Genomic DNA, 57,671 nt, shown 5'->3' with positions numbered 1-57,671 from the left:
AATAATTTCAGGATCTATTTTTTATTATTTTAAAACCGTTTATAATACAAAACAATACCTACAAACAGATGAAACAATTTTTAATTTCTATATTAATCATTTTGGTGTTCTGTTCGTGTAATAGTGCACAAACTGTTACAGCACCCGCTACACCTAAAACCCCTACCACCTCATGTTATTGGCAACAACATGTTGATTATAAAATGGACATTGATATGGATGTAAACACCTATCAATACAAAGGCAAACAAACCTTGGTGTACACCAATAACTCACCCGATGTTTTAAACCGTGTGTATTATCACTTATATTTTAATGCTTTTCAACCGGGTAGCGAAATGGACGTTCGTTCCCGTACCATAGCAGACCCAGACCCGAGAGTAGGAGATCGCATTAGCAAACTACATCCAAACGAAATTGGTTACATCAAAGTAAATTCGTTAAAACAAAACGGTAAAACCATTAAGCACGAAACCGTTGGAACCGTTTTAGAGGTAGATTTAGCAAAACCAATTCAACCAGGTGAAAGTGTTACCTTTGATATGGATTTTGATGGCCAAGTACCCCTACAAATCCGTCGTTCGGGTAGGAATAGTAAAGAAGGTGTGGCATTATCAATGACCCAATGGTATCCTAAATTAGCAGAATACGATTTTGAAGGTTGGCATGCCGACCCGTACATTGGTCGCGAATTTCATGGGGTATGGGGCGATTTTGATGTGAAAATCACCATTGATAAAAGCTATATTTTAGGCGGTACAGGTTATTTGCAAAATCCAAACAACATAGGTTATGGTTATGAAACCGGCACTGTAAACAGACCGAACACCGATAAATTAACATGGCATTTTGTTGCTCCTAAAGTACACGATTTTACGTGGGCTGCAGACCCAAATTATATTCACGATACGATGCAAGTGCCTAATGGTCCAATGCTCCATTTCTTCTACATAAACACGCTTTCAGAAGAACACAAAAATAACTGGAAAAAAATGCAACCTAAAACGGTAGAACTGATGCAATATTTCAGTGAAGAAATAGGCAAGTATCCATACAACCAATACTCGGTCATTCAAGGGGGCGATGGCGGTATGGAATATGCAATGTGTACGTTAATTACCGGAGAAAGACGCTACGGAAGTTTAGTAGGTGTAACAGCGCATGAATTGGCTCACACTTGGTTTCAATTTTTATTGGCAACCAACGAAGCGAAACATGAATGGATGGACGAAGGCTTCACTAGCTATATAAGCGATTTAGCTATGAACAAAATCATGAAGGAAGGGAAAGTTAACCCTACCGAGGATGCTTACAAATCTTATTTGGCTTTAGCAAAATCAGGAGTTGAACAGCCACTTACCACACATGCGGACAGATACAATTTTAACAGTACCTATAGCGCTTCTGCCTATAATAAAGGGGAAGTATTTATAGCACAACTAGGCTACGTTATAGGTGACGAAAACTTAAAGGAAACCATTAAAAAATATTTTGAAGATTTTGCCTTTAAACACCCGAAGCCGTTGGATATCATTCGAACTGCAGAAAAAGTTTCGGGATTAGAACTCGATTGGTATTTAACCGATTTTGCACAAACCACCAACACCATCGATTATGGCGTAAAAACCATTGAAGGCAACACCATTACCTTAGAACGCATTGGCTTAATGCCCATGCCTATTGATGTAACGGTAACCTACACTGATGGTAAAACCGAAGATTTTTATATCCCATTACAAATGATGCGTGGTGAAAAACCAACAACAGCAACCCTAATAAACGATTGGGCTTGGGCGTACCCCACTTATATTTTTACCACTAAAAAAGCGGTTAAAAGCGTTGAAATAGACCCAAAAAATTTAATGGCAGATATTGAAAAAGGGAATAATAAAAAGTAATTTTTTTTTAAATAATTTTCAAAATTTAAAAAACCTCTTTATGAAAATAAAGGGGTTTTTTATTTGTGAGAATAACTTGACTTTGTCGTGGAAAAATTATAAATTCGTTTTACATCGAATATAATTCATCATAATGTAATCATATTCGCTTTACGTTTCAAAACATAAACTCGCATCTGAAGTATGAATACAAAAAACAAATTCTTTCTTTTATTCTTTTTATCAGCTTATTCCCTTTTCTCTCAAGATGTAGACATGGATATTCATGGTTATTCAAAAGTTATAAACACCCCTGAAATGCAACAAAACGAATTATATGTTAAATTAAAAGAGTGGTTAGCCTTAAATTATAAATCTGCAAATAATGTTATTCAATTAGACACGAAAGAAAAAATTATTGTAAAAGGAAATTTCTCATATTTCAGTAAAACTTTTAATAATGATATTGTATTTGCACATACTTTAATTTTTTCAATAAAAGATTTTAAGACTAAAATAGAACTTATTATTCCTGAAAAAGTCATTTCGACTATTGTTTATGGTCAAAATATTGAAACATTTATTTTAGAAGAAGAATTAAAAAATACTGTCACATACGATGTCTTAGTAAAAAGATTTTCTGATAGTTATAAAGAATCAAATGGTAATGAAAAAAAGTTGAACAAAGCATTAGAAAAAAATTCACAAACACTCAAAACTAAAACACTTCCTTTCAAAAAAGAGCTTTCTGATAATCTTAATAAAAAAGTTCAAGACCTATATCAAAGCATTGAAAAATTTATTTTTAAAACTGATGAATGGTAAAATTAACGTTTTAAAACACCTGCTATAAAAGCATTACGTCTGACCTTTTCCTTCGAATGTCATCGTAGCTGAAATAAATTTCAGCCATTATGCTATCTTAGCCATAACGCTAAACAAATTTTTCAAAAACCTCATCCACTACTAAAATTTCTCTTCATTCCACATTAAGGACTCCTCATTTACTAATATTCTAAATTATTGAAATCCTAAATACTTCACATTACTTCACCAAACACATTAAAATAATCATCACTTTCTTTGCCAATTCAAACATTAATCGTAATATTGCAATATAATAATACTATGCTATGGGATTAACCAAAACAGAAATGTTTACCGATGTACAAAACGAAATCGCTCTATTTGCTAAAGTTTTTGGGCATCCTGCCAGAGTTGCCATTTTAGAACACCTTTTTAAAATTAACACCTGTGTTTGTGGCGATTTAGTAAGTGAAATTGGTTTGGCTCAACCTACCATTTCGCAACATTTAAAGGAGTTAAAACAATTAGGACTTATAAAAGGCAATGTAGAAGGCACCAGTGTTTGCTATTGTATACACACCGAAAACTGGACTAAAATGAAAGAAGTGATGCTTAAATTTTTAGATCAAGACCTTCAAAACACAAGTTGTTGTTAAAAAAAAATTTACAACCATTCATCGTATAATCGCAATAAACAAATATAAAAATTATGATACTATCAGAAGTTAAATCAGCATTAAAACAATTGAACCAAATAGCATTTCAATTGCCTAACGGAACTTTAGTTCCTAATCATTTTCATGTAACAGAAATTGGAAAAATTACCAAAAAATTTATCGATTGTGGCGGTACACTTCGCGAAGAAACCGTTGTAAACTTTCAACTTTGGAATGCCAACGATTATGACCATAGGCTGCATCCTGAAAAACTATTACACATTATAGAACTTTCAGAAAAAGTACTAAGCATCGAAGATTTAGAAATTGAAGTAGAGTATCAAGGTCAAACTATTGAAAAATTCGGACTTGATTTTAACGGAGAAAATTTCTTATTGACTACTAAAAAAACAGACTGTTTAGCAAAAGAAAACTGCGGAATTCCTGTTGCAAAACCAAAATTAAAAATGGCCGATTTAACAGATCAACCTTGTTGCACACCAGACGGAAATTGTTGCTAAAAAATATTCAAAAAACGATTATCAAACAAAGCCGCCAAGGCGCAAAGAATTAATAGAATAAATGAAACTTTGCGTCTTCGCGACTTAGCGAGAACCAAAAAACACATTCAAGAACATGATAACAACTCAAACCAACCTGTTTACAGAAATAAATAAAACCATTCAAGGTTTAAATCCAGAAACTATTGCAAAGGAACGTAAAGAAGTTTTACAACCTTTAATAGATTTTATCCAGCAAAAAAACGCCAAAGGAGAAGCCATCAGGATCAACTTCATTTGTACACACAATTCACGTAGAAGTCATTTATCTCAGGTTTGGGCTCAAACCATGGCAAATTTTTTCAACATAAAAAATGTGCTTTGCTATTCTGGCGGAACAGAAGCTACGGCATTATTTCCCGTGGTTGCAAAAACCTTGGAAAATACTGGTTTTAAAGTATTGACTATTTCAGAAGGCAAAAACCCTATTTATGCTATAAAATATGCTGAAAATGAGCATCCAATCATTGGTTTTTCCAAAAAATTGGATGATGCTTTCAATCCAAATTCTGAATTTGCAGCCATCATGACTTGCGATTCTGCCAATGAAGCATGCCCGTTTGTTCCAGGCGCTGAAAAAAGAATTCCCATTACTTTTGAAGATCCAAAAGCATTCGACAATACCCCGATTCAGCTTGAAAAATATAACGAAAGAAGTTTGCAAATAGCAACCGAACTTTTTTATGTATTCTCACAAATAAAAGCATAACATGGCAGCAAAAAAATTAAGTTTTTTAGATAAAAACCTAACCTTATGGATTTTTATTGCCATGGCAATAGGTGTTGGTTTGGGCTATTTTATTCCCACATTTCCAAACATTATAAATTCATTCAACTCGGGTACCACAAACATTCCCATTGCCATTGGATTGATATTAATGATGTATCCGCCATTGGCAAAAGTGAATTATAAACTATTACCAAAAGTTTTTAAAAACACCAAAATTGTAGGTGTGTCTTTGCTTCTAAACTGGATCATTGGTCCCGTTTTAATGTTCTTTTTAGCCATACTTTTTCTGCAAGATTATCCAGAATATATGGTTGGGCTAATTTTAATAGGGTTGGCACGTTGCATAGCCATGGTACTGGTTTGGAACGATTTAGCCGAAGGAAGCAGCGAGTATGGTGCTGGTTTGGTGGCATTAAACAGTATTTTCCAAGTATTCGCTTATAGCTTTTATGCTTGGATTTTTATAACCGTACTTCCCCCATATTTTGGGTTTGAAGGTGCTATTGTTGATATTTCTATCGCCACCATTGCTGAAAGTGTTGCTATTTATTTAGGCATTCCGTTTTTAATGGGACTTTTAAGTCGCGTTGTTTTAGTAAAATTAAAAGGTGAAAATTGGTATACAAACAAATTCATTCCTACCATTTCACCCATCACTTTAATTGCGCTTTTGTTTACAATAGTGGTCATGTTTTCATTAAAAGGTGAATTGATTGTACAAATCCCCATGGATGTTTTAATTATTGCTGTTCCTTTGCTTATCTATTTCACCATTATGTTCCTTATTGGTTTTTTCTTTACCAAAGCCGCTGGAGCAGAATACGATAAAACCACAGCAGTAGCATTTACAGCTGCTGGCAACAATTTTGAATTGGCCATAGCTGTTGCCATTGCCGTTTTTGGACTTAATTCTGGGCAAGCTTTTACGGGTGTTATTGGCCCCTTAGTGGAAGTACCCGCTTTAATTTTATTGGTAAGAGTTTCTTTTTGGCTTAAGAAAAAATACTACGGAAAAGTCAAAGTTCAAACTGTTCAAACCGATTAAATCCGGTTTCTGATTTCAACAAAAAATTCCAAAAAATCACTTATTTACTAAGTGATTTTTTTATTTGATTACCTTTGAAGTTTTAAAACAAGTTGCCTTGAAATTTACCTTCAACAAAAAAGAAAAACTAAAAAGCAAAAAACTCATCGAGCAATTGTTTGCTGAAGGCAAATCGGTATCGGTTTTTCCACTGCGTTTGGTGTATTTGCCAGCCGTTTTTGATGATGGTGTTTTGGTGAAAACGGGCGTTTCTGTTAGTAAACGGTATTTTAAAACAGCGGTTGATAGAAACCGTATAAAACGCTTGATGCGAGAATCTTACAGATTGAATAAAGCAGTTCATTTTAACAATTTAACAACATCGTATGCGTTTATGATTTTGTACATTGGTAAAGAGAAACTAACTTTAACTGAAATGGAAACCAGAATGAAGCAACTTTTTGAAAAATTTTCAAAGAAAGTTTCCGAAGAAAAAATTAATTAGCAATGAAGAATTTACTAAAGAAAAGAATCATAATCCCTGTTATAGCTTGTACGCTGTTTTTAACCACTACGGCATTTAGAAACGATTTTTTTGAAATAGCGAAGCAAATTGAAATTTTCACCACGCTTTTCAAAGAACTTAACATGAATTATGTAGATGAAACAAACCCTGGAAATTTAATGGATACCGCCATTAAAAGCATGTTAGCCGATTTGGACCCATACACCAACTTTATGAATGAACAAGATGTTGAAGCAGCTAGGATTAACAATACAGGCGATTATACAGGCATTGGCGCGAAAGTAAAGACCCTAAAAGATAAATTAGTCATTGTGGAGCCGTACAAAAATTATCCTGCCGATAAAGCGGGTTTAAAAGCAGGCGACGAAATTATAAAAGTTGGCAACACCCTTATTGAAACCTTCAAAGATGACGCTGGTGAATTACTTAAAGGGGCTACCGACACCGCTGTAGAAGTAACTTACAAACGCCAAGGAAAAACCCAAACAGCTACCATAAAACGTGCTGAAGTAGAGATAAAAGCCGTACCCCATTTTTCTATGGTGAATGCTAAAACGGGTTATATCGTGTTAAGTCGTTTTAATGATAAAGCATCTGCCGAAACCAATTATGCACTTCGCGATTTAAAAGCTCAAGGTGCCGAACGCATAATTTTAGATCTTCGAGGAAACCCTGGAGGCTTACTTAACGAAGCTATTAACATTGTGAATCTTTTTATACCTAAAGGGCAACTGGTGGTAACTACAAAATCGAAAGTTAAAAAATACAATAAAACCTATTTTACCCAAAACGACCCCATTGATACTGAAATTCCATTGGTTGTTTTAATTGATGAAGGTAGCGCCTCGGCAAGTGAAATTGTTTCGGGTGCTTTGCAAGATCTAGATCGTGCGGTAATAGTTGGCTCTAGAAGTTTTGGAAAAGGCTTGGTGCAACGCCCAAAAGAATTGGTGTACGGTACACAGGTTAAAATTACCATTTCACGTTATTACACCCCGTCTGGAAGGTGCATTCAAGCATTGGATTATTGGCATAGAAATGAACAAGGTGAAGCTGTTCGAGTAAAACAAGAAAACTACAACGAGTTCAAAACAAAAAAAGGTAGAAAAGTGTTTGATGGCGGGGGCGTTTTCCCCGACGTGAGTATTTCGGCTTCAAAAAATTCATCTATCATCAACGCTATTGTTAATAACGATTTAATTTTTAATTATGCTACCAATTACTATTACAATCATGATGTAAAAGATGTGAATAATTTAAAACTTACCGACGCCGATTTTTCAAATTTCAAAAACTATTTAAAAACAAATAATTTTTCATTCGTAACCGAAACAGAAAAGGCCTTAAGCAAAGCTTTGGAAGCCGCTAAAAATGATGATTTGGATGATAATATCCAAAATGACTACAATACGCTAATTTCAAATTTAAACAAATCAAAATCTGGCGTTATAGACGAAAACAAAACCTATTTACTACAGTTATTAACCGAAGAGATTGTGAAACGTTATGCGTACCGCGAAGGGTTGTACGATTACTTCAAAATTCATGATGCTGAAATTAAAAAAGCCACCGAAGTACTTTCCAGTCCAACCACATATAATGGCTATTTGAAATAAAAAACGGTGTTTTTCAACCTATTCAATAAGTCGTTAATCTTAAATATTTAGCTGTTTTAAACATAATTCATTTAAAATACTATATTTATAGTCAGTTCCATTATCCTACTATGAATAAACTGTTTATTTTATTATTAATAACACTTCATTCTACATTTGTTTTTTCCCAAAAAGAATTAACACATGAAGTTTATTTTGATACCGATAAATACGAAATTCCTTCAACCGAAGAAAGCCGCTTATTACTTTTTATATCCAACCTAGCCGATATTGATATAGAATCCATTTCCATTTTTGGTTTTTGTGATGATATTGGTGCCGATTCTTATAATCTAAAACTATCGCAACAACGTGCCAATGCTATTAAAACCATCTTTTCAAATAATGAAATTAGTGAAGATTTGATAAGCAATGTGGATGGTAAAGGCAAAATTTTATTAAAAATTGTTGAAGAAAAAGATGTTGTAAAAATTAGGGGCTTGAACCGAAAAGTTGAAATTATAGTTAAGCCAAAACCTCCTAAAGTTGTTGAAATTAAAGAAGAAATAAAAGTTGAAGAACCAAAAAAGAAAGAAACACAAGAAATTTTAAAAGGAGAACTTAAAGTAGGCGATAAAATAATTTTTGATACCATTTTGTTTAAAACCGGTTATAGCCAAATAATGCCAGAATCTAAAAAAACGCTGGAGGCTATTGCAAAAGTTTTAGTAGAAAGAAAAGATGTGTATTTCACTATTCAAGGGCATGTTTGCTGTACACAAAATACTCGGGATGCTGTAGATAGAAAAACGAAACTACGCAACCTATCGGAAGCCCGTGCAGAATATATTTACGAATATTTTGCAAAAAAAGGAGTTGACAAAAAGCGCATGCGCCATATTGGTTTACGCCGAAAATTTCCACTTGGTGGCGACCCAAAATTTGACCGTCGCGTAGAAATTGTTATTACCTATGTGGGTAAATAAAACATACATAGTTGGCCTTTTTTTAATACTTTCTAACTCTGTTGGTTTCTCTCAAAATACATTCATTCCTGATGCTAATTTTGAACAAGCTTTAATAGATTTAGGTTATGATACTGCCCCTTTGGATAATTTTGTACCCACAGCCAACATTAGTAGCATCACCAATTTAGATGTTTCTTTAAAAAATATTTCGGACTTAACAGGTATTGAAGATTTTGTTGGTTTAACCGTTTTAGATTGCTCAGACAACTTTATTAGTAGTTTAAATGTTTCTCAAAACACGAAATTATCACAATTTTTCTGCAGCAATAACCAATTAGCAATTCTAGACATCTCAAACTTAATCGATTTAAATATTTTTTGGTGTGATAACAACCAATTATCAAACTTAAATGTAACCCAAAATACCCAATTAATATCATTGGTGTGCAATACAAATCAATTATCAACATTAGATGTTTCAAAAAACACAAACTTGAATATTCTTATTTGTGAAAACAATCAACTATCAAGTATTGATATAACCAAAAACAGTAAGTTGAGCCGTTTTCATTGCGGAAATAATTTCATTAGCAACTTAGACATTTCAAAAAATTTGAGTTTAGTTTTTTTGTCGTGCGAAAACAATCAACTATCCATTTTAAATACCGAGGTTAACAATACGTTATCAACTGTGAATTGTAACAATAATAAGCTTGATGAATTGGATTTTTCTAAAAATTCCAATCTTACAATTTTAAATTGCAGCACAAACCAATTGTGTAGACTGAATGTTAAAAACGGGAATAATGCGAACGCCAACGTAAATTTTAGCAACAATATAAATTTGAATTGTGTGGTGGTTGATAACCCTTCAAACATACCCACAAACTGGATGTCTAATAGCTTTGTAAACTATGTAACATCCCAAACACAATGCAATGATTTTGTGAATATAGATACCCTAAATAACGTTGTTACAAACACATCTTACACGTTGCCTGCTCTTACTTATGGTAATTATTTTACTGAATCTGGTGGTAACGGAACACCTTTATTTGCAGGTGATAGCATAACAACGACACAAAATATTTATATTTACAATACATCTATTTGCGCCACAAATGAAAGTTATTTTAAGGTTTTAATTATTATTGAAGATTATTTCATTCCAAAATTTTTCACTCCTAATAATGATGGTAAACACGATTTTTGGAAGGTTGAAGATTTTAAAAACACCATTAAAACCATTACTATTTTTGACCGTAACGGAAAGCTTTTAAAACAGTTGCCAGCAAATTCAACGGGTTGGAACGGAAGTTTTAGAGGACAACCATTAGCTTCAAACGATTATTGGTATGCTATTACCTTAAACACAGGCGAAACCATTAAAGGGCATTTTACTTTGAAGAGGTAACAAAAGGCGGCTAGTTTTTATAAAAAATCTCGCGAAGCGAGTCGCACAAAATTTTTAATATTATGCTTTAATCATAGCAATATGCGGAATATCATCTTCTAAATATTCATCGCCAACTTCAATAAAACCACAGTTGTTGTAAAAAGATTTTAAATGCGCTTGCGCGGAAATTTTTATTTTTTTCTCTTTAAAATGTGTTTCAACAGCTTCAATAGAAACCTTCATAATATCATAACCATATTTAAATGCGCGTTCATTTTTAGCTACAACAACCCTACCTATACTGGCAAATTCAAAATAATCACCTGGTTTAAAAACACGTGTATAAGCCACTATTTTTTCATTTTTAAAACCTAAAACATGTAATGCCTTTTCATCTTTACCATCAATGTCTTGATATACACAATCTTGCTCAACCACAAAAACCTCACTTCTAAGTTGTAAAATTCTATAAAGTTCATGAAGACTTAATTCTGAAAAAGTTTTTACTTGAATTTTCAACATTGTTTTAAAGAATAAATTACCAGAATTATGTTTCTATCTACAATATAAACAAATCAACGAAGAACAAATTAACAGATTCCTGCTTTCGCATGAATTTTAATCTTGAACAATAATTTCTTTAGGATCGTTTTTATTGAATTCTGGTTGAATGGTTACATGATTGATGTTGTATTTTTCATGTAATACAGTTTCTATGCTTCGTAAAATAATGTCAAATTCTGAAATTGAAACATCTTCCTTTAAATCTAGATGCGCTTCTAAATGCAATTCATAATCGCTTAAATTCCAAATATGTACATGATGTAGCTTTTTAACTTTTGGTAAAGCATCAATAGTTTCAACCAATACTTGAATGTTTATGTTTTCTGGCGTAAACAACATAAGCATTTTAGTAGATGTTTTTAACAAATCGTAACCCACCCAAATTAAATACAGTGCAATTAAAAAAGTAAGTACGCTATCTACCCAAAACATTTGAAAATACTTCATTAACAAACCTCCAATAAGTACCGCAATACTTGCTAACATATCGGTTAATAAATGTACATAAGCAGATTTTACATTAATGTTGTGTTCGGAATCCTTTTTTAACAACAATACACTAACACCATTAAAAATAATAGCTAACAGCGCTAACCAAATAACTAAATTAGATTCTATTACTTGCGGGTTTTTAAAGCGTTCAATAGCTTCTTTTATTAAAATTAGAGCAACAATTATTAAAGTAGAAGCATTTACAAAAGCCGCTAAAATTTCAGCACGTTTATAGCCAAAGGTTTTATTTTCAGATGCTTGCTTTTTTGAAATTCTTGAAGCTACATAACTTACTATAAGCGAAAGAACATCGCTAAAATTATGTAAAGCATCACTTAATAGAGATAAACTCCCAGAAATTAAACCACCTACTACTTGAGCTGCAGTAATAAGCGTATTTAAAAGAATAGAAACCATAAGGTTTTTATTCTTCTTATCATGATGATGTGTATGATTATGGGAGTGGTTATGCGCCATTTAGCAAGAAACCGGAATTTTATCTATGCGTTTTTGGTGTCTTCCTCCTTCAAAATCAGTACTTAAAAAAACATCAACCATTTCTATAACTTGTTGAACCGCTGTAAAGCGTGCCGGAATACATAAAATATTAGCATTATTATGGCTTCTAATTAAATGTACAATTTCTTTGTTCCAACATAAACCTGCGCGTATTTTTTGGTGTTTATTAGCCGTTATGGCAACACCGTTGGCACTACCACAAAGTAAAATACCAAAGTCTACTTTTTTATTAGCCACATCTTCAGCAACTGGATGTACAAAATCGGCATAATCTACACTATCATTAGTATCGGTACCGTAATTATTAACAGTATAACCTTTTGATTCTAAATGTTTTAAAATAGCGAATTTATAATCAGTACCTGCATGGTCGTTTCCTATAGCAATTTTCATTTTATTTTTATTTTTTACAACTTATACAAAGGTAATAATTATAAACCATGTGTATTATAGTATTCATTACTTGTTAATAAGTGTTTATAATTTTTTAAAATTAAAATATTGTAAATCCATTTATTTTTCCAATCAAAAACAGAAAGATTATTACCAAAAATTTAACTCATTTTTTTTATTCAAGTTGTAAGCTTTCAAAAGGACGTATATAAACATCATTTTTAAAAAAAATTTCAATAATTAACAGTGTTTTTAAGTTGTTAACAACTGTTCATATAAAATATAAATGACTTAAAAATGAACCTTTTAAATTAATATAACATGTTAATTAAGTTTTAATAGAATGTAAATTAATTGTAATCAAAATAAAATTTAAAAAAGTTATACCGCTATTAACAAGCAATCATAATCATCATTTAATTTTTTAAATTTTAAAAAGAAAATAATAGTATTATATATAATGTGGATAAGTACATTTTAACTTAGCATAACATTAAAAAAATACTATTTAATTTATTAATCGTAGCTTTGTATAAAATAAATAGCAAACCTTCTCCTAAAATAAAGCTATTTAATAACAGAATTTCCAGTATCTTAGGAAATGAATATGATTACAAAAATTAAATGACAAGAAAGAAAAAAGGGAAATCCAAAAAAAGTATTTCCAACCTCACAAATACTATTTTAAGTATTTTAAAAAAAGATAGAAACCAGAGTTTTAACTATAAACAAATTGCTGCTAAATTAGATGTAAATGATGCTAGCAGCAGAAATCAAATTATAAAAAAATTAGCTGAACTTGCTGTAAAAAAAGAAATTGAAGAAGTAGAACGCGGCAAGTTTAAAGCTGTAATTACTACCGAATACCATACCGGAATTTTAGATTTATCAGGAAAAGGAACCGGTTATATTATTTGTGAAGATTTTGATGATGATGTATTTATAGCATCAAACAATATAAATAAAGCTTTAAATGGTGATGAAGTAGAGTTTTACGTTTATAAACGTCGCCATCGAGGTAAGTTAGAAGGCGAAATTACCCAGGTTTTAAAACGTGAAAAAAGTGAATACGTTGGTACTATTCAAATTCATGAGAAAAAGAATTTTGCCTTTGTAGTAGCCGATAGCAATAAAATGTACAAAGATATTTTTGTACCTATCAATAAAATAAATAAGGCCGAAGATGGCGATAAGGTATTGGTAAAACTTGAAGATTGGCCAGAAAATGCCGATTCTCCTTATGGAAAAGTGGTTCAAGTTCTTGGTAAGCCAGGAGACCATAATACTGAAATCCATTCTATTTTAGCTGAATATGGCTTGCCTTACGAATTTCCGCATGAAGTTGAAGATTTTGCCAATAAAATAGATACGTCTATAACGAAGGAAGAAATTGCAAAGCGTCGTGATATGCGTCAAGATTTAACCTTTACCATCGATCCAAAAGATGCCAAAGATTTTGATGATGCGCTTTCTTTTAAAGTATTGAAAAATGGTTTGTATGAAATAGGCATTCATATTGCCGATGTATCGCATTATCTTCAAGAAGGTACTGTGTTGGATGATGAAGCTTATGAGCGTGCTACATCCATTTATTTGGTAGATAGGGTAGTACCTATGCTTCCAGAAGTATTATCGAATAATGCTTGTTCTTTGCGCCCACATGAAGAGAAATTAACCTTTTCTGCGGTGTTTCAAATGAATGATAAATGTGAGATTAAAAACGAATGGTATGGTAGAACGGTAACGTATAGCGATGCACGTTTTTCTTATGAAGAAGCTCAAGTCATTATAGAACAAAATATAGGCTTAAAGGCATTAGAAAGCTCTCAATTAGATAATATAGATACGACCATTCCAAAAGAAGTATCCCTTACAGGAGAAACATATAACACTTCAGAAGATATTGCTACAGCCATTTTAAAAATGGATGCATTGGCTAAAAAAATGCGTGCAAAGCGCATGATTTCTGGCGCTATTTCGTTTGATAAAGTTGAAGTAAAGTTCGATTTAGATGAAAATGCAAACCCTGTAGGCGTGTTTTTTAAAACCAGTAAAGATGCCAATAAACTTATTGAAGAATTTATGTTATTGGCCAACCGAAAAGTATCGGAATTTGTTGGTAAAAAAGAACCTAAAAAGACCTTTGTTTACAGAATTCATGATGAACCAGACGATAGTAAACTAGCCAATTTACAAGGGATTGTTTCAAAATTTGGGTATAAATTAAATTTTAAAGATCGTAAAACAACATCGGCTTCACTTAACTTTTTACTAAAAGAAGTAAATGGAAAAAAGGAACAAAATTTAGTAGATACGTTGGCAATCCGAAGCATGAGTAAAGCGGAGTATTCTACACATAATATTGGGCATTACGGGTTGGCGTTCGATTATTATAGTCATTTTACATCGCCCATTCGTCGTTATCCCGATGTGATGGCACATCGCTTGTTGCAGCATTATTTAGAGGGTGGAAAATCGGCAAATGAAGATATTTACGAAGAAAAGTGCAACCATTCCAGTAACATGGAAAATTTGGCCACCAAAGCAGAACGCGATTCTATAAAATACATGCAAATTAAATTCATGCAAGATCATAAAGATGAAGATTTTGTAGGTGTTATTTCGGGGGTGACCGATTGGGGCATTTATGTTGAAATTATTTCGAATAAGTGTGAAGGTATGGTAAGCGTTCGCGATATGAAAGACGATCATTATGCATTCGATCAAGAACAATATGCCATGGTAGGCAGAAATAATAAAATCATGTACCAATTGGGTGATGAAGTTATTGTAAAAGTTAAAAATACCGATTTAGTTAAAAAGCACCTGGATTTCAACTTAATAGGAAAAAACGAATAATTTGCACCTGCAAGATAACCTGCAAGGTTTCTAAAACCTTGTAGGTTTAATAAAATATTATTTAGTTTCTACTATGTCAGGTCGAGCGCAGTCGAGACCTCATTATTACTTTAGTTAAAGAAAAAAATATTCTTAATTAAAAGTTAACTAAGGAATAATTATTGATTAATCACGTTTAATCAAAAAAGTATAAAATGAAATATATATTCTTACTAGTAGCTACATTAATATCTGGAGTTACTATAGCTCAAAAACAAATTGAAAAAACAGTTGGAGAATTTAATGAACTTAAAGTTTACGATTTAATAGAAGTTGAATTGGTAAAATCCAACGAAAACAAAGCTATTATTACAGGAAGTAATACAGAAAAAGTAGTTATAAATAACAAAAACGGAACATTAAAAATTAAAATGACTATTGGCGAAACTTTTGATGGCAATAACACTAAAGTAATTTTACATTATACATCTTTAGATATTATTGATACTAATGAAGGATCAAAAGTAACAGGAAAGGATAGTATCAAGCAGTTTGAGATAGATTTAAGAGCCCAAGAAGGAGGAAGCATCCAAATCCCATTAGACGTTACTTATACCATCGTAAAAGCTGTAACAGGTGGAAAAATAAAAACATCTGGTCATTCAAAATCTCAAAAGGTATCTCTTTTAACAGGAGGAATATATGATGGAGAAATGCTTGAAACCGATAAAACAGATGTATCTATAAATGCAGCTGGTGAAGCTCGTGTAAAAGCATCAAAACAGGTAGATGTAAAAATTAGGGCAGGAGGTGATGTTTATATTTATGGAAAACCGGAAACTATTAATGAAACTACCGTGTTAGGTGGTAGAGTTAAAAAAATGGAATAGTAATAGTTATAACTTAATTTAAAAAAGCAATACTTAGGTATTGCTTTTTTTATTTTGCTTTTTTAAAGTATCTATACGATTACCTATACAAAAACAGTTTTGTCTTTAAATTTTAGTACATTAGTATTACTATAAATCTTTACTTGATTTAATGCCAATTAAACAACTACCCATATTATTCATCCTCTTTTTTTGCGTATTAGTAAATGGGCAAGAGCATCCGCCAATACAAATATTTACGCCAAATGAATACGGTGGAGAGAATCAGAATTGGTCCATTTCACAATCTAAAGAAAAGCATATTTATGTAGCCAATAATAAAGGCTTATTGGTGTTTAATGGAGCTAAATGGGTACTATACAACTCACCAAACCAAACCATTGTTAGATCTGTTAATGTTATTGACGAGTTAATTTATACAGGATGTTATAGAGAGTTTGGTTTTTGGAAAAAAAATAGTTTAGGAATTTTAAATTATACATCTCTATCATCAAAACTTAAAATATCATTTTTAGAGGATGAAGAAATATGGAACATCATTCATGTTGATGATTTTATTCTGTTTCAATCGCTAAAGCGTATTTACGTTTACAACCAAAGAGATGATACATGTTCTATTATAAGTTCTAACACCGTTCTTTATAAAGTATTTAAAATTAATGAAGGCGTTTATTTTCAAAAAACAAAAGAAGGTGTTTTCGAAATTGTTAATGGTAAAGCACGTTTAGTTAGCAATCACCCTATTTTGAAAGAAAATTTACTGGTTAATATTTTCAACCACCAAGGGAATTTACTATTTCAAACGGAAGATAATGGTTTTTACATTTTCAAAGATAATACGCTTATAAAATGGGACATTTCAGCAAATGAAGTTCTTTTAAATGATAGAATTTATAGCAGTATTAAGTTGAAGGACCAAAGTTTTATTCTTGGAACTATTTCAAATGGTATTTTACATGTAACTTCAGATGGCGATATTGAACATTACATCAATCAAAATAATGGATTAAGTAACAACACGGTACTTTCGGTGTTTGAAGATGTAGATAATAATGTATGGTTAGGTTTAGAAAACGGTATTAATTGTATTAACCTTAGTTCGCCATTTACCATTTACAATGGAGAAAAAGGGAAAATAGGTTCGGTAAATACCTCTATTTTATTCAATAATTATTTATACATAGGAACCAATCAAGGCTTATTCTACAAAGAAATAAATTCTGATAATCAATTTAAATTAGTACCTGGTACCCAAGGTGCTGTTTGGTGTTTAACCAATATAGACAATACACTTTTTTGTGGAAATAATTCTGGAACTTTTATAATTAATGGTGCACAGGCACAGTTTATTTCAGATATACAGGGTACATGGAACATAAAAACCATTTCAAAAAATAATAAGCTACTGCTTCAAGGTAACTATAACGGTTTAAATATTCTTGAAAACAAACATGGACAATGGGTGTTTAAAAATAAAATTGAAGGTTTTGATATTTCCAGTCGCTATTTTGAAATACTTAATGGTACAGATGTGTTTGTTAGCCATGAGTATAAAGGGGTGTTTAAAGTAAAGTTGGATGCTAATTATACAAAGGCTATCTCTGTTTTAAAGGACACTTCTGTGGCTCAAGGCCTTAAAACAAGCTTAATTAAGTATCATAACCAATTATTATACACACAAAAGGAAGGTGTTTTTAAGTATGATGAAATAAAAAATAGGTTTGTAAGAGATTCTATTTTAAGCGGATTGTTTCTAAAAGAACAATTTACTTCAGGTAAATTAGTATTCATTAAAGAAACCAATACACTTTGGTCTTTTTCGTTACATGACATTAGTTATTTTGCACCTTTTAAACTTAGTAACAGTTATAAAATAAATAAAATCCCATTACCAAGTTCCTTAAGAAATGATGTATCAGGTTATGAAAACATATCGTATATAAACAATAATAAATACCTGTACGGTAATACATTAGGTTATATAATAATAGATTTAGATAAACTTAATGAAAAACCTCATAAAGTAAATATAGATCTAATTTCAAAAGGTTATTATAAAAAGAACAGCTTTAAAACGGAATTTTTGGATCCTTCAACAAAAGGTATTTTTAAGAATAACGAAAACAATTTAGAGTTTAATTTTAGTGTACCAGAATACGATAAATATTTAGAAGCAGAATATCAATATAAGTTAGAGGGTATCTATAATTTTTGGAGCAAATGGTCAACACAATCCAATGCATTATTTGAAAATTTACCATTTGGTGAATACACGTTTTATGTAAAATCTAGAATAGGTAATGACGTTTCAGAAAATATAGAAAGTTATAGCTTTAAAATAGATCCTCCTTGGTATTTAACCAAAGTTATGTTTGGTGTCTATTTTATTTTGGTGGCATTGTTTTCTTTGTTTATGCATACTGTTTATAAACGCTATTATAGAAAGCAACGCGAAAAATTGCTTTACAAAACACAGCGTGATTTAGAATTGAAGGAATTAGAGAATAAGCAACAATTAATGCGCTTTAATAATGAAAATTTAAGACAGGATATTGATAACAAAAACAGAGAGTTGGCAATATCTACTATGAGCTTAATTAAGAAAAATGAATTCTTAAATAACATTAAGAGCGAACTGCAAAAAGCCCAAGACCAGAAAAGTTTAAAAAGTGTTATAAAAATTATTGATAAAAATTTAAATAATACGGACGATTGGCATGCTTTTGAAGAAGCCTTCAATAATGCAGACCAGGATTTCCTTAAAAAGATTAAATCTGAACATCCATCACTAACTTCTAATGATTTAAGACTTTGCGCCTACCTTCGTTTAAATCTTTCTTCAAAAGAAATTGCACCACTACTTAATATTTCATCTAGAAGTGTAGAGGTAAAACGCTATAGATTGCGAAAAAAAATGGATTTACCCCATGAATCGAGTTTAACAGATTATATTTTAGAAATCTAACAACACTACAAAACTTCATTTTACCTATACAACACCACAACATTAAGGTTTTTTGGCTGTTCGATATTTTAAATTATAAAGTGAATTACATATTAAAACCACTACAAATTTAAGATTATCATAAAAAATTCATTTGTTTTTTGAATTGTATGTTTTTTGTATAGGCTTAATATTAGAATTCCATAATATATATAGCTAGTTTTACTTAAACTAAAATTAAACTAAATTAATATGAGACAAACCTTTTTTAAAATTCTTTGCTTTTTCTTTTTTGCATACTCAGGTGCGCAAAATTTTGATATTAGCGGAACTGTCCAGGACAATACAGGATTTCCAATTGCTGGAGTTAATGTACTTGTTAAAAACACTACTAAAGGAGCTGTAACCGATTTTGATGGTAATTTTACAATTACCGATGTAAAAAAAGGATCTACGCTCACATTCAGTTACATTGGTTATGTAACTAAAGAAATAGTTGTGACAAGTAGTACAAAGTTATCTATTCAACTTGAAGAAGATTTAGCAAAACTGGATGAAATAGTTGTTATAGGTTATGGTACACAAACTAAAAAAGAGATTACAGGTGCTGTAAGCGTTGTTGGCGCAGAAACTATTGATGCACTTAAACCAACACGTATAGAACAAGCTTTACAAGGTCAGGTAGCAGGGGTTAACATTACCTCACAGTCTGGTACGCCTGGTGGTGGTTCTACAATTAGTATTAGAGGTGTTTCTACCAATGGGGATAGCCGCCCTTTAATATTGGTGGATGGCAACGTTATTGAAGACCTAAGTGTTATTAACCCTAACGATATTGAAAGCATGAACATACTTAAAGATGCTACTGCAGGTATCTATGGGGTAAGGGCTGCTAATGGGGTTATACTTATTACTACTAAAACTGGACGCAAAGAGATGCCGTTAACAGTGGAGTATAATGCCTACGGAGGCTTCCAGCAAACCACTCGAAAAATACCTGTTTTAAACGCTACCGAATATGCCTTATTGGCTAATGAAGCATCAGTTGCTGGAGGGGGGTCGTTATTATATACAGATGTTTCTTCATTAGGAGTAGGAACAGATTGGCAAGACCAAGTTTTTAAAAATGCTTTTATTATGAATCATAATATACTTTTTAAAGGTGGTGGAAAAAAATCTTCTTATTCTTATAGTGGATCTTTTTTAACGCAAGATGGTATTGTTGGAGGAACTGATTCAAATTTCACACGTTTTACAAATAATGCCAGTTATAGTTTAGATTTCTTAGAAAATTTTAAATTCACATCAGGGCTTACTTTAATGCGTACCAATAAAAATAATCTTCCAGAAAACTCTAATGCTTCGGTGCTTTTCAATGCCTTAAATATGGCGCCTACTTTTTCTATAACAGATGAAAATGGTAATTATACAAAAGCAGAAGGTTTAGGGGCAGAAGTTATTAACCCTTTAGCACAAATAGACGATACCTATGATAAAGGTAAGGTTACCAAATTAAGTGGAAACGCAGGATTATCATACAACTTCTTAGATCATTTTACGGCACAGTCCAATATACAGTTTAATTATGCCGAGGTAAGTTCCCACGTTTTTAACCCTATTGCAAATTTTGGTAGCGGAAAAGTTTTTAATGTGGATAGAAGTAGTGTATTTGAAGGATTAAATTACTTCAGAGATTATACGTTTGACGCTTTTGTTAAATATGAAAACAAAATTAACGATATTCATAATATCAATGTGCTTTTAGGAACATCGGTTTTTAAAACAACAGGTGAATTTACAGGAGCAACAGGTTTTGATATTATCAATAATAGCTATGCAAATGCCAGTTTAGATCTAGCTTCAGATATTGAAAATATAAACAGGTTTACTGGTAGAAACGCTACTTTTGATTCTAGATTACTATCCTATTTTACAAGATTACAATACGATTATAAGGGTAAATACTTACTTTCAGCAGTAGTAAGACGTGATGGTTCTACAAAATTTGGACCTAATAATAGGTTTGGTATTTTCCCTTCAGCATCTGTTGGTTGGGTAGCTTCCGATGAAGAATTTCTTAAAGATAATAAGGTTTTTAACCTATTAAAACTGAGAGCTTCTTATGGTATTCTTGGTAATGACAGAATTGGTGATTACAGATATATTTCACTTTTAAGCAGAGGAAGTAATTATTTTTTCAACAATGTTGAAACCATTGGAACTGCAAGTGGAGGCATTGCAAACCCAGAAATTAAATGGGAAAAGCAAAAAACTTTGGATATAGGTTTAGATATGAGATTGTTGGACAACAAAGTAGATATCACAACCGATTATTTTAAAAGAAGAACAGAAGATTTATTAGTGGCGCCAGAAGTATCAGGCTTGTTAGGAGTAGGTGGTGCACCTTTTGTAAATGGAGGTGTTGTTGAAAACACAGGACTTGAATTTGCAATTGGATATTCAGATAGATTCTCAGATAATTTCAAATTTAGTGTTAAGTATAATGTTACCTATATTAAAAACGAAGTTATTTCCGTAAATACAAATACAGGGGTTTTAACAGGTGGTTCGTTTGGTATCGGGCAACCGGCACCATCAAGAATGGAAGCTGGTTTTCCAATAGGATATTTTTATGGTTACCAAACCGCAGGGGTTTTTCAAAATCAAGCTGAAATAGATGCTTCACCAGTTGGGGATATTGCACCACAACCAGGCGATTTAAAGTTTGTTGATCAAAATTTAGATGGCGTTATAAACTTAGATGATAAGGTTGATATTGGTAACCCACTACCAGATGCAACTATGGGTTTAAACCTTTCGTTAGATTATAAAAATTTCGATTTTGCAGCTTATGCTTTTGCGTCTGTAGGGAACGATATTGTTCGTAATTATGAAAACAATAATATTTTAACCAATAGTACTATTAATCGTTTAAACCGTTGGTCTGGTGAAGGCTCAACAAATTCATCGCCAAGAGTAACAGGAGGTGCAACATCTAATACATTATTTTCAGATTACTATGTAGAAGATGGTTCTTTTATACGTCTTCAAAATGTACAATTAGGATACACATTTTCAGATAAAGCTCTTGAGAGTTTAAAAATCAGCAAATTACGTTTGTATGTTTCTGGAAGTAATTTATTAACCCTTACAAAATATACTGGTTTCGATCCTACGGCTTCTTCCGGAGCGCCATTAGGTGGTGGTATAGATCAAGGTTTCTATCCAAGTGCCAAAACATTTTTATTAGGGCTAAACGTAAAATTTTAATTAGAAATTATGAAAAATATAAAAATAAAAAGTAGTCTTTTTTTATTGGTATTTGTAACGTTGTTTTCATGTGCAGACGATTTTATAGATGTTAAATCTCAAGACGAAAATTCAGAAGACTTTTTCAATACAGAAGCAGATTATCAATCGGCATTAGTTGCTGCTTATGATATGTTACAAGCAACAGCTGAACAGTTTCAAACTGCCGAAATAGCTTCAGATAATACCTTATGTGGTGGACAAGATGCTAATGATACTCCTGGAAAACAGGAAATTGATGACATGATTCATACACCAGTAAATGCACAGTTAAGAAATATTTGGACATGGATGTACACAGGTGTTAACCGTGCCAATTATATTATGGAATTTCAAAACAAAATAGATTTTCCTAATAAAACAAGTGTTATTGCACAAGCTCGTTTTTTAAGAGCATTTTATTATGCAGAATTGGTAAAATGGTTTGGCGACGTACCATTGGCTATAGATAAAAGAATTCAATTTGGAGAACAATTTAGTATTGATAGAACTCCAAAAGCGGATGTTTATGCATTGATTGAGCAAGATTTAATTTTTGCAGCAGCCAATTTACCGTATGTTCAAAATGAAACAGGAAGAATTACCAAAGGAGCAGCTCAAGCACTATTGGGTAAAGCGTATTTGTATCAAAACAAATTTCAAGAAGCTGGGACAGTACTAGAAGATTTAATCGCTAATGGGCCTTATGATTTGTTGTCTTCAGCGGAAGCAGTAAATATGTTTGAAAATAACTACGAAAATAATATAGAATCTGTTTTTGAAATCCAGTATTCTGATAAAAATGGTGGAAGCTATGATTGTTTTTATTGTCTTGATGGAAATTATGCTGTTGGATTTAATGGCATAAGAAGTTATGATGGACCTCTTTACGATTTTGGATACAGCTTTAATGTGCCTGTTCAAGATGCTGTTGATGCTTTTGAACCAGGAGATATCCGTTTGGAGTATTCTATACTGGATATTGTAAAATGGGCTGAAGAAACAGGTGCTACATATACCGAAGGGTACGAGCATACAGGCTATTATAACTTAAAATATATAGCGCGTAAAGGCGATTTAAACCAACCAGATGCGGCGCTTACAAACCCTAACAATTTTCGTGTCATTCGCTTTGCAGATGTATTGTTAATGGCTGCTGAAGCTTTAAATAGAGGTAGTATTAGTGATGATAGAGCAAAAATTTATTTAAATAGGGTAAGAAAACGTGCTTTTAATGATGAGTTGCATAATGTAACAACTTCAGGTGCAAACTTAACCAACGATATTTATAAAGAACGTCGTGTAGAATTTGTTGGTGAAGGGCTTCGTTTCTTCGATTTAGTTCGAACAGGTAAAGCCGTAGGGACCATTCCAGGTTTTCAATCAAATAAACATGAGCTTTTCCCAATTCCTATTCAAGAAATAGAATTGTCTGGAAATAGGTGGTCACAAAACCCAGGATACACAAACTAAAAACTTATAATTATGAAAAAAATTAAATATATATTAATTAATTGTCTGGCATTATTGATACTTTTTAGTTGTAATAAAGAGGATGATAATTTCGATTATTTAGATAGCGCAACAGCTCCAGCAAATGTGTCTGCTTCATTTCAAATAACCCAAGATAATACAGGGGTTGTAACCATAACACCTAATGGAGAAGGTGCGGTTTCCTATAATATAACGTATGGCGACGGTACCGCGGAATCGGTAATAGTTAAGCAAGGAGCGAATACACAGCATGTTTATGCCGAAGGTTCTTATACGGTAAAAATAGAAGCTACTGGTATTACTGGATTAAAAAGTGAGGTGGAAAAGGAGCTTATAGTGTCTTTTAGAGCACCAGAAAATTTGGAAGTAAATGCGGAAATAGATAGTTCTAACCCATTTGTGTTAAAGGTGTCTGCTACTGCAGATTATGCAACTTATTTCCTTGTGTATTTTGATACATCAAACCCCGATGAAGAACCTACACATTTAGATAACGGCGCATCAGTTAGTTTTGAATACCCTGCAGTTGGCGATTATACCATTAAAGTGGTTGCATTAAGTGGTGGTGTATCCACTACAGAAAAAACAGAAGTAATAACCATTGCTAAACCAACGGAATTACCAATCGATTTTGAAATTTTTGATGCAAGTGCGTTTATTGGGTTTGGCGGTGCTTCAGCAGCTGTTGTAGATAATCCAGATACTAACGGAAACACTTCTTCTAAAGTTGGGAAAATAGTAAAAGGAGGTCCAGAAACTTGGGCAGGAAATGTTATTACTACATCGGCACCTATCGATTTTTCTACTAAGAAATTCATTAAAATGAAAGTTTGGTCTCCAAGAGCTGGTGGAAAAATGATATTGAAATTAGAGAATTTAACGGACGGTAGTATCAACAAAGAAGTTGAAGTTACAACTGTAGGAAACGGGGCTTGGGAAGAGGTTGTATTTGATTTAAGTACTATTGATGTAAGTAAAACATATCAAAAACTTGTAATGTTTTTTGATATTGGAACTATTGGAACTGGAGGTGCAAACTGGACATTCTATATTGATGACATTAAACAGTTTGATGGTGTAACAGGACCGTCTATTTTTCCAATAAATTTTGAAGCGCCATATCAATTGAGCTCTTTTGATGGAGGAGATATTTCTGTAATAACAAATCCTCAAACAACAGGAAATTCTTCAGGTATGGTATCTAAATTGGTTAAAAATGCAGGTCAAGTTTGGGCAGGTTCTAAAATTACTGTAGACACGCCTTTTTCTATAGATAACAGTACTACAGTTACAGCTAAAGTATGGTCTCCAAGAGTAGGCTTAAATTTACTTATGAAGTTTGAAGATGCAACGGGATGGCCTAATACTAAAGCTACAAATGAAATTACGGCTACCACAACCAAAGCAAATGCATGGGAGGAATTAACATTTACTTTAACTGGTGTTGATGCTGCTGTTGATTATGTTAATCTTGTATTGATAATGGACAATGGTACATCAGGCGATGGATCTGCAAATTATACTATTTATGTTGATGATATTTCAGTAGTTTCATTTCTAGATTTCGAACCGCAACAAGCTTTAAGTAGCTTTGATGGTGGCGCTATTTCCGTAATAGCAAATCCTTATACAACTGGTAATTCATCAAGTATGGTGGCTAAATTGGTTAAAGACGCTGGTCAAGTATGGGCAGGCTCTAAAATTACAGTCACTACGCCTTTTCCAATAGATAATAGTACAACTATTACTGCTAAAGTATGGTCCCCACGGGTTGGCTTAAATTTGCTTATGAAGTTTGAAGATGCTACTGGATGGCCAAATACTAAAGCTACAAATGAAATTACGGCTACTACAACCAAAGCAAATGCTTGGGAAGAATTAAGTTTTACTTTAACAGGGGTTGATGCTGCTGTTGATTACGTAAATCTTGTATTAATAATGGACAATGGTACAGCAGGCGATGGTTCTGCAAATTATACCATATACATTGATGATATTCAAAATTAAAAAAAGAAAAACATGAAAAACTTTAAATATATAACAGGAGTATTCCTTACGTTTTTGATGCTATTTACTAGCTGTCAAGATGATAATGTGGAATTTGGAGATTTAACAGCCCCAACAAACATAAGTGTTGAAGTATTATATGCAGATGGAGATCAGTTTGTTTCCCAAGGCCCTGGTGATGGTACTGGTGTTGTTAATTTTGTAGCACAGGCAGATAATGCTATCTCATATCAATTTGTATATAATGGATCTGTAAGCAGCGCCCCAGGCGGAAAGAAGGGTTATAGTTTTGCTGTTTTAGGACTTAATACATATTCTGTAACCGTATTGGCTTTTGGCAGAGGTGGTGTTTCGTCAAGCAAAACCATAGAAGTTGAAGTATTATCAACCTATTCACCTCCCGCAGATTTGTTAACCATGTTAACAGCCAATAGTTCAAGAACTTGGAGAATAAAAGCAGAAGCTAAACCTCACTTTGGTTTAGGGCCTGTTGTTGCTGTAACAAATGCGAAACAACTCAAAGAAGAAGTTGATGGATTTGAATATTATAGTGCAGGAGCTAATGAAAAAGCAGGAACTGGCATGTACGATGACAGATATACTTTTAATATAGATGGTACGTTTACTGCGGTAACTAACGGAACTGTTTTTGGTCGTGAAGTTTTAATTAATGAATTAGGGGGTTCTGGCGGAACTACAGACGGAGCAGATATTTTAAATTATACTTATAATGATTATACTGCACAGTGGTCTTTAACTGCACCAGGCGGTATCGAAACTATTAGTTTAACAGGTTTAGCTTTTGTAGGGTATTATACGGGCGGAAATCATCAATATATTATCTATAGTCGTTCAGAAAATGAAATGGTTTTAACTACTACAGACGGAAATAATGGATTTAATTGGTGGTTTACTTTAGTGCCAGAGTAAAAGAGTTAATTAATAGCAATAAGAAGGGAGATTTCGCATCTCCCTCTTTTTTACAATCAAGAAATTTAAATAGATAAAATGATAAAAAACATGCTTTATATCATTCACATATGCTTTTTTATAATATTGTCATGCTCTAGTAGTGGTGATGAACCAAAAAATGAAGAACCTCAAGTTATCATACCTACCAACTTAGTAATGCAAATAACTATTACTGGAGCAGATAGCAGTAATATCAATGGCGATGGGTCTGGTTTTATAACGTGTAATGCTACAGCAACAAATGCTGTTTCTTATGGCTTTAGAGTAGGTAGTGATGCTGAAGTAAAAAATACAACAGGCACATTTAATTACATATGTACTAAAGAAGGTTTAAGCGATTATATTATAACTGTATTTGCTTACTCAAGTACAGGTAATACCATTAGCGATTTTAAAAAAATAACGGTATTTGTTGCAGAAAAAGGACCACAACTAATCTGGTCCGATGAGTTTGATGGCACAGGATCTCCAGATGCCACAAAGTGGGGTTATGATATTGGTAATGGTACTAATGGATGGGGAAATGGTGAAAAGCAACATTATACAAATAGAATAGACAATGTTAAAGTTGAAAATGGTGTTTTAAAAATTATAGCAAAAAAGGAAAGTTATCAAGGTTTTCAATATACCTCTACCAGACTATTAACCAAAGGTAAATTCGATTTTACATACGGCAGAGTTGATGTTAGGGCTAAATTACCAACAGGAACCGGTACATGGCCAGCTATTTGGATGTTGGGCGCTAATATTGACGCCGTTGGGTGGCCTGCATGCGGAGAAATAGATATTATGGAACATTGGGGACATAACCCAACCAAAATATCAAGTGCTACACACACACCATCGTGTTCAGGTGGTTGTGCAAATACGCAAGTGGGAGAGACCACAATAACCGATTATGCAACCGCATACCATGTGTATAGCGTTGAATGGTCATCAAACGAACTTAAGTTTTTTATAGACAACGTTTATAAGTACAGCTATAAACCATCGGTTATAAACAGTAGTACTTGGCCATATAATGCAGCACAATTTTTAATTCTTAATGTAGCCATGGGAGGTAGTTGGTTTACTATCGACCCTAATTTTACAGAGTCTGTAATGGAGGTGGATTACGTTAGGGTATATCAATAATTATGAAAAAAAACAATCTTAATAGTTTACTTATTGTTGTTCTTTTAGTGGCAACGGTATCATGTAAAGAGAAAAAGGAAGCTTTATATAGCTCAAATAATTCTAATGATGTAATAGAAAAGAAAGTTTCAGAATTACTATCAAAAATGACACTCGAAGAAAAAATTGGTCAAATGAATCAATATAATGGCTTTTGGGATGTTACGGGGCCAACGCCATCCACAGGCGATGCTTCTAAAAAATATGAGCATTTAAAGAAGGGTTATGTAGGGTCTATGCTTAATGTAACAGGTGTAGATGAGGTAAGGGCAGTGCAAAGAATAGCTGTGGAAGAAACCAGATTGGGCATTCCATTAATTATAGGTTTTGATGTGATTCATGGTTATGAAACTTTAAGTCCCATTCCATTAGCTGAAGCTGCTAGTTGGGATTTAGAAGCCATTAAAAGATCTTCTGAAGTAGCTGCTAAAGAAGCGGCAGCAGCAGGTATTAATTGGACGTTTGCACCTATGGTAGATATCTCTAGAGATGCGCGTTGGGGACGCGTTATGGAAGGTGCAGGTGAAGACACTTACTTAGGAAGTAAAATAGCTATAGCTCGAGTTAAAGGCTTTCAAGGTGACGATTTAGCATCCCCTGAAACCATTGCTGCATGCGCTAAACATTGGGCGGGTTATGGTTTTGCCGAATCGGGTAGAGATTATAATACCGTTGATGTAGGCACCTCAACATTAAATAACATCATTTTTCCACCATTTAAGGCCGCTACCGATGCTGGTGTACGAACCTTTATGAATTCTTTTAACGAATTAAATGGTATTCCTGCAACAGGAAATGCTTTTTTACAGCGTGATATTTTAAAAGGAAAATGGGGTTTTACCGGTTTTGTGGTCTCAGATTGGGGTTCTATCAACGAAATGATTGCCCATGGGCATGCTAAAAATAAAAAACATGCTGCTGAATTGGCATCGAATGCTGGTTCAGATATGGATATGGAATCATATGCCTATGTAGATGAATTGGCAAATTTGGTAAAAGAAGGTCGTGTTCAAGAAGCGCTTATAGATGATGCTGTAAAACGTATTTTAAGAGTAAAATTTGAACTTGGGTTATTTGATGATCCTTATAAATATTGCAACAAAGAAACTGAAAAACAAGTGATAGGAAGTCAAGAAATTCAAGATGCTGTATTAGATATGGCTAAAAAGTCAATTGTACTTCTTAAAAATGAAAATAAGCTGTTACCACTTAAAAAAGAAGGACAAAAAATAGCGTTGATAGGTGCTTTAGCGGCCGATAAAACAAGTCCTTTAGGTAGTTGGAGGTTAGCAACAAAAGACAGTACCGCTATCTCAGTGCTTGAAGGCATGCAAGACTATACAGGCAATATATTAACTTATGCTAAAGGAGCCGATTTAACATTGGGGCAAACCGTATTTCCCTTAGAGTTAATAATTAATACTACAGATAAAAGCGAGTTTCCCGAAGCAATTCAAACCGCTAAAACAGCCGATGTTGTAGTCATGGTTTTGGGTGAACACGGTTTCCATAGTGGCGAAGCACGTAGTAGAACAGATTTAGGTTTGCCAGGTGTACAACAGGAACTTTTAGAAGCAATTTATAAAGTGAACAAAAACATTGTTTTAGTTTTAAACAATGGACGTCCATTAACAATTCCTTGGGCAGATGCGCATATTCCTGCCATTGTTGAAGCATGGCAATTAGGTACTAAAAGTGGTAACGCCATTGCTCAAGTTTTGTATGGCGATTATAACCCGAGTGGAAAATTACCCATGACGTTTCCAAGAAGCGTAGGGCAAATACCAATTTATTACAATTATAAAAATACAGGAAGGCCAGTTATTCCTGCACCAAACGAAGTGTTTTGGTCGCATTATACCGATGAAAGTAATACGCCTCTATATCCTTTTGGGCATGGGTTAAGCTACACCACATTTTCATATAATAATCTTTTAGTTGAAAAGATTTCTAGTGAAGCAGTGAAAGTTTCCGTGAAGGTAAAAAATACGGGAAGCGTTACAGGTAAAGAAGTTGTTCAGCTTTATATAAGAGACTTGTTTGGAAGTATTACCAGACCTGTAAAAGAATTAAAAGGCTTTGAAATGGTTTCTTTGGAACCAAATCAAGAAGTTACGGTAAGTTTCAATCTTACAAAACAAGAATTGGGATTTTTTAATAATGAGGGCGAATTTATTTTGGAACCAGGAGATTTTAAAGTATTTGTTGGGGGTAGTTCTGCAGCAAATTTAGAGGCTGATTTTAAAATTTAACTATAAAAAGAATTTCATAAATTTAGTTTAATTTGTTTGTTGTTTAAAAGGTGTGTTTTAGTTTAACACACCTTTTTTTCTTTACTTTGTAGTAAACCCTCATATAATTCTATGTTAGATGATATTTTAGCTGCTATTCCTTTCGGAATTATTTTAGCCTTTACCATTGGGCCTGTTTTTTTTGTGCTGCTTGAAACCAGCGCAACAAAAGGCTTTAAAAGTGCGCTAATTTTCGATTGTGGTGTTATGTTGGCAGATATTCTATTCATTATAGTGGCCTTTTTTAGCACCAGTAAATTGCTCGAATCTATAAAAGACGATCCTAGTTTTTTAATTTTTGGAGGTGTTTTGTTAGTAACTTATGGGTTTATTTCCTTCATTAAAACATCAAAATCGTTTCGAGAAATTCTGAGGGAATATCATAAAATTGAAATCAAAAAAGGCTACGGTAAGCTTTTTTTAAAAGGATTTCTGCTCAACTTTATTAATATAGGTGTGTTATTAGGTTGGGTAGCATTTATAGTGATAGCAAATTCAATTACCAGCTCCAATGATGGTGTCGTGGTATTTTTGAGCACTATTTTAGCAGTCTATTTTTTAGTCGATTTGGTTAAAATAGTGGTCGCTAAAAAGCTTAAGAGCAGGTTAACACCGCGTATTATATTCAAAACAAAAAAAATAATTGCTTTGGTTATTTTAGGTTTTGGAGTTTTACTTTTAGTTCAAGGTTTTTTTCCAAAGGAAAAAGAACTTTTAAAGGAGAAATTAGAAAAAATAAGTCCCTTAAAATAAAAAAAGCTTCTGAATCTACCAGAAGCTTTTTTTGAGGTGTCGAGCGGATTCGAACCGCTGTAGCAGCTTTTGCAGAGCTGAGCCTAGCCACTCGGCCACGACACCTTAATTGTGCTGCAAATTTAAAAAAAATTAAGACTTTACAACATTTTAAATCATTTTTTACGTTTATCAGTCATCTTTATGGTTACTTTTTCAACATCACCACCTATAGGAGGGTTCAATTTACTAACCCAAACCGTTGCTTTTTTTACTAATTTATCTTCTTTAAAGATACGATTTAAAATACGTTTTGCAACCGTTTCAAGCAAATGAGAAGGTATGCCCATTTCTTCTTTTATAATGCGGTTTAAAAACACATAGTCCACAGTATCAGTAAGTTTATCTGTTTTTGAAGATTTTTGTAAATTAGCTTCAACTTTTAAATCTACACGATATTCACTACCTATTTTAGTTTCTTCTTTTAAGCATCCATGATGCGAAAATAGGCGGATGTTTTCAACTTTTATAATTCCCATGTTAGGTGGTTTTAAGTCGGTAAAATTACCTAATTTTGCACAATATTTTTTGTTTAATTACCTATTGCGATACATTTTTATGTCTGAAGAAAGAAAATCACTAAACTTTTTAGAGCAAATTATAGAAGAAGATTTGGCAAACGGCATGCCAAAAAACAAATTACGTTTTCGTTTTCCTCCAGAACCAAATGGGTATTTGCATATTGGACATACCAAAGCCATTGGCATTAGTTTTGGTTTGGGTGAAAAGTATAATGCACCTGTAAATCTTCGTTTTGATGATACCAATCCCGCAAAGGAAGAGCAAGAATATGTAGATGCCATTAAAGAAGATGTAGCATGGCTAGGTTATAAATGGGATAAAGAATTATTTTCTTCAGATTACTTCCAACAGCTTTATGATTGGGCTATTTTATTTATAAAAGAAGGAAAGGCGTATGTAGATTCGCAAACAAGTGAAGCTATGGCCGAACAAAAAGGAACTCCCACACAACCTGGGGTAGATGGTCCTTTTAGAAATAGAACTGTAGCCGAAAATTTAGATTTGTTTGAACGTATGAAAGCGGGCGAATTTGAAGAAGGCGAACATATTTTACGTGCAAAAATAGATATGCAGCATCCCAACATGTTGATGCGCGACCCCATTATGTACCGTATTTTAAAGAAGCATCACCATAGAACAGGTAATGATTGGTGTATTTACCCCATGTACGATTGGACCCATGGTGAAAGCGATTATATCGAGCAAATTTCACATTCATTGTGTTCGTTGGAATTTAAACCTCACAGAGAGCTTTACGATTGGTTTTTAGACCAAGTAGTAGACGAAACCTTAGTTAGGCCTAAGCAACGTGAGTTTGCACGTTTAAACTTAAGCTACACTATTATGAGTAAGCGTAAGCTGCTTAAACTGGTTGAGGATGGGATTGTAAACGGATGGGACGACCCCCGTATGCCAACCATTTCTGGTTTGCGTCGCAGAGGTTATACCCCAAATGCACTAAGAAAATTTGTTGAAACTGTTGGTGTTGCCAAACGCGATAACGTTATTGATGTATCGCTTTTAGAATTTTGTATTCGTGAAGATTTGAATAAAACAGCGCCTCGTGTTATGGCTGTTTTAGATCCTGTTAAATTGGTTATTACTAACTACCCTGAAGGAAAAGAAGAATGGTTGGAAGCTGAAAACAACCAAGAAGACGAAAGTGCAGGTTTTAGAAAAGTACCATTTTCACGAGAACTTTATATTGAAAAAGAAGACTTTAAAGAACAAGCAGGCAGTAAATTTTTCAGACTTAAATTGGGTGGCGAAGTTCGTTTAAAAAATGCCTTCATCATCAAAGCAGAATCTGTTGTAAAGGATGCAAATGGAAACATTTTAGAAATACACTGTACCTATTCTGAAGATACATCCAAAAAAGTTAAAGGGACACTGCATTGGGTATCTATAAAACACGCTATCAAAGCAGAAGTTAGGGAATACGATCGTTTGTTTATGGATGAAGCGCCAGATAGCCATCAAGATAAAGATTTCATGGCGTTTTTAAATCCTGAATCTTTAAAAATTATTGAAGCGTATGTAGAGCCAAGTTTGTTAGAAGCTAAAGTAGGAGAGCGGTTCCAGTTTCAACGTTTAGGATATTTTAATGTGGATAACGATTCTTCTTCAAATAAATTAATATTTAATAAAACAGTAGGATTAAGAGACTCTTGGGAGAAACGAAAACCTGTAGAAAACGCCAACAAGAACCAAAATAAACCACAAAATAATGCATCGCAATCACAGCGCAAAGCCATTGATGTGATTCAGCAATTAGGTAAAAAATACACCAATTTACCAGAAGCAAAACAACTTAAAGCAAAAGAAGAAATTCAAGAACTTGCCAAAGATGTTAGTTATGATGAGTTGAAACCACTTTTCAATACCGCTGCTAAAAAAGTAGGAACACGTATTGCTACCATGATTGTTTTAGGTGTATTAATAAAAAATGGTTTGGAAATAAATGACGAAGTGAATGATTTTATAAACAAAGCCCTAGAAGATTCAAGCACTATTTTGGTTGAAGAAGCAAATACGCTTGTGTAGTTTGTTTTTCAAATAACTAAAAATGAAGCACATATTATTATTTTAACTATATTTATAATCTAACTTTTTAACTAAATTTATTATGGATTTTTTTAATATTTATGCAGTTTTAGCCTCAGCAGTTTCGGCATTACTTGTTGGATTTATTTGGTATCACCCAAAAGTATTTGGTAACGCTTGGATGCAAGCAGCCGACATGACCGAAAAAAAAATGAAAGGAGCAAACATGGCCAAAATTTTTGGTTTGGCATTCCTTTTTGCTTTTATATTAGCAACCGCATTACCGGGAATTGTTATTCATCAAATGGGGGCTTTTAGTTTAATAGGAGGAGATCCAGCAAATGCTTTACCTTCATACGAAGCTTTTATGGTAGACTATTCAGAGTCTTTTAGAACCTTTAAACATGGTGTTTTTCACGGTGTCTTAACGGGTATTTTTATTGCTTTGCCTATTTTGGGCACCAATGCTTTATTTGAACGCAAAAGCGCCAAATACATCTTTATTAACGCTGGTTATTGGATAGTAACACTTGGTATTATGGGTGGTATTATTTGTGCTTGGAAATAATTTTTGTAAACTTTTAATATAATCAAAGACTGAAGTGTTTTAACTTCGGTCTTTTTTATACTCAAATTTGAAATCATTTAGAATTTATCATTCGGTTGCCAACCTTCCACCTTCATGGGATGGCGTTGTTGAACATGATATTTTTTTACAAACTTCATATTTAAAAGCTGTAGAAGAAGCATCGCCCAATAATATCCAATTTTTTTTTGTTGGAATTTTTAATGATGATGTTTTAGTTGGGGTTGCAATTATTCAACGTGTTCAGCTGTATTTAAAAGATATGTTCAGAGCCATAAATGTATCTTGTGTAAAAGAGTTTTTTCGCGATGTGGTTTCAAAAGTACTAAAAGGCAATGTTTTGGTGGTCGGAAACTTAACGCATACCGGACAACATGGTGTGTTTTTTCAAAAGGAAAACATAACTCAAGCTACTTATTTGGAATTGGTTTATAAAGCTTTGGAAGCTATCAAAAACCATATAAAAACAAATCAGAATAAAACCATACGCGCCATCATGTTTAAAGATTATTTTTTAGATGATACTATTCATTTGGAAACTAATTTTTTCAACACGAACAAGCTTCATAAGGTTACGGTTCAACCCAATATGGTATTGAAGATAGAAGCAAATTGGTTAAGTTTTAACGATTATTTAAATGAACTCAATAAGAAGTACAAAAGTCGCTATAAAACAGCCAGGAAAAAGCTAAATGGTATTACGTGTTCAGAATTGGATTTAGAGGCCATTAAAACCAATTCAAATAGGTTACACGCACTTTATTTAAACGTATCTAACAATGCCAAGTTTAATACGTTTATACTGCCTGAAAATCATTTTTACAGCCTTAAACGTTATTTACAAGATAATTTTAAAGTTTTTGGATATTATTTAGATGAAGAACTGATTGGTTTTTTCACTTTAATACAGAATGAACAACACCTTGAAACATATTTTTTAGGTTATGATGAAGCGCATCAATACAAGAACCAGCTGTATTTAAATATGCTATACAGCATGTTGGAGTTTGGTATTATTAATCATTTTGAAACCATAGTTTATGCCAGAACCGCCATGGAAATAAAAAGTTCGGTAGGGGCAAAGGCTAAACCCATGTTTGTTTATATGAAGCATACCAATAGTTTTATGAATGCTGTATTGAAACAGCTATTCGGCTTAATGAACCCAAAACAAGACTGGGAAGAGCGACACCCATTTAAAAGTTAAGGCTTTTCGTAAAGAGAGAATAATTTTTATAAATCGTTTTATTTTAGTAATTTAAGTGTTTCATTAAATAGGAATAAAATGAAGGCTAAACTGCTTATGGAAATATCGAATATTACCCAGGAAATTGAAACCGATTATCCTGAATTATATCAATATTTAGATGAAAACCCAATGACGATTCCCAGTGAAGATAATTTGAATGTTGATGATAAATCGCTAAAAAATTATTTAGAAACTTTAAAAACAATGCTTAAAAAATATAAAGAAGAGCATCCATAAAAAAGCCTCATAACTATGTATGAGGCTTTTTTGTTACAGGTTATAAATGTTATTCTTTATTCTTTTTCTCCTTAGCTTCTTTCATGGCTTCACCAATTTGGTTACTGGCTGTAAAACTTGCAAGCATTTCGTTAAGCATATTACTCCCTGCCTGTGGCGAATTTGGCATCAATATTAAATTACTATTTGTATGTTGACCAATAGATTGAAGTGTATCGTAATGTTGAGTTACAACTATTAGGGCAGAGGCTTCTTGTGAGTTTATTCCAACTTTGTTCAACACTAAAACGGATTCTTCTAAACCACGTGCAATTTCACGACGTTGGTCTGCAATACCTTGTCCTTGTAAACGTTTGCTTTCGGCTTCCGCTTTCGCTTTTTCAACTATTAAAATACGCGCAGCATCACCTTCGTATTGTGCAGCAGTTTTTTCTCTATCGGCAGCATTAATACGGTTCATAGCTTCTTTTACTTGAGGATCGGGGTCAATATCCGTTACAAGTGTTTTAATGATATCAAAACCATAATCAAGCATGGCATCGTTCAATTCTGCTTTTACCGCTAATGCAATATCATCTTTTTTCACAAAAACATCATCCAATTTCATTTTTGGCACTTCGGCACGTACCACATCAAATACATAACTGGTTATTTGGTCGTGTGGATAGTCTAACTTATAAAAGGCATCGTACACTTTTTCGGATAAAACACGGTATTGTACAGATACTTTTAAGCGAACAAATACATCATCTAAAGTTTTAGTTTCTACTATAACATCTAATTGCTGAATTTTTAAACTTAATCTGCCAGCAATTCTGTCTATTAAAGGGATTTTTAGTTGAAATCCAGAATGACGAATACTTTGAAATTTACCAAATCGCTCTATAACAGCAGCCGTTTGCTGCTTGACGGTAAAAACGAATGATATAAATAAAAGGACACCAAGTACGATGTAGGGGATTGAATAAATGCTCATGATACGTTGTTTTTAAATGGTTAAAAAAATGATAGTTGTTATTTTAATTTATATTTGTTTAGAAATAGACCCTTAAATATACAATGAATAATTCTCAACTTGTTTATTAGTAGCTTTATTACTATGTTTTGTTACAAATAGTTTTTGAAAATGAGGTAAATTACGGGATAACCAAAAGTATCACGTATGATTTTTTTTTAATTTGAAGAGTCAAAATGAACCATAAAAATCCTTGAAACCTAGTAAGAAGCTTGTTGGTAAATGGCTGGTGCTAAAAAATAAACAAAAAATAATTAAATGAAAAGAAGAACATTTATAGAAACAACACTTAAAGGATCTGCTTTATTGGCAACATCCAGTTTATGGTCTTGTGCTGCTTTTGGTAAACAACCGGAAGCCGCTTTTATAGATCGCATTTTACCCGCTCCAAAAGGTGGTGGATTTCGTGATGATAATTATTGGATTTGGGGTTCGTCTGTAGTAAAAGGTGAAGATGGTAAATACCATATGTTCGCTTCCAGATGGTCTAAAGATGTTGGTTTTGGTGCATGGGTAACTAATTCTGAAGTGGTTCGTGCCGTGGCAGACACACCCGTTGGGCCTTATGTATTTCAAGAAGTCGTGTTACCTGTGCGTGGAAAGGAATTTTTTGATGGCATGTGCACCCACAACCCAAGAATTATTAAATACAAAGACAAGTATTTGTTATACCATTTTGGAACCACATACAATTTTCCACAGCCTAATAAGGAAAACCCAAAATTTTCTAGTGAAAATTGGAACGAAGCTTGGATGAATAAACGCATTGGTTTAGCCATTAGCGACTCGGTTTTTGGCCCTTGGGAACGTGTTGACAAGCCCGTTATTGAACCTAGACCGGGGCATTGGGATGCTTCCATTACATCCAATCCAGCACCAGCGGTAGACCCGAAAACGGGAAAAATATTGCTTATGTATAAATCTTCTGCTACATCCAAACCACCATTATTGTTAGGGGTTTCTATGGCCGATAGTCCACGAGGGGAATATAAAAGATTAAGTGAAGAACCTGTTTTTAGGTTTGAAACACCAGGAAAAGAGCATGTAGATGTTGAAGATCCATTTATCTGGTGGGCAGGCGATAAATATGAAGCGGTTATAAAAGACCGTTCTGGTGAAATTTGTGGTGAAGAAGGTGGTGGCATACATGTGTGGTCCAAAGACGGAGTGAAATGGCATTTGTACGACCAAGTAAAAGCCTATAGCCGTAATATTTTATGGGATGATGGTACTACAACGCATCAAAACCATTTTGAACGTCCTTTTGTTTTAATTGAAGACGGCAAGCCAACCCATTTATTTGCTGCAGTTGGCAGTGGTCCTGAAGCATGGAAATTTGAAAATACGTGGAATATGGTTATTCCTTTGAAACACTAATAAAAAAGCCCTAAACTAAAATTTAGGGCTTTTTTATTATAGTCTTTATGAAGTTTAAATTGTGGAAACCAAAGCTTCTATACGCTTCACAGTTTCAGCTTTTCCAATCATATACATTATATCAAAAACATCGGGTCCTTGTAAAGCACCAACCAATGCAATTCGTAAAGGCATCATGACTTGCCCAAAACCAATATTATTAGCGGTTATCCAGCCTTTAATTTCTGTTTGTAGGGTTTCTGTTGAAAAATTTTCAATACCATTTATAATCGCTTTTATTGAGGCCATTATATCCGCTGTATTCTCTTTTAATGCTTTTTTGGTAGCTTTTTCGTCGAATGATTTTGGTGCTTCAAAAAAGTAAGCGCTCAACTCCCAAAAATCTGATATAAACGTAGCACGTTCTTTAATCATGCCTATAACAATAGAGATATAGTTTACGTCAATGTCATGAGACCCTTCGACTGCGCTCAGGGTGACATTTTCATCCACAATGGGTTTAAACAATTCTGCTAAAGCATCATTACTTTGCTCTTGCATGTAGTGGTGGTTAAACCATTTAATTTTATCCGGATCAAAACGTGCACCAGATTTGTTTACACGCTCTAGTTCAAAAGCAGCTATCAATTCTTTTAAACTAAAAATTTCTTGTTCGGTTCCAGGGTTCCATCCTAAGAAAGCCAAAAAGTTTATCATGGCTTCAGGAAAATAACCATCTTCTTTATAGCCTCTAGAAACTTCATAGGTAACAGGGTCGGACCATTGTAAAGGGAAGACAGGGAAACCTAATTTATCGCCATCGCGTTTGCTTAATTTTCCTTTTCCTGTTGGTTTTAAAATTAATGGTAAATGTGCAAATTCAGGAGCTTCCCAACCAAAGGCTTTGTATAATTGGTAGTGTAATGCTAAACTTGGTAACCATTCTTCACCACGAATCACATGGGTTATTTCCATTAAATGGTCGTCTACAATGTTCGCTAAATGGTAAGTGGGCATACCATCACTTTTAAATAAAACCTTATCATCTAAAATATTGGTATCAATTTTAATATCGCCACGTATGATATCTTTTAGGTGTAACGTTTCGTCTTGCGGACTTTTAAAACGGATAACATATTCGTCGCCTGCATCCAATTTAGCTTGTACTTCTTCCGCGCTAAGCGATAATGAATTGCTCAATTTTAAGCGGTTGTGCCAGTTGTAAATAAAGGTTTTTCCTTTTGCTTCGTGGTCTGTTCTATGAAAATCCAAATCTTCAGCCGTGTCAAAAGCATAATAGGCGTTGCCAGATGCAATTAATTCATCGGCATATTGTTTGTACAAATGCTTGCGTTCGCTTTGTCTGTACGGGCCAAATTTTTCATTCTTGTTAATTCCTTCATCAAACGGAATACCGCACCAATTTAAGGCATCAATAATGTATTGTTCGGCACCTTCAACGTATCTGTTTTGGTCGGTATCTTCAATTCTTAAAATAAAAGTACCTTGATGTTTTTTAGCAAATAAATAGTTGAATAACGCCGTACGAACACCTCCAATATGAAGTGGTCCTGTTGGGCTGGGTGCAAAACGCACACGAACTTTTTTGGTCATGTTTTGTAATTTTGCTGCAAAGATACAATTAACACATTATTATAAACGCTGTAAAAAATAAAATTGTAGTTTAGTAGGTTAATTATACAGATGCAAAGCAATTTTAAAAATATACAAAACAAATTAGAAGCATTCATTAAAAGGTATTATACCAATGAGTTGCTTAAAGGCGCTATTTTATTTTTCGCCATAGGCTTGTTGTATTTTTTATTCACCCTGTTTATCGAACATGTTTTATGGCTAAACACAACGGCAAGAACCTTGTTGTTTTGGTTGTTTGTATTGGTGGAATTTGGCTTGCTCATCAAATTTATTTTTATTCCATTGGCGAAGCTTTTTAAACTTCAGAAGGGGATTGATTACGAAGAAGCATCAAGAATAATAGGGCACCATTTTCCTGAAGTGAATGATAAACTGTTGAATGTTCTGCAGTTGCATCAAAACCCATTACAATCGGAATTGCTTTTGGCTAGTATTGAGCAAAAATCCATAGAGCTTCATCCCATTCCGTTTAAGTTGGCTGTCAATTTTAAAAGGAATCTTCAGTATTTAAAGTATGCAGCCATACCTGTTGTAATTCTTTTGGCCACTTTTGTTTTTGGTAATACGAGTTGGTTTAGTAATAGTTTGGAACGCGTAACACATTACAAAACGGCTTATGAGCCACCGGCACCGTTTCAATTTTTTGTGGTGAACAATCATTTGAATGCTATAGAAAACAAAGATTTTAAATTGATAGTTAAAACGGCGGGCGATGTTATACCAGAGAATGCTGAAATAATTTATAACAACGAAACCTATTTTTTAAAGCAAACAGGTATTGGGGAGTTTGAATATGTGTTTTCACAACCAAAAGAAGCTATAGAATTTCAACTCACTTCAAACAATGTTACTTCCAAACCATATACCATTGAAGTAGTGGAAGTGCCATCTTTATTAAGTTTTGAAATGGTTTTGGATTATCCAAACTACACCAAAAAGCAAGACGAAGTTTTAAAAAGCACAGGTAATGCCATTATACCAGAAGGTACTTATATTACTTGGCGTTTAAAAACAAAAGCAACCAAAAAAGTGCAGTTGTTTACAAAAGATACCGTGAATTTTTCTATGGAAAATGATGGTGTTTTTGAAACTTCAAAACGTGTTTTCAATAATTTGCAGTACAGTTTAAGCACCAGTAACAATCAGTTAAAAAATTATGAGACCTTATCTTTTAATTTGAATGTGGTAAAAGATGAATACCCAAACATCAATTTAAAAGTAAAGACCGATAGCCTCGATTTGCAAACACTTTATTTCCATGGGCAGGTAAGTGATGATTATGGCTTTAGCAAATTGCAATTGGTTTATTATCCATCAGAAGATGAAACCCAGAAGAAAGTAGAGACCATTACGGTTTCAAATTCCAATGTTTCAGAGTTTATTACAGCGTTTCCTAATAACTTGAAGGTTAAAGAAGGCGTTTCGTATGAATTATACTTTCAAATATTTGATAATGATGAAGTTAACAAGTATAAAAGCTCTAAAAGTAATGTGTTCACCTATAGAAAGCGCACAAAAGAAGAAGAAGTGGCCAAACAGTTGAATGCACAGAGTGAATCTATAAAAGATTTCAATAAATCTTTAAAGAAGTTTGATGAGCAGGAAAAACAATTGGAGCAATTGTCTAGAACCCAAAAGGAAAAATCGAATCTAAATTTTAATGATAAAAAGAAATTGGAAACTTTTTTACAGCGTCAGAAACAGCAAGATGAAATGATGAAAAATTTCAACAAAAAGTTAAAGGACAATTTGGAAGAGTTCGAAAAGGATAACAAAGAAAAAGACCAATTCAAAGAAGATTTAAAAGAGCGTTTAAAGGCCAACGAAGAGCAGTTAAAACAAGATGAAAAACTTTTAGAAGAACTTCAAAAACTTCAGGAAAAAATAAACAAAGACGAGCTAACAAAAAAGCTTGATGAACTTGCAAAACAAAACAAGAACAAGAAGCGAAGTTTAGAGCAGCTTTTAGAATTAACAAAACGTTTTTATGTTGAAAAGAAATTAGATAAACTTACAGAAGATTTGGAACAACTAGCCAAAGACCAAGAAAAATTATCGAACGAACCAGAAGACAAAAACACCAAAGAAAAACAAGATGCATTGAATAAGGATTTTGAAGAATTTCAAAAGCAATTGGACAATCTAAAGAAAGAAGGAGACGCTTTAAAAAAGCCTATTAAAATTCCGCAAGATAATTTAGAGGAAAACGAAATCAAAAAGGAACAACAAAAGGCCTCAGAAGAATTGAAAAAGGAGGAAAACAATCCTTCTCCAAACAATGGTGAAAGCAAGAAGAACGCACAGCAAAGCCAAAAAAAGGCAGCTCAAAAAATGAAGAAATTAAGCCAACAAATGCAAAGTGCTATGCAAGCTGGAGGTGGTGAACAAATGCAAGAAGATGTTGAAATGCTCCGTCAGGTTTTAGACAATGTTTTGCTTTTTTCTTTTGATGAAGAAAAGCTTATGAAGCAATTTCAAACCGTAGAGGAGAACCACAATAAGTATGCCTCTTTACTAAAGAAACAAAACAGTTTACGTGAACATTTTGAGCATATCGATGATAGTTTATTTGCGTTATCGCTTCGTCAACCAAAACTTTCAGAAGAAGTGAATAAGCAAATTACAGATGTGTATTATAACATAGATAAAGCGTTGGGTTGGTTTGCTGAAAACCAAATACACCAAGGGGTTTCCAATCAGCAATTCACCATTACAGCTGCCAATAATTTATCAAATTTTTTAAGCGATGTTTTGGATAACATGCAAGAGAATTTAAGCATGTCTGCTGGTAAGGGTGGACAGGGTGAAATGCAACTTCCTGATATTATTATGAGTCAAGAGCAGCTAAACAAAATGATGGAAGAAGGTTTGAAAAAGGGTAAAGAAGGTAAGCCTAAAGATGAAGGAGAAGGAAAAAAGGAAGGTGAAAAAGGCAAAGAAGGAGATAAAGGTAAGAATGGTGATAAACCAGGGCAAGATAAAAACGGCAACAAGAGCGGAGGCGAAGGGGAAGGAAACAATGAGGAGTTAAATGGTTTGTTGTATCAAATTTATCAAGAGCAGCAACAACTGCGAAATGCTTTAGAAGAAAAGCTTGCTAAAGAAGGCATGTCTGGTAATGCATCTTCCTTGCTTAGAAAAATGGAAGAGGTAGAATTGGATTTGTTGAACAAAGGTTTTACGAATCAAACGCTTCAAAAGATGATGGATTTAAAGCATCAATTATTAAAATTGGAGAATGCATCCTTTCAACAAGGTGAAGATAATAAGCGTGAATCTCAAACCAACAATAAGAATTTTGATAACAATTCAAACAACCAAATACCTACTGCTAAGCAATATTTTAACACCACTGAAATATTGAACAAACAAACACTACCTTTGCAGCCAGTTTACAAGAAGAAAGTTCAAAAGTATTTTAAGCAGAATAATGATTAATTTTAATTACGAAACAAAGTTTTTATTAGAAGACGAGCAGCGTATTGGTTCGTGGATTTCCGATGTTATCAAAGCAGAAGGTTGTGTTTTGGAAGAGGTCAATTACATCTTTTGTGATGATGATTATTTGCATAAATTAAATGTTGAGTTTCTAAATCACGACACCTTGACCGATATTATTAGCTTTGATTACTCTGTTGGAAAAAATATTCAGGGCGATATTTTCATTTCTGTTGAAAGAGTATTAGATAACGCTAAAGACTTTAATGTTGCTTTTGAAGAGGAGCTAAACCGTGTCATCGTTCATGGCGTGTTGCATTATTGTGGTTACAAAGACAAGTCGATAGCAGATGAAAAGCTAATGCGCGAAAAGGAAAACCACTACTTAAAACAACTAGCTTAATATTCGCTAAATCAGTGTATATTTGCAAATTCAAAATTTAAAAAATTACATTGTTCCACGTGGAACATATAAAAAAATATAGTTATGTTTAATGATGTTTATGATGTTATAGTTGTTGGTGCTGGTCATGCAGGTAGCGAAGCTGCCGCCGCTGCCGCCAATATGGGAAGTAAAACATTACTTATTACAATGAACCTTCAGAACATTGCTCAAATGTCTTGCAACCCTGCTATGGGAGGCATTGCTAAAGGGCAAATTGTTAGAGAAATTGATGCGCTTGGGGGTTACTCAGGTATAGTGTCCGATACCTCTGCCATACAGTTTAAAATGCTTAATAAATCTAAAGGACCTGCTATGTGGAGTCCGAGAGTGCAAAGTGACCGAATGCGTTTTGCAGAAGACTGGAGGCTAATGTTGGAAGGAACGCCAAATTTAGATTTTTACCAAGAAATGGTTTCTGGTTTGTTAGTAAAGAACAATCAAGTTGTTGGTGTAAAAACATCATTAGGTGTTGAGATAAAAGGGAAGTCTGTGGTCTTAACTAACGGTACTTTTTTAAACGGATTAATACATATTGGCGATAAGAATTTTGGTGGAGGTAGAGCAGGAGAAAAGGCCGCTACGGGTATTACCGAGCAACTGGTAAGTTTAGGTTTTGAATCGGGCAGAATGAAAACAGGAACACCACCACGAGTTGATGGACGTTCACTAGATTATTCAAAAATGATCGAACAACCTGGTGATGAAAGCCCTGAAAAGTTTTCATATTTAGATGTTACTAAACCGCTCCAAAACCAACGTTCTTGTCACATGACTTATACCAGTGAATTGGTGCACGATTTACTTCGTGAAGGCTTTGATAGATCGCCTATGTTTAATGGAAGAATAAAAAGCTTGGGACCGCGTTATTGTCCGTCTATTGAAGATAAAATCAATCGATTTGCTGATAAAGACAGGCACCAATTATTTGTAGAGCCGGAAGGATGGAACACCTGTGAGGTTTACGTTAATGGTTTTTCTACGTCACTTCCCGAAGATGTGCAGTTTAAAGCATTGCGTTCTGTGGTTGGTTTTGAAAACGTCAAATTTTTTAGACCAGGTTATGCTATAGAGTACGATTATTTTCCGCCAACGCAATTAAAGCACACACTAGAAACAAAGCTTGTAGAAGGGTTGTATTTCGCTGGTCAAATTAATGGGACTACTGGTTATGAAGAAGCGGCATCTCAAGGTTTGATGGCTGGTATCAATGCGAGTTTAAAAGTTCAAGAAAAAGAAGCTTTCACCTTAAAAAGAGATGAGGCTTATATAGGTGTTTTGATTGATGATTTGATTACCAAAGGTACGGATGAGCCTTATAGAATGTTTACCTCTAGAGCAGAGTATAGAACATTGTTGCGTCAAGATAATGCCGATTTAAGGTTAACACCCAAAGGTTTTGAAATAGGTTTAGCTACCGAAAAACGTTTACGAAGAATGGAGCAAAAGCATGAAGAAGCTGAAAAATTTGTAAAGTTTTTTGCTGAAACAAGTGTAAAACCAGAAGATGCCAATCCTGTGCTGGAAGCTAAAGAATCATCGCCTATTAAACAATCGGATAAGATGTTTAAGATTTTTTCAAGACCTAATATTACGATTGACGATATGCGCCAATTCGAATCGGTTGAAGCATATATCAATAATAATAATCTAGATAATGAAGTGGTAGAACAGGCTGAAATTCAAATTAAATATTCAGGCTATATTTCTAAAGAAAAGAATAACGCCGATAAATTAAGTAGGCTAGAGTACGTTAAAATACCAAAGGATTTTGATTATTCTCAAATTAAATCCATGAGTTTTGAAGCGCGCGAGAAACTTAAAAAAATACAACCAGCAACGGTGTCTCAAGCTTCAAGAATTAGTGGTGTTTCTCCTAATGATATTTCCGTATTGTTGGTTTATATGGGAAGATAAGCTTAAAGTAATAATCTAAATTATAATTAATTTTTTCAGACGTTCCACGTGGAACGTCTGAAAATTTGAATAAATATTCGTGAAATCGTGACAAAAGAAAATCTAAAATCACCTTTCTTAAAAGTAAAAGATCATTCGGTTTCTGGTGAAATTTTTGAGCTGTTCGAAAACATGGAATATGGTTTTTTAGAAACCTTGCCACAGCCTGCTGCAGATAAACTACCCGAATATTATAAAAGTGAAGATTACATTTCGCATACCGATTCTAAAAGAAACCTGTTTGAGTATGCTTACCATTTGGTTAGAAAAATTTCATTAAAACAAAAACTGAAATTGATTAATGGTTTTGCTTCTGCTGAAAAATCACTGTTAGATATAGGTTGTGGAACAGGTGATTTTTTACTGGAAGCAAAAAAGAACCATTGGAGTGTTTTTGGTATTGAACCAAATGATGAAGCTCGATTGATAGCAAACATAAAAACCGATAATGCGGTTTACAATACCAATAAGCTTTTAAAATTCGAACCCGAAAGTTTTGATGTTATTACCCTTTGGCATGTATTGGAGCATTTGCCAAATTTAGAAGAACAGGTTCAAACTTTTAAAAAACTTTTAAAACCTAAAGGAACTTTAATAATTGCAGTGCCAAATTATAAAAGTTACGATGCTGAATATTATAAAGAATTTTGGGCAGCTTTTGATGTACCCAGACATCTTTGGCATTTTAATAGAAATTCCATTTCAAAATTAGTTTCAAAAATGTCTATGGAAGTAATAAAAACAAAACCCATGTATTTTGATGCGCTTTATGTAAGCCTTCTTTCTGAAAAATATAAAAAAGGTAAAATGAATTTTTTAAAAGGCTTTTGGATTGGAATGCGTTCAAATTTAAAATCTCTGTCCACAAAAGAGGCTTCTTCGTTAATTTATATCATAAAAAACAGCTAAAATTGAATTTTAAGGTCTTAAAGCCGTTTTTAAGCTACGAAACAAGCAATCACCCTGCTAATTCCTGAAAATCGATTTAAACGCAGATATGAAGCTTGTTTTTGATAAGATATTATTATAAAATCTTATGCAAACTATAAATTATAGCTATATGATAAAATCAAACAAATTTTACTCTAACTTCTATTTTACTTTATTACTTTTGTTCGACTTATAAATTTTAAAAAATGAAAAACATATTTTACGTTATAGTATTAGCGTTGGCATTTACTTCTTGCCAAAAACAAGCAAAAATTGGATTTGTAGATAATGGTACTGTTATAAACGATTATCAAGAGAAAAAAGATGTTGAAGCAAAGTTTCAAGCAAAAGAAGAAGCTTTTAGAAAAAAAGCCGATAGCGTTGGAAAAGAATTTCAATTGGAAGTTCAAGATGCTCAAATTACTGCACAAAAATCTTCTCAAGCAAAAGCTCAAGAGTTAATGGGGGGCTTGCAACAAAAACAACAATTGCTTCAACAAAAAATGCAAATGGAGCAACAACAATTACAACGAGATTATCAAACAGAAATCGATTCTGTAATTAGCAAAGTTAAAAAACACGTTAAAGAATACGGAAAAAATAACGGATACACTTATATTTTAGGAACAAGCGATGCAGCTGCTACCGTTATGTACGGTGCTGAAGATAATGATTTAACAAAGGTTATTTTAGAAGGCTTAAATAAAGAGTATAAAAAGTAATAACTATCTGTTATACAGCATGTTAAACCCTGAAAATTATTTTTTTTCAGGGTTTTTTTATTATATATAATTACTCTGCTTTTTTATACAACACCCCCATCATTTTATTGGCTAATTATATTTATGGCTATGTAATCTAGCAATTTGTCGAATAAACTGTAAAAACTTACATCTATTAAACCCGTATTCCTACTTTAGGAGTTTAAATTCAGTTTATATGAAAAACTTCTACGTATTTTTATTATTAGTATTAATAGTAAATATTTCACAAGCTCAAATTGTTAATATTCCAGACGCCAATTTTAAAGCTAGATTACTGAGCCATAACAATATAATAGACACTAATGGAGATGGTGAGATCCAGATAAATGAGGCTGGGAATTTTAATGGCCCACTCTATCTAGGCAATCAGTTTGGTGATTTGGATGAAATTAAAATTAAGGATTTAACAGGTATTGAAGCTTTTCTTAATATTACAGGTTTAAATTTCAGTTATAATTTGGTTAGTGAGGTAGATCTTAGTAAAAATACACTGTTAACAACTTTAAGCTGCAACGATAATCAATTACATTCACTAGATGTTAGTGAAAATTTACGATTAACATATTTAGTTTGTCAAAATAATAATATAACAAATATAGATATTAGTAAAAACACTTTATTAAGAACTTTTAATTGTAGCAGAAATAAAATTTCATCCTTAGATGTTAGTCATTTAAGTTTTTTGGAATCACTATCTTGTAGTATTAATGCTATAAAAAGGATTGATGTTAGCTCGAATACGAATTTAAGAATTTTTAGCTGTGACTACAATGAATTGACTAATTTGCTTTTAGACAATAATACTGGATTAGAGACCTTGATTTGTGGTTTTAATCCATTAACTAGTTTAGATGTGTCAAAGCTAACTATTCTTAAAAGTCTGCAGTTTGACAGAACGCTAGTTGAAAGTATTGATTTGAGCAAAAATACATTATTGGAGAGATTAATAACATACAACACACTTATAAAATCTCTTGATTTGACGGCCAATATAAAACTGAAAAATTTAGCTTTAGGAGACGGCCCATTAAAGACATTGGATTTAACTTCTACTCCAAATTTAATATCATTTACATGCAACAATAGTTATTTACTTAGCAGTGTTAACCTAAAAAATGTAAGCCCAACAGTATTGCGTTCACTCCATCTTATGAACAATCCAAACTTAAGAACCATTTGTGTTGATAATGTCGCATCATTTGAAACAAAATTTTCCTCTAATATAGATCCAAATGCAACATTTGTTGAAGATTGTAATATTACTTTACCATATAATACTGTTGAAGGAAACGTAGCTTATGATAACAATAATAATGGATGCGATGTTTTAGATATTAAAATCCCTAATATGTTGGTAGAAGCCACAGACGGGATTAATCAATTTTCCACATTAACCGATGCCAATGGAAATTATAGCTTATTTGTACTAAAAAACAGTTATGAAACCACATTGCCACAGTTTTTAACGCGTAATAATATTTCTCTAAATCCAGAAACAAGTACAAGTAATTTTACCGATTATGGAGAAAACACGACTGTTGATTTTTGTTCTAATTATAGCCAAAATGTAAATGATGTGAATATCGTTTTCATTCCTATATCAGAAATACAGCTTGGTGAGGAAGCAAAATATCAAATAGTCTATGAAAACTTAGGTTCTAGCACCAGTGAAGGAAGCATAACTTTACAGTTTGACGAAAATCTTGTAAGTTTCAATACTGCGAATCCAATCCATAATAATTCAACAGGAAACACAATTTCTTTTAGCTATAGTAATTTAAATCCGTTTGAAAAGCGAATTATTGATGTTTCCTTTAATATCATGAGTTCTGCTGTAATTAACGAAGGCGATAAGCTGAATTTTCAAACATCAATAACAGGCAATAATGCAGATGATTTTTTGATAGATAACACATATGTTTTAAATCAAATTGTAGATGGTATTTCATCAGGAAATAAGAAAGAAGTATTACAGGGAGCAGAAATTGTTATTGATGAAATTACCAATTACTTAGATTATATCATTCGTTTTCAAAATTTAGGCTCAACTATGGCTGAAAATATTGCCATTACTGATATTTTAAACAGAAATTTAGATTGGAACACCATCAATATTATCAATTCAAGTCATGATTTTAAAACGAGAATTACTAATAAAAATTTCGTTGAATTTGTATTTGAGAATATTAATCTTCCTGCAAAACAAAACGATGAAGAGGGAAGCAAAGCGTTTATTGCTTTTAGAGTAAAACCAACTGGTGATGTTATTGTGGGCAGTATTATTTCAGGTAAAACAGAAATCTTTTATGATTATATAGAAGCTTCTGGTAAAACTTCTGCAGCGTCAAAACCAATCATTGATTATAATGAGTCGCTTATTGTAAATACCGTTTCTACAAAAATTGTTGAGGGATCAACGTTGTCAATCACCCAAAATGATTTCAAGGAACAGGTTTTGTTATATCCAAACCCAACAACCAAAGATTTTGGTATTAAGGTTTTTAATGGCGTTACTGTAAAGAAAATTGTTGTTTACAGTGCAACAGGTAAACAATTATTTAAACAAACTAAAGATTTTGAAAATATTCAAATCAGTAGCTATACTTCCGGATTATATTTTGTTGAAATTGAAACAAGTAAAGGTGTTTTACATAAAAAAGTTATAAAGAAATAATAGGCTTATTCCGCTTTTTTATGCAACAACCGCGTCAATTTAATAGACAAATCGGTTAGAATAATTTTAGAGTTTCCGTTGCGTTCAATATGGTAAATGGCGTCTTGAAGTTCGTCGCTAATTTCCATAATGTTATTACCGTGTACAAAAGGCGCGAAATTTTCAAGTTTAAACTTTTCTGTTTTAGGTTCTAAGTAAACTAAGTCGGTTGCATTGTAGTTTAGCAACAAGGCTTGTCTAAAAAAATCTAAGCAGAAATTAAGAAATTGCTTTTGGGTTTCGCGTCCTGTTTTAGAGATATCCTCACTCCAGGAAATTAAATCGTGTATCGCAGCCTTGTTCCCTTTAGCTTTAAAAGCACTTCGTATCCAGAAAATAAACCAGGTTTCAAACTGTAAATCTTCAGAATCTTGATACACCAAATCGCAGGCTTTGTTGTAATTCCCATTCGATTGATGTGCAATTTTAGTCGCCGTTAAAGAGTCTAAACTATACTGTTTAATTAAGGCTTCTTTAATAACATTTTCTGCCAGGGGAGGGAAATGCAACACTTGGCAACGCGAACGTATTGTATTAATAATCTGTTCTTCATCTTCGGCAATTAAAATGAAAACAGTCTTGTTAGGCGGTTCTTCAATAAGTTTTAAAAGCTTGTTGGCAGCAGCAGTGTTCATTTTTTCAGCCATCCAAATCAGCATCACTTTATAACCACCTTCATAAGCTTTTAATGATAGTGCTTTTACAATATCCTGCGCCTCATCAACACCAATTTGTCCTTGTTTGTTATCAACACCAAGCAATTTATACCAATCGAATAAATTTCCGTAAGGCTGTTCTTTCAAAAGTTGGCGCCATTCTTCTAAATAATGACTAGAAACCGGATGGCTTTTAGCCTTATCACTGGTAGTAACCGGAAACGCAAAATGCAAATCGGGGTGCGAAATGTTGTTAAACTTCAAGTTACACGCCTCATTGCCCGTATTATTTTCCGCATTGGTGTTGCCACATAGTAAGTATTGTGCATAAGCAATGGCAATGGGCAAAGTGCCAGAGCCCTCAGGTCCCACAAACAATTGTGCATGCGGAATCCGCCCATTATCAACACTTTGCGTTAAATGGTTTTTAATATGGTCTTGTCCTAAAATTTCCGAGAATAGCATCGAACAAACCTACACAATTTTTGTTAGATGGTAAAGTACTAATTTCTGTTTGGGCGTTACCACAAGGGTCAGGCTATTCGTTTCTAGTTTTGGCTCGCTGCGCGTACTCGCCAAAAGCTATTCACTACTATCCTTAACGCAAAAGGCGTGTTCAATTAAAATTATTTTACAAGCTATATCGTTTTCGTTTAAAAACAGGTTTTGTAGCTGTTTTTAATTACTTACTTTTGTGAATCAAACACTTAAAAAATAAAATATTTATAAATATAATGAAGACTCTTAACGATTTTAATTTCGAAAACAAAAAAGCATTAATACGCGTAGATTTTAATGTGCCTTTAAATGAAAACTTTGAAGTAACCGATGCTACCAGAATTGTATCTGCAAAACCAACAATCATAAAAATTTTAGAAGATGGCGGAAGCTGTATTTTAATGTCGCATTTAGGGCGTCCAAAAGGTGTGCAAGATCAATTTTCATTACGTCACATTGTAAAAAATGTTGAAGATATTTTAGGTGTTGAAGTTAAGTTTGTAGACGCATGTATTGGTGAAAAAGCCGAAACAGCAGCAGCAAAATTACAACCAGGAGAGATTTTATTGTTAGAAAATCTTCGTTTCCACAAAGAAGAAGAAGCAGGCGATAAAGCGTTTGCAGAAAAATTATCAAAATTAGGCGATATTTATGTAAACGATGCTTTTGGAACTGCACACAGAGCGCATGCTTCCACTACTATTGTTGCAGAATTTTTCCCGAATAATAAATGCTTCGGTTATTTATTGGCTCAAGAAATTGAAAGCATCAACAAAGTATTAAAAGATGGCGAAAAACCTGTTTTGGCAGTACTTGGAGGCGCTAAAGTATCTTCAAAAATAACCATTATAGAAAACATTTTAGATGCTGTAGATCACTTAATAATTGGTGGTGGTATGGCCTTTACTTTTATAAAAGCTCAAGGAGGAAAAATTGGAAACTCTATTTGTGAAGACGATAAACAAGAATTAGCTTTAGAAATTTTAAAACAAGCCAAAGCTAAAAACGTTCAAGTTCACATTCCTGTTGACGTGATAGCTGCAGATGCGTTTAGTAACGATGCTAATACTCAGGTTGTTGATATTGATGCAATTCCAGATGGTTGGGAAGGTGTTGATGCGGGACCAAAATCTAGAAAGCAATTTCACGATGTTGTAATGGAATGTAAAACCATTCTTTGGAACGGTCCATTAGGTGTTTTCGAAATGGAAAGTTTTGCTGGAGGAACGATTGAATTAGGAAACTCGATTGCTGAAGCAACTAAAAACGGAGCCTTTTCTCTTGTTGGTGGTGGCGATTCTGTGGCTGCTGTAAAACAATTTGGTTTTGAAAACAAAGTAAGTTACGTGAGTACCGGAGGAGGTGCCATGTTAGAAAGTTTAGAAGGTATTGTTTTACCAGGAATTGCTGCAATTTTAGAGTAACAGTTCAGATTTTTATAAATTTTTGCCACAAATACTCAAGTAGTTTTCTATCTGTGTATTTGTGGCTTTTTTGTTAGAATAAAAAGAAAAATCCGATAAAATGGTAAATAAGGCACTGTTTTTGTAGGTTTTAATTCATATAAACTAAATTAAGTTTTTATTTTAAGCTAAAAAATACGATTTTAGCCATAATATCGTTCAATATAACCAAATGAATAGATTTATGACGTTTAGATTTTTTACCATAGTGTTCCTTTCCAGTTTTGCAATTTGTTTTTCGCAAGTAAAAGATTCTCTTGTAGTTACAGATGGAAAAAAAGAAACTTTAAAGCAAATTAATACTCAAAAAGACAGTCTTTTAATTAAAAAAGTAGAAGACAATTTGTTGGCGGCCGATTTTGACCAAAAATGGTTGGAAGAGCTATATAGCAACTCCCTTTACGATACCATCTACAATTCCATTACCGAACTCACTTTTGAAGAAGTAGATTATCCGGAGCTTTCAACAGAATTATTAAAATCCAGATTAGCAGATTTAAGTGCTAAAACACCTTTTAACGTTGAATATAATCCAGGTTTAGAAAGTGTTATTAAATCATATTTAAAAAACAGAAGAGGAAGTTTCCAAAAACTTATCAATTTAAGTGCATTTTATTTCCCTATGTTTGAACGTGAACTAGATAACCACGATTTACCACTTGAAATAAAATATCTAGCTATTGTAGAATCGGCATTAAAACCTAGAGCAAAATCTAGAGTAGGTGCAACAGGTTTATGGCAGTTTATGTATACCACAGGTAAAATGTATGGCTTAGATGTAAGCAGTTATGTTGATGAACGTAGCGACCCTATAAAATCTACCGAAGCCGCCGCAAAATATCTATCTAAGCTTTATGAAATTTTTGGTGATTGGGATTTGGCACTTGCCGCCTACAATTCAGGTCCAGGAAATGTTACCAAAGCCATCCGTCGTTCTGGTGGTTACCAGAATTATTGGAACATCAGGCATAATTTGCCACGTGAAACAGCAGGATACTTACCAGCTTTTTTAGCTACCATGTATATTTTTGAATATGCTGAAGAGCATGGGTTTACAAAACCAAAACCTGAAGTTGCCTTTTTTGAAACCGATACCATACGTGTGAAACAAATGATAACACTCGATCAAATATCCGAAGCTACAGGTGTGGAAATTGAAGAGTTACAGTTTTTAAATCCTTCATATAAATTGGATATTATTCCGGTTGTAAAAGGTGAAAATTACACGTTGCGTTTGCCCAGAACCGTTATCGGGGATTTTGTAACCAATGAAGAGCACATTTATGGGTTAGCTAAAGCTGAATTTGATAAACGGGAAAAACCAATGCCTCAATTATTTGATTCCAATACAAAAACAACGCATCGGGTAAGGTCTGGAGAATTTTTAGGTTTAATAGCCAGAAAATACAGTGTTCGGGTAAGCGATATAAAAAAGTGGAACGGTTTACGAAGCAATAACTTAAAAATAGGGCAGCGTTTAACTATTTACCCAAAAAACGCAACCGTATCAACTACATCTTCAACTAGTAAATCTACAACTTCTAAAGCTACTTCTGGTAGTTCAAAAATATATACAGTGCGAAGTGGCGACTCGTTATGGAGTATCTCGCAAAAATTTTCTGGAGTTTCTGTTCAAAATATTAAAGATTGGAACGGTATTAGTGGTAGTAAATTAAAACCAGGAATGAAACTTAAGGTATCTAAAAGTTAAAAGTTCCAAAAACCTAATTTAAATTATGCGAAATATTATTTTTTCAGCAGTTCTACTAGTACTATTTGTTTCATGTGGTAACAAAAAATCATCTGATGATAAATTGCTTTCAGATTCATCGGGAAACATAAACAACGTTTCGGTTGTTATAGATAACGAATTGTGGGATGGTAGCATAGGCGATGCTATTAGAAACATACTTACAGCTCCCATTTATGGATTACCGCAAGACGAACCCATGTTCACTATTAGCCAAATTCCACCATCGGTGTTTTCAGGATTTGTTACCAAAAACAGAACCATTTTAAAAATTGAAGTAAATAAAGAAGCTAGATTTGAAGCTTTAAACAATGTGTACGCACAACCTCAAAAAGTTATTGTGGTTTCAGGAAAATCTAGAGAGCAAATTATTGAAACCTTAAATGATAATGCTTCAAAAATAGTTAAAACGTTTAGAAGCGAGGAAATGGCTGAGCGTACCAGACAAATGGCAAAGTCGCCTCATAAATTCAGTTCCATTCAAAAAAAATTAGGGTTGACCATTCAATTTCCTTCAGTTTATAGGATAGCTAAAGAAACCGATAACTTCTTTTGGATTAGAAAAGACATCACTACGGGAACTACCAATTTAATGATCTTTGAAGTGCCTTATAACGCCATCAAAAGAAATGATAGTCTAGTAAGCCAAATAGTGAGGTTAAGGGATTCTATTGGAAAAGAATATATCAAGGGAAGGCAAGATGGAGAAATAAAACAGGACGGTGAAAAAATAGAGTCGTATATGACTACAGAAGGGGCTTATGCACCTTTTATATCTGAAACCATTGTAGATAATAAGCCTGCTATTGAAACTAAAGGCTTATGGGATTTAAAAGCAGATTTTATGGGCGGACCATTTATTAACTATGCCATTGAAGACAAAATAAATAAACGATGGGTAATTGTTGAAGGGTTTGCATTTGCACCCTCAGTTGAAAAGCGCGACTACATGTTAGAATTGGAAGCTATTATTAAATCGGTGAAAATAAATTAATACCAAACAACATAAAACAAAAAAGACCAACAGAAATGTTGGTCTTTTTTGTTTATTTATCAAAAGAAGATTTATTTTTTATCATCTTTTTTGTCGTCGTCTTTACTGGCATCTTTAAATTCCTTAATACCACTACCAAGACCTCTCATTAATTCAGGGATTTTCTTTCCTCCAAATAATAATAGAACTACCACAACAATTAGTACAATTTGCATTGGACCAATAGCTAGAAATATACCTAATGAAATCATAATTGCTAAATTTATTACGCAAAGTTAATAATTAAAGTTTAATAAAACCGTTTTGAGGATAACTTTAGCATAAAGCAAGCAGTCATGAAATAATTTTATTTAATTTTGTTTTACATGGAGACCAAGAAATCTGAAAAAAGAAAGATAAAACGGAAATTACTCGATAAGTACCGATTGGTAATACTTAACGAGCATACCTTTGAGGAGCGCTTATCCATTAAGCTAACACGCTTAAATGTATTTGTTTTAGCTTCCTTAACTGCCATTATTTTAATAGCGGGCACAACCATGCTTATTGCTTTTACACCGTTAAAAGAATATATTCCTGGGTATTCATCTGCAGCCTTAAAGAAAAAAGCAACAGAATTAAATTATAAAACCGATTCATTACAACAAGTAATAACCATGAACGATCGGTATTATGCATCTATAAAAAAGGTATTGCAAGGGGAAGTGAGCACCGTTGATTTTTCTAGAGATTCCATTATCCAAGCAGTGAAACTAGAAGCCAGTGAAGTAAATTTAAATCCAACTGCTGAAGATTCTATTTTAAGAGAAAAAGTAGATAAAGAAGATAAATATAACTTGTTTGAGTCGGCAACCTCTGCATCCAACTTTATCTTATTTCCGCCTGTAAATGGCACCATAAGCGAACCCTATAATGTGAAAAACAAACACTACGCGGTTGATGTTGTTGTAGCCAAGGGAACACCCATAAAAGCAACTGCCGATGGTACGGTAATATTTGCCGAATGGACAGCAAATACAGGTTATGTTGTAATTATTGAGCATAGTTATGGGTTAATTTCAGTTTATAAACACAACTCTGCCTTAACAAAAACCCAAGGAGATTTGGTGAAGGCAGGTGAAGTTATAGCATCCGGAGGAAATTCAGGCGAATTATCTACCGGCCCGCATTTGCATTTCGAGCTTTGGAACGATGGTTACCCCATAAACCCAACTAACTTTATAGATTTTAAATAAGATGATATCACTAAAATCGGCTTTAGCAAAACCCTTTGCCAAACGGGTGCATTATACCATTAAAAAGTGGGCAAAAAAACCATTTGAAACACAAGAAAAGGTGTTCCAAAACCTAATTTCAGAGGCAGCTAGTACCCAGTTTGGTAAGGACCACGATTTTATAAGCATCAATTCGCATCAAGATTTTGTGAAACGAGTACCAGTTAGAGATTATGAAGATTTAAAACCTTATGTAGAGCGTGTTGTTGCTGGTGAAGAAGATATTCTATGGAAAGGAAAACCCATTTATTTTGCTAAAACCTCGGGCACAACGTCGGGTTCAAAATACATTCCCATTACCAAAGAAAGTATGCCGTACCATGTAGAAGCGGCCAGAAATGCAATTTTAATGTACATTAAAGAAACCGGAAACAGCAAGTTTGTAGATGGTAAAATGATTTTTCTACAAGGAAGCCCTATTCTTAAAGAACAAAATGGCATTCAATTAGGGCGGCTTTCAGGTATTGTGGCCCATTATGTGCCTAAATATCTTCAAAAAAACAGATTGCCATCATGGGAAACCAATTGTATTGAAGATTGGGAAACCAAAGTAGATGCCATTGTAGATGAAACCCTTCCGGAGAATATGACCATTATTTCAGGCATTCCATCTTGGGTACAGATGTATTTTGAAAAGATTCAACAAAAAACAGGAAAAAAAGTAGGCGATGTTTTTAAAAATTTCAACCTATTTATTTTTGGAGGCGTTAATTATGAGCCCTATCGAGCCAAATTTGAAAACCTAATTGGAAGAAAAGTTGATAGTATAGAATTGTACCCAGCCAGTGAAGGTTTTTTTGCATTTCAAGATAAACAGCATGAAAAAGGCATGTTGCTTCAACTAAATTCTGGTATTTTTTATGAGTTTATTAAAGCAGATGAGTTTTTTAACGAAAACCCAAAACGAATTACCATTAAAGATGTAGAGGTTGGCGTAAATTATGTGATGATTATTTCAACAAATGCGGGTCTTTGGGCATATAATATTGGTGATACGGTAGAGTTTACTTCAACCAAACCATATCGCGTTATTGTTTCAGGGCGCATTAAGCATTTTATTTCGGCCTTTGGGGAACACGTTATTGGTAAAGAAGTAGAACAAGCCATGCAGGAAGCTGTTTTGGGTTCTAGTATTCAAATTTCAGAATTTACAGTGGCTCCTCAAATAAATCCAAAAGAAGGATTGCCATATCATGAATGGTTTGTTGAGTTTGAAAACGAACCTGATGACGTTTCGGCTTTGGCCAAAAAAATAGATGCATCACTTCAAAAGCAAAACAGCTATTATTTCGATTTAATTCAAGGCAAGGTTTTACAACCACTTAAAATAACG

44 protein-coding genes and 1 tRNA gene (1 of these 45 only partly in view) are annotated in these 57,671 nt (G+C 33.4%); 36 read left to right on the top strand and 9 right to left on the bottom strand.

Annotated features, from left to right (window positions below; translation table 11 throughout):
- Positions 1-68: 68 nt before the first annotated feature.
- The 10 genes from J8H85_RS03645 (at position 69) to J8H85_RS03600 (ending at position 10,157) form a co-directional block, all read left to right on the top strand.
- On the top strand, positions 69-1,898 hold the full coding sequence (locus tag J8H85_RS03645; RefSeq protein ID WP_209652767.1) for a M1 family metallopeptidase: 1,830 nt from the start codon (positions 69-71) through the stop codon (positions 1,896-1,898).
- Between the two features lie 183 nt (positions 1,899-2,081).
- A complete protein-coding gene (locus J8H85_RS03640) occupies positions 2,082-2,702 on the top strand; it encodes a DUF4468 domain-containing protein (protein ID WP_209652765.1) in 621 nt (206 codons plus the stop codon).
- A gap of 308 nt (positions 2,703-3,010) precedes the next feature.
- The gene (locus J8H85_RS03635) at positions 3,011-3,340 is read left to right on the top strand and encodes an ArsR/SmtB family transcription factor (protein ID WP_209652764.1); all 330 of its coding nucleotides are present in this window, start codon (positions 3,011-3,013) and stop codon (positions 3,338-3,340) included.
- A 53-nt stretch (positions 3,341-3,393) separates the two neighbouring features.
- A complete protein-coding gene (locus tag J8H85_RS03630) occupies positions 3,394-3,861 on the top strand; it encodes a DUF6428 family protein (protein ID WP_209652762.1) in 468 nt (155 codons plus the stop codon).
- A gap of 115 nt (positions 3,862-3,976) precedes the next feature.
- A complete protein-coding gene (locus J8H85_RS03625; protein ID WP_209652760.1) occupies positions 3,977-4,609 on the top strand; it encodes an arsenate-mycothiol transferase ArsC in 633 nt (210 codons plus the stop codon).
- Between the two features lies 1 nt (position 4,610).
- The gene (arsB, locus tag J8H85_RS03620) at positions 4,611-5,675 is read left to right on the top strand and encodes an ACR3 family arsenite efflux transporter (RefSeq protein ID WP_209652758.1); all 1,065 of its coding nucleotides are present in this window, start codon (positions 4,611-4,613) and stop codon (positions 5,673-5,675) included.
- A 97-nt stretch (positions 5,676-5,772) separates the two neighbouring features.
- A complete protein-coding gene (rnpA, locus tag J8H85_RS03615) occupies positions 5,773-6,159 on the top strand; it encodes a ribonuclease P protein component (RefSeq protein ID WP_209652756.1) in 387 nt (128 codons plus the stop codon).
- 2 nt (positions 6,160-6,161) lie between these two features.
- Complete coding sequence (locus J8H85_RS03610) at positions 6,162-7,796, top strand: S41 family peptidase (protein WP_209652754.1); 1,635 nt, start codon at positions 6,162-6,164, stop codon at positions 7,794-7,796.
- A gap of 110 nt (positions 7,797-7,906) precedes the next feature.
- Entirely contained in the window at positions 7,907-8,761 is an 855-nt protein-coding gene (locus J8H85_RS03605; protein WP_209652752.1) for an OmpA family protein, read from the top strand.
- Entirely contained in the window at positions 8,748-10,157 is a 1,410-nt protein-coding gene (locus J8H85_RS03600) for a T9SS type B sorting domain-containing protein (protein WP_209652750.1), read from the top strand. Before J8H85_RS03605 ends, J8H85_RS03600 begins: the two co-directional genes overlap by 14 nt.
- A gap of 60 nt (positions 10,158-10,217) precedes the next feature.
- Here the strand turns inward: J8H85_RS03600 and J8H85_RS03595 are convergent, their stop codons facing one another.
- From J8H85_RS03595 to rpiB, 3 genes are all read right to left on the bottom strand, one after another.
- The gene (locus J8H85_RS03595; protein ID WP_209652748.1) at positions 10,218-10,661 is read right to left on the bottom strand and encodes a GNAT family N-acetyltransferase; all 444 of its coding nucleotides are present in this window, start codon (positions 10,659-10,661) and stop codon (positions 10,218-10,220) included.
- A 96-nt stretch (positions 10,662-10,757) separates the two neighbouring features.
- Entirely contained in the window at positions 10,758-11,672 is a 915-nt protein-coding gene (locus J8H85_RS03590; protein WP_209652746.1) for a cation diffusion facilitator family transporter, read from the bottom strand.
- Positions 11,673-12,107: a ribose 5-phosphate isomerase B gene (rpiB, locus tag J8H85_RS03585; RefSeq protein WP_209652744.1), complete on the bottom strand. Its 435-nt coding sequence runs from the start codon at positions 12,105-12,107 to the stop codon at positions 11,673-11,675.
- A 624-nt stretch (positions 12,108-12,731) separates the two neighbouring features.
- Here rpiB and J8H85_RS03580 point away from each other — a divergent pair.
- From J8H85_RS03580 to J8H85_RS03535, 10 genes are all read left to right on the top strand, one after another.
- Positions 12,732-14,966, top strand: coding sequence for a ribonuclease R family protein (locus tag J8H85_RS03580; protein ID WP_209652742.1), 2,235 nt, complete (start codon positions 12,732-12,734; stop codon positions 14,964-14,966).
- 194 nt (positions 14,967-15,160) lie between these two features.
- Positions 15,161-15,835 (top strand): head GIN domain-containing protein, encoded by a 675-nt coding sequence (locus tag J8H85_RS03575; RefSeq protein ID WP_209652741.1) that lies wholly within the window; start codon positions 15,161-15,163, stop codon positions 15,833-15,835.
- 151 nt (positions 15,836-15,986) lie between these two features.
- Positions 15,987-18,800, top strand: coding sequence for a triple tyrosine motif-containing protein (locus tag J8H85_RS03570; RefSeq protein WP_209652739.1), 2,814 nt, complete (start codon positions 15,987-15,989; stop codon positions 18,798-18,800).
- Between the two features lie 231 nt (positions 18,801-19,031).
- Entirely contained in the window at positions 19,032-22,049 is a 3,018-nt protein-coding gene (locus tag J8H85_RS03565; protein ID WP_209652737.1) for a SusC/RagA family TonB-linked outer membrane protein, read from the top strand.
- Between the two features lie 9 nt (positions 22,050-22,058).
- Positions 22,059-23,540: a RagB/SusD family nutrient uptake outer membrane protein gene (locus tag J8H85_RS03560; RefSeq protein WP_209652735.1), complete on the top strand. Its 1,482-nt coding sequence runs from the start codon at positions 22,059-22,061 to the stop codon at positions 23,538-23,540.
- Positions 23,541-23,552: 12 nt separating this feature from the next.
- Positions 23,553-25,568: a hypothetical protein gene (locus tag J8H85_RS03555; RefSeq protein ID WP_209652732.1), complete on the top strand. Its 2,016-nt coding sequence runs from the start codon at positions 23,553-23,555 to the stop codon at positions 25,566-25,568.
- A gap of 12 nt (positions 25,569-25,580) precedes the next feature.
- Complete coding sequence (locus J8H85_RS03550; protein WP_209652730.1) at positions 25,581-26,498, top strand: glucan endo-1,3-beta-D-glucosidase; 918 nt, start codon at positions 25,581-25,583, stop codon at positions 26,496-26,498.
- A 78-nt stretch (positions 26,499-26,576) separates the two neighbouring features.
- Entirely contained in the window at positions 26,577-27,674 is a 1,098-nt protein-coding gene (locus J8H85_RS03545; protein WP_209652729.1) for a glycoside hydrolase family 16 protein, read from the top strand.
- A 2-nt stretch (positions 27,675-27,676) separates the two neighbouring features.
- Positions 27,677-29,965 (top strand): beta-glucosidase BglX, encoded by a 2,289-nt coding sequence (gene bglX / locus J8H85_RS03540; protein ID WP_209652727.1) that lies wholly within the window; start codon positions 27,677-27,679, stop codon positions 29,963-29,965.
- Between the two features lie 111 nt (positions 29,966-30,076).
- On the top strand, positions 30,077-30,757 hold the full coding sequence (locus J8H85_RS03535) for a LysE family translocator (RefSeq protein WP_209652725.1): 681 nt from the start codon (positions 30,077-30,079) through the stop codon (positions 30,755-30,757).
- Between the two features lie 34 nt (positions 30,758-30,791).
- On the opposite strand, the gene J8H85_RS03530 is transcribed toward J8H85_RS03535, so the two are convergent.
- Together J8H85_RS03530 and folB are read right to left on the bottom strand one after the other, a co-directional pair.
- A tRNA-Cys gene (locus tag J8H85_RS03530) sits at positions 30,792-30,862 on the bottom strand.
- A 50-nt stretch (positions 30,863-30,912) separates the two neighbouring features.
- A complete protein-coding gene (gene folB / locus J8H85_RS03525) occupies positions 30,913-31,275 on the bottom strand; it encodes a dihydroneopterin aldolase (protein ID WP_209652723.1) in 363 nt (120 codons plus the stop codon).
- Between the two features lie 79 nt (positions 31,276-31,354).
- Between folB and J8H85_RS03520 the strand changes: the two genes are divergently transcribed.
- From J8H85_RS03520 to J8H85_RS03505, 4 genes are all read left to right on the top strand, one after another.
- On the top strand, positions 31,355-33,361 hold the full coding sequence (locus J8H85_RS03520) for a glutamine--tRNA ligase/YqeY domain fusion protein (protein ID WP_209652721.1): 2,007 nt from the start codon (positions 31,355-31,357) through the stop codon (positions 33,359-33,361).
- An 82-nt stretch (positions 33,362-33,443) separates the two neighbouring features.
- Positions 33,444-33,929: a DUF1761 domain-containing protein gene (locus J8H85_RS03515; RefSeq protein ID WP_209652718.1), complete on the top strand. Its 486-nt coding sequence runs from the start codon at positions 33,444-33,446 to the stop codon at positions 33,927-33,929.
- Positions 33,930-33,996: 67 nt separating this feature from the next.
- Complete coding sequence (locus J8H85_RS03510) at positions 33,997-35,154, top strand: GNAT family N-acetyltransferase (protein WP_209652716.1); 1,158 nt, start codon at positions 33,997-33,999, stop codon at positions 35,152-35,154.
- A gap of 78 nt (positions 35,155-35,232) precedes the next feature.
- Entirely contained in the window at positions 35,233-35,433 is a 201-nt protein-coding gene (locus tag J8H85_RS03505; RefSeq protein WP_209652714.1) for a hypothetical protein, read from the top strand.
- Between the two features lie 49 nt (positions 35,434-35,482).
- On the opposite strand, the gene J8H85_RS03500 is transcribed toward J8H85_RS03505, so the two are convergent.
- Positions 35,483-36,409 carry an SPFH domain-containing protein gene (locus tag J8H85_RS03500; protein WP_209652712.1) on the bottom strand — a complete coding sequence of 309 codons (927 nt, stop codon included), beginning with the start codon at positions 36,407-36,409 and terminating at the stop codon, positions 35,483-35,485.
- 297 nt (positions 36,410-36,706) lie between these two features.
- Here J8H85_RS03500 and J8H85_RS03495 point away from each other — a divergent pair, with 297 nt between their 5' ends.
- Positions 36,707-37,825: a glycoside hydrolase family protein gene (locus tag J8H85_RS03495; protein ID WP_209652710.1), complete on the top strand. Its 1,119-nt coding sequence runs from the start codon at positions 36,707-36,709 to the stop codon at positions 37,823-37,825.
- A gap of 54 nt (positions 37,826-37,879) precedes the next feature.
- On the opposite strand, the gene gltX is transcribed toward J8H85_RS03495, so the two are convergent.
- The gene (gene gltX / locus J8H85_RS03490) at positions 37,880-39,418 is read right to left on the bottom strand and encodes a glutamate--tRNA ligase (RefSeq protein WP_209652709.1); all 1,539 of its coding nucleotides are present in this window, start codon (positions 39,416-39,418) and stop codon (positions 37,880-37,882) included.
- A gap of 90 nt (positions 39,419-39,508) precedes the next feature.
- On the opposite strand from gltX, the gene J8H85_RS03485 reads away from it, so the two are divergent.
- From J8H85_RS03485 to J8H85_RS03460, 6 genes are all read left to right on the top strand, one after another.
- Positions 39,509-42,898 (top strand): DUF4175 family protein, encoded by a 3,390-nt coding sequence (locus J8H85_RS03485; RefSeq protein ID WP_209652707.1) that lies wholly within the window; start codon positions 39,509-39,511, stop codon positions 42,896-42,898.
- Complete coding sequence (ybeY, locus tag J8H85_RS03480; RefSeq protein ID WP_209652705.1) at positions 42,891-43,301, top strand: rRNA maturation RNase YbeY; 411 nt, start codon at positions 42,891-42,893, stop codon at positions 43,299-43,301. The genes J8H85_RS03485 and ybeY overlap by 8 nt, the downstream gene beginning before the upstream one ends.
- A gap of 84 nt (positions 43,302-43,385) precedes the next feature.
- Positions 43,386-45,257: a tRNA uridine-5-carboxymethylaminomethyl(34) synthesis enzyme MnmG gene (gene mnmG, locus J8H85_RS03475; protein ID WP_209652703.1), complete on the top strand. Its 1,872-nt coding sequence runs from the start codon at positions 43,386-43,388 to the stop codon at positions 45,255-45,257.
- Between the two features lie 87 nt (positions 45,258-45,344).
- Entirely contained in the window at positions 45,345-46,205 is an 861-nt protein-coding gene (locus tag J8H85_RS03470; protein ID WP_317194978.1) for a class I SAM-dependent methyltransferase, read from the top strand.
- Between the two features lie 227 nt (positions 46,206-46,432).
- Positions 46,433-46,948 (top strand): OmpH family outer membrane protein, encoded by a 516-nt coding sequence (locus J8H85_RS03465; RefSeq protein ID WP_209652701.1) that lies wholly within the window; start codon positions 46,433-46,435, stop codon positions 46,946-46,948.
- Between the two features lie 217 nt (positions 46,949-47,165).
- Positions 47,166-49,664 carry a DUF7619 domain-containing protein gene (locus J8H85_RS03460; protein WP_209652699.1) on the top strand — a complete coding sequence of 833 codons (2,499 nt, stop codon included), beginning with the start codon at positions 47,166-47,168 and terminating at the stop codon, positions 49,662-49,664.
- Between the two features lie 5 nt (positions 49,665-49,669).
- On the opposite strand, the gene J8H85_RS03455 is transcribed toward J8H85_RS03460, so the two are convergent.
- Positions 49,670-50,824: a DNA polymerase III subunit gene (locus J8H85_RS03455; protein WP_209652697.1), complete on the bottom strand. Its 1,155-nt coding sequence runs from the start codon at positions 50,822-50,824 to the stop codon at positions 49,670-49,672.
- A 269-nt stretch (positions 50,825-51,093) separates the two neighbouring features.
- On the opposite strand from J8H85_RS03455, the gene J8H85_RS03450 reads away from it, so the two are divergent.
- From J8H85_RS03450 to J8H85_RS03440, 3 genes are all read left to right on the top strand, one after another.
- Positions 51,094-52,281 carry a phosphoglycerate kinase gene (locus J8H85_RS03450; RefSeq protein WP_209652696.1) on the top strand — a complete coding sequence of 396 codons (1,188 nt, stop codon included), beginning with the start codon at positions 51,094-51,096 and terminating at the stop codon, positions 52,279-52,281.
- Between the two features lie 223 nt (positions 52,282-52,504).
- Positions 52,505-54,031, top strand: coding sequence for a lytic transglycosylase domain-containing protein (locus J8H85_RS03445; RefSeq protein ID WP_209652694.1), 1,527 nt, complete (start codon positions 52,505-52,507; stop codon positions 54,029-54,031).
- Between the two features lie 25 nt (positions 54,032-54,056).
- A complete protein-coding gene (locus J8H85_RS03440; protein WP_209652692.1) occupies positions 54,057-55,064 on the top strand; it encodes a DUF4837 family protein in 1,008 nt (335 codons plus the stop codon).
- 71 nt (positions 55,065-55,135) lie between these two features.
- Here the strand turns inward: J8H85_RS03440 and J8H85_RS03435 are convergent, their stop codons facing one another.
- Entirely contained in the window at positions 55,136-55,315 is a 180-nt protein-coding gene (locus tag J8H85_RS03435; RefSeq protein WP_209652690.1) for a Sec-independent protein translocase subunit TatA/TatB, read from the bottom strand.
- A 114-nt stretch (positions 55,316-55,429) separates the two neighbouring features.
- Between J8H85_RS03435 and J8H85_RS03430 the strand changes: the two genes are divergently transcribed.
- Both J8H85_RS03430 and J8H85_RS03425 read left to right on the top strand, forming a co-directional pair.
- A complete protein-coding gene (locus J8H85_RS03430) occupies positions 55,430-56,299 on the top strand; it encodes a M23 family metallopeptidase (protein WP_209652689.1) in 870 nt (289 codons plus the stop codon).
- Position 56,300: 1 nt separating this feature from the next.
- A protein-coding gene (locus tag J8H85_RS03425; RefSeq protein WP_209652687.1) for a GH3 auxin-responsive promoter family protein crosses the window boundary here: on the top strand, positions 56,301-57,671 show its 5' portion. 123 nt of this gene lie beyond the right edge of the window; only the first 1,371 of its 1,494 coding nucleotides appear in the window; it begins with the start codon at positions 56,301-56,303; its stop codon lies off the right edge, out of view.

It is taken from the genome of Mariniflexile gromovii, assembly GCF_017814435.1.
In the GTDB taxonomy this organism is placed as follows: domain Bacteria; phylum Bacteroidota; class Bacteroidia; order Flavobacteriales; family Flavobacteriaceae; genus Mariniflexile; species Mariniflexile gromovii.
This window is presented reverse-complemented; position numbering and strand designations above follow the sequence as displayed.

Excerpts from the sequence above, each read along its gene's own strand:
- J8H85_RS03645 (WP_209652767.1), top strand. The coding sequence starts at position 69 with ATGAAACAATTTTTAATTTCTATATTAATCATTTTGGTGTTCTGTTCG.
- J8H85_RS03640 (WP_209652765.1), top strand. The coding sequence starts at position 2,082 with ATGAATACAAAAAACAAATTCTTTCTTTTATTCTTTTTATCAGCTTAT.
- J8H85_RS03635 (WP_209652764.1), top strand. The coding sequence starts at position 3,011 with ATGGGATTAACCAAAACAGAAATGTTTACCGATGTACAAAACGAAATC.
- J8H85_RS03630 (WP_209652762.1), top strand. The coding sequence starts at position 3,394 with ATGATACTATCAGAAGTTAAATCAGCATTAAAACAATTGAACCAAATA.
- J8H85_RS03625 (WP_209652760.1), top strand. The coding sequence starts at position 3,977 with ATGATAACAACTCAAACCAACCTGTTTACAGAAATAAATAAAACCATT.
- arsB (WP_209652758.1), top strand. The coding sequence starts at position 4,611 with ATGGCAGCAAAAAAATTAAGTTTTTTAGATAAAAACCTAACCTTATGG.
- J8H85_RS03610 (WP_209652754.1), top strand. The coding sequence starts at position 6,162 with ATGAAGAATTTACTAAAGAAAAGAATCATAATCCCTGTTATAGCTTGT.
- J8H85_RS03605 (WP_209652752.1), top strand. The coding sequence starts at position 7,907 with ATGAATAAACTGTTTATTTTATTATTAATAACACTTCATTCTACATTT.
- J8H85_RS03600 (WP_209652750.1), top strand. The coding sequence starts at position 8,748 with ATGTGGGTAAATAAAACATACATAGTTGGCCTTTTTTTAATACTTTCT.
- J8H85_RS03595 (WP_209652748.1), bottom strand. The coding sequence starts at position 10,661 with ATGTTGAAAATTCAAGTAAAAACTTTTTCAGAATTAAGTCTTCATGAA.
- J8H85_RS03590 (WP_209652746.1), bottom strand. The coding sequence starts at position 11,672 with ATGGCGCATAACCACTCCCATAATCATACACATCATCATGATAAGAAG.
- rpiB (WP_209652744.1), bottom strand. The coding sequence starts at position 12,107 with ATGAAAATTGCTATAGGAAACGACCATGCAGGTACTGATTATAAATTC.
- J8H85_RS03580 (WP_209652742.1), top strand. The coding sequence starts at position 12,732 with ATGACAAGAAAGAAAAAAGGGAAATCCAAAAAAAGTATTTCCAACCTC.
- J8H85_RS03575 (WP_209652741.1), top strand. The coding sequence starts at position 15,161 with ATGAAATATATATTCTTACTAGTAGCTACATTAATATCTGGAGTTACT.
- J8H85_RS03570 (WP_209652739.1), top strand. The coding sequence starts at position 15,987 with ATGCCAATTAAACAACTACCCATATTATTCATCCTCTTTTTTTGCGTA.
- J8H85_RS03565 (WP_209652737.1), top strand. The coding sequence starts at position 19,032 with ATGAGACAAACCTTTTTTAAAATTCTTTGCTTTTTCTTTTTTGCATAC.
- J8H85_RS03560 (WP_209652735.1), top strand. The coding sequence starts at position 22,059 with ATGAAAAATATAAAAATAAAAAGTAGTCTTTTTTTATTGGTATTTGTA.
- J8H85_RS03555 (WP_209652732.1), top strand. The coding sequence starts at position 23,553 with ATGAAAAAAATTAAATATATATTAATTAATTGTCTGGCATTATTGATA.
- J8H85_RS03550 (WP_209652730.1), top strand. The coding sequence starts at position 25,581 with ATGAAAAACTTTAAATATATAACAGGAGTATTCCTTACGTTTTTGATG.
- J8H85_RS03545 (WP_209652729.1), top strand. The coding sequence starts at position 26,577 with ATGATAAAAAACATGCTTTATATCATTCACATATGCTTTTTTATAATA.
- bglX (WP_209652727.1), top strand. The coding sequence starts at position 27,677 with ATGAAAAAAAACAATCTTAATAGTTTACTTATTGTTGTTCTTTTAGTG.
- J8H85_RS03535 (WP_209652725.1), top strand. The coding sequence starts at position 30,077 with ATGTTAGATGATATTTTAGCTGCTATTCCTTTCGGAATTATTTTAGCC.
- folB (WP_209652723.1), bottom strand. The coding sequence starts at position 31,275 with ATGGGAATTATAAAAGTTGAAAACATCCGCCTATTTTCGCATCATGGA.
- J8H85_RS03520 (WP_209652721.1), top strand. The coding sequence starts at position 31,355 with ATGTCTGAAGAAAGAAAATCACTAAACTTTTTAGAGCAAATTATAGAA.
- J8H85_RS03515 (WP_209652718.1), top strand. The coding sequence starts at position 33,444 with ATGGATTTTTTTAATATTTATGCAGTTTTAGCCTCAGCAGTTTCGGCA.
- J8H85_RS03505 (WP_209652714.1), top strand. The coding sequence starts at position 35,233 with ATGAAGGCTAAACTGCTTATGGAAATATCGAATATTACCCAGGAAATT.
- J8H85_RS03500 (WP_209652712.1), bottom strand. The coding sequence starts at position 36,409 with ATGAGCATTTATTCAATCCCCTACATCGTACTTGGTGTCCTTTTATTT.
- J8H85_RS03495 (WP_209652710.1), top strand. The coding sequence starts at position 36,707 with ATGAAAAGAAGAACATTTATAGAAACAACACTTAAAGGATCTGCTTTA.
- gltX (WP_209652709.1), bottom strand. The coding sequence starts at position 39,418 with ATGACCAAAAAAGTTCGTGTGCGTTTTGCACCCAGCCCAACAGGACCA.
- J8H85_RS03485 (WP_209652707.1), top strand. The coding sequence starts at position 39,509 with ATGCAAAGCAATTTTAAAAATATACAAAACAAATTAGAAGCATTCATT.
- ybeY (WP_209652705.1), top strand. The coding sequence starts at position 42,891 with ATGATTAATTTTAATTACGAAACAAAGTTTTTATTAGAAGACGAGCAG.
- mnmG (WP_209652703.1), top strand. The coding sequence starts at position 43,386 with ATGTTTAATGATGTTTATGATGTTATAGTTGTTGGTGCTGGTCATGCA.
- J8H85_RS03465 (WP_209652701.1), top strand. The coding sequence starts at position 46,433 with ATGAAAAACATATTTTACGTTATAGTATTAGCGTTGGCATTTACTTCT.
- J8H85_RS03460 (WP_209652699.1), top strand. The coding sequence starts at position 47,166 with ATGAAAAACTTCTACGTATTTTTATTATTAGTATTAATAGTAAATATT.
- J8H85_RS03455 (WP_209652697.1), bottom strand. The coding sequence starts at position 50,824 with ATGCTATTCTCGGAAATTTTAGGACAAGACCATATTAAAAACCATTTA.
- J8H85_RS03450 (WP_209652696.1), top strand. The coding sequence starts at position 51,094 with ATGAAGACTCTTAACGATTTTAATTTCGAAAACAAAAAAGCATTAATA.
- J8H85_RS03445 (WP_209652694.1), top strand. The coding sequence starts at position 52,505 with ATGACGTTTAGATTTTTTACCATAGTGTTCCTTTCCAGTTTTGCAATT.
- J8H85_RS03440 (WP_209652692.1), top strand. The coding sequence starts at position 54,057 with ATGCGAAATATTATTTTTTCAGCAGTTCTACTAGTACTATTTGTTTCA.
- J8H85_RS03435 (WP_209652690.1), bottom strand. The coding sequence starts at position 55,315 with ATGATTTCATTAGGTATATTTCTAGCTATTGGTCCAATGCAAATTGTA.
- J8H85_RS03430 (WP_209652689.1), top strand. The coding sequence starts at position 55,430 with ATGGAGACCAAGAAATCTGAAAAAAGAAAGATAAAACGGAAATTACTC.